Here is a 56346-nt window from a genome sequence, read left to right on the forward strand (position 1 = left end):
TCCCGTTGGTTCTTCCGCGTGTGCGCCTTGCCCTACATTGGCCAGGGCTCGCCTAATACGCCATTGTCACCGGCGGCTCGCGGGCGGTGGTCGGGGAAACCGATGTGTTGCCCGGACCAGCGCCCACGATGTTCGTCAGCGCCTCAGGATCTCGCCCAGGGATTCGCCTCCGTTCCACCACCGCTGGAAGGTCTCTCCATCGATCGTGTGGATCCTGTGGGCCTCGGCAAAGCCGCGTGTCGGCGTGGAGAAGGATCCGTTGGTGATGACAACGAGCTCGTCGATGCCCGAGCGGATCTGGTGATCAGCAAGCCGATGCAGGACCGCTGACTCAACCCGCCGCTGCGGATCGCGGTACTGCTTGCACTGAAAGCCGACGGTCCGACCGTCCGGCATGGTGGCGATCACGTCGATCCCCACATCCCCCGCTCCGCCGACGACTCCTGCCGTCGCAAACCCGTCACGGAGAACCAGGGCCGCCGCCATCGATTCGAACTCGGACGGACTGAGGGATTCCGCAGGTCGGATCGGCGCGGAGATCGCGCCCCGCTCCCGGGCTTCACGACGCCGATAGATCCTGCGCATGGTGAAGGTGGAGCAGATCGCCATCCACGACGCGAAAGCGAGCTTGAGGAGCTTGCCCGGCCGCTCTTCGAGCAGTGCCAGCCACTCTTCCTCGTATCGCTCAGCGTTCCCCTCACCCGGGATGCGCCGCGCTGCCCACCTCAGCAGCTGCTGCGCAAGATACGAGGAGACGTCACACATTTCGTTGACGAGCAGACCGAGGAAGACGGCCAGAAGCGTCTCAAGGATCATCGAGCCGCCTCCCAGCGGAACGTGAAGCCGAAGGCGGGACGGGGCGGCTGCCCGACCGCCGGCGTCGGCGTCGGCAACTGCCCCCGCCGCTCAAGCACGACAGCTCGCGCGGAGGCCATGCCGTCGGGCGTCAGCTTGTAGAACCGTCGGCGAGGGCGGCCGGGGTCGGGGTGCTCCGACTCCCAACGACTCTCCAGCCAACCGGCTTCCTCCATTCTCGCGAGGATGGGATAGATGCTGCCGGTCGGCTTGCCCGCAGCTCGCGCCACCGCGAAACCATGCAGGTCGTCGTCGGCAACCAGGAACGCTTCCATCACGTCCAACGTCGCAGACGTGATACGGAACGGATTCTTCATAGCCCTAACTCTATATATGAAGAGTTAAGGTCGTCAATGGCTCCTTGCGGCCTCGACCGAGCTGAACTGCGTTGACTGATAGCAGCGTTGGGGCGAACGAAAGCCGCCGCGTGCGCGATGCCACTGGGGCGAGCTCGGCGGCTTAACTGCTCCCGTTTGCTGAAGGTGGGCAGGATCGGGTCTCGTCAGCGAGGTCGGGGTAGCGGACGGATCTTCGCCTGCTGTTCATGCCGGTCGGCCAGGGCAGCGTTCTCCAGGGCTAGCAGGTGAAGGGCGTTCGCGTAGGCGGCCAGCCTCTTCTCCAGGTTCTGGCAGTGGGCTTGGAGGTCGGCGTGCCTGCGCTTGAGGTCAGTGTGGGCATCCGCGGTCTCGGCCAGCTTGGGCCGAGCCGCGTGATCCTGGGCGACGTGGCTCTGGAACAGGTCCTTGAGGTCGGGGTGCTGGTGGGTGAGGTGCCAGCGCTTGAGACCTGCTTCCGCGGCTAGCTGGGAGACGTTCAGGCGGCCGGCCGAGCGGGCCGGTGTGCCGGCGAACAGGCGGTTCATCGCGGCGAGGATGTCTCGCCGGACCGGATCGGTTTCCTCGTCGAGGGCGAAGCGGCTCATCCGGTGGTCGCTCCTTGCTCGTGCGTGGTGATGATCGACTCCAGGCGGGCCAGCTCGTGTCGCTCGCGGGCGAGGCGGATCGGTGGGGCGAGAGGGTCGGCAACGATTTCTGCGAGGTCTGTCGCGTGCTGCCGCAGCTGTTCGATGTCCCGGTCGGTGCGGGCGATGTTCGGGCATTTTGGGCGGCAGTCGTCGGTGTCGGGGGTGACCAGGGGGTCGTCGGCGAAGCCCCGGATCTGGCAGGCGGCAGTGGCCGGGTCGAAGACGCAGGTCATGCCTTCGCCATGGTGGATCTGCAATAGCGGGTTGGCCAGTAGGTCCCGGGCCTGGCGGTCCTTGGTCAGGACGCGCCCGGCGAACTCACGCATGCCCGCGGTAACGCGGTGGCGGTAGGTTCCCGCGGCGGGCCCGCTGACGTGTTCGCCCTCGGCTAGTTCCTGTTCGTCCTCGGCGAGGCCTTCCAGCCGGAACAGCCAGTCCTCGAAGGCGTACTCGTCTGGGAATCCTGATTCGTAGGTGCCTGCGTATCCCTGCAACATGCGGGTGTGGGCGTGTCCGTATTGGATCGCTGCGGCGATCAGGCCCCGTGGACGGCGGCGGATGAACCACGCCAGTGTCCGGCGGAAGCGGCTGGGTGCCAGTGGGCCCCGGGCGTCGTCGGGGATCACGTCGGTGCGGCCCTCGCGGCTGCAGGCGTCGTTGACCCAGACGACGAAGGCCTCGATGTCACCGGCGATCCCGCGGTCGGTGCGGGCCGCCCCGCGCCGTTTGGGGTCCTTGATGCCGCCGTGGTGGGGCTGGATCCGGTTGGGGAACAGCAGGTGGCTGGGGTGGAGCCGTTCGAGGACCTCGACCGCGCGAGCGACGGGTTCGATGACTACCCAGGGATCGGGCCGGGCCTGGCCCTCTGGAATCTTGTGCCCGTTCTCGTCCTCGGCGCCTTTGAAGTAGAGGCCTTCAATCAGCAGTAGCCCGGCCGTATCCCGGGTCAGGCAGCCGCGTCGGAGGTTCAGGACCTCGCCGACCCTGGCTCCGGAGAGGTAGGCGATCGTGATGAAGCAGGCCGTGCTCAGCAGACGGGCAAGCTGGTGGACCTCGTCGCGGTGGATCCGTTCCTTGCGCCAAGGCCGGCCGTCCAGGCAGCCGGTGATGGGGGTGTGAAGGTAAGTGTGTTCGGCAATCGGAAGGCCGGAGGCGGCGATCATGCGTCCGGTGCCGGTGTCCTTCAGAGACGAGCCGCAGTCCAGGATTGCGCTCAGGTGCCGCCACCTGATGACCAGACGGCCATCGGCCGTCCGTGTTCCCGGCAGGGCGTCGCCCTGCTCACGCAGCCGCTGAAGATAGGCGACTGCTTCTGCATGGATATCGCCCGGAGTGTGGCGCCCGAGGTTCTGCCGTCCCTCCCGGCGCCGCATCTCCGGCGTCCGGCTGTTCCATTGCAGGTCCTCGGCATGGGCGGCGAGGATGTCCTCGGCGAAGTCCTCCAGGAACCGGATCGACCACAGAAGCAGGGCCTGCATCCGTTCCTCGCCGATCCTCGCAGTGCGGTTCTCGCCGTCACCACGATTGCGGCCGAGCAGGTCGGCAGTGTCTTCGCCGCCCCAGGGCGGCGCCTCCGGCATTCGCATGCCCGGCGGCAGGATGTCACGGTGGGCCCAGAGCCTGCGGATCTCGGTGATCCGCCGGTAGCGCCGCTCGACCGGGACGTCTTCGGCCTTCAGGTGTTCGAGGTAGTCATCCAGCAACGCGGGGGTGATCTCACAGAACTCGCTCACTCCCTGGCCCGCGAACCAGAGCATCACCGCCTGCAGCGGTGCGGCGAACAGCTGCTGGATGCTGGCCATCGACTGCCTTGGCGTGCGGCTGCGGACCGCCCTGGGACTGTCGTGGTTGATCAACTGCCAGATGTAGTGCTTCACGGCCTCCCGCAGGACGGCCGGGGTGAGTGCGAAGTTCACGCTGATCGACCGCGTGTGGTCCTCGAAGACAGCCGGATTGAGGTCCCAGCGATCATCGGCGAACCGTGACAGCCTCTCGGGATCGGTGTCCGGCCGCAGATCCCGATTCACCAGGACAGGAGTGTCTGCCTCCGGCCAGAAGGTGCCCTCCGGGACCTGCTCGTGGGTCAACGTGATGCTGATGGCGGTCATCGCAGGTCGAGCTCCCGTCCGAGGAACCGGGCGGCCAGTGCTTCCTCACCAGCCCCGATCCGGCCTCTCGCATCAGCCACGACGGCACCATCGTGGCGGGCCAGCAGGTCGGCCAGTTGGGCATGCGGGCCGGCGAAACGGCGGGCCCAGTCCAGCGCGTCCATCTGCAGGCGCCGCTCGGCCAGCCGGTCGTGGATGAGCACCTGCAGCGTCAGATGGTGAGGCAGAGCCCTGGCACATTCGCAGCTGAGGCAGAGCAGGAATGACGCCGGGCAGGGCTGCCCCGCCGGAGCATGCGGGCCACCCGTGTGGTCGCTGCAGGCCGCCAGCACCGTGTCCAGCTGCCCGGCGAGCATCCGCCGCAGCGTCGCGACGTCCAGACCGTGCTCGGCTGCGACGGCCTCGGGGTCGGCCGCCGCCCGCCGGATGTCCTCCGCAGACAGGCTCGTCACCAGCCCACGAGTGCGGGCCTTGGCCACTTCCGCCTCCAGCGCGTCCGCGACGACGCGGCGGTATTCAGCGACGTTGCCGCGGTTGCGGGCCAAATAGGCGGTCGCTGCGGTCCGCTCGGTGTGGGCGACCGGCTTCTGGTGCAGCTCGATGAACGTCATCCGCAGCCGGTCCAGCCGCAGCGCCATCGGCGTCGCTTCCAACTCACGGCCGTCCTCCCCGACCTCCGGATCGTTCAACAGGCCGTGCCGACGGGCCAAGGCGTTGAACGAGAAGTGGGCCTGCTCCAGCGGGCGGATGCCTCGGCCCGTTCCCCGGCCGCCGGAAGCGAAATACCCGATCATCAGCCGGTTCCCTCCGGCCAAAGCCCGTGACCCGGCCGTCAGCTCATGCAGCAGGGCATAGAGACCGAACGGCGTGTGGAGCTCGTCCCGGGCCGAGACCTCCCCCACCGAGTCCGGGACGCTGATCCAGTCCGGGATCTGTGACAGAGCCAGGCTCATGTGGGCCCGACGGCCCCGGCGGGGCTTGCGCAGGCCGACGATGGCCGTAGCCGTGCCGCCCGCATGGCCATCCGCCCGATGATGAGCCGCCGGCGTATTCAAGATCACGCCCGCGTTCTCGCCGGTCATCACCGTAAGCAGCACCGCCGCCGCGGCAAGCTCCTCGATCGACAGATGCAGCCAGCCCACCAGCTCTTTGACCGTCCCCCGCATGTGGACCCAGGGGTGCGGCGTCAAAGAACCAGGGTTCCAACCCGCCGTGGCCACTCGCCTGGGAACGTCCGCGAACCGGTCGACGTGATCAAGGATCTGCAGGCGGCGAACCAGGTGGATGTCCTTGCCCGGAAGCAGCTCTCCCGCCCGGAAGGCCCGCAACAGTTCACGGTTCTCGCGGATCCTGGCGGCCGCCTCCCGCAACGTAGCCCGGGCAGCCTCCGCAACCCTGCGGAACTCGGCCCTGCTGTAGGAGTGGCGGGCATTGAAGAGGTGCCGCTTGGGCATCGGCCCGGCCAGCCGGGCCGCCAGAGCCTCGCTCGCTCCTTGCGCCTTCAACAGCACCCGACGCAGCTCGGCCAGGTCCATCGCTGCGCTCGCGACCAGTGACCTGCGGTGCTCGTAGAAGCCGTCGAAATGGGCTGCGGCGACCTGCTCCATCGACCTCGGCCGCCGCGGCAGCGTCGCCAGATAGCGGTCGAACAGAACCAGGATGGTGTGGCTGTTTTGGAACGAGTTGAACGAGGTCAGCCCGGCCCCGGGCGCGGTCCGGCGGACGAACGCTCCTATCAGCGCGTCTCGCAGGGCTGGGGGCGACGTCATCCGAGAGAAGTCGTAGTCACGGTGGCCGGTGCCGTCCTGATTGAAACACCGGACCATCATCTCCGCTCCCCCGCCCTCCAGCCGCCCCCGGCGAGTGCCCGACCCGCCCGGGGCCGGCAGCGACGCCCTCCGCCCGCGGCCGCTCATGCCGGAACGGCCAGAGGATCGGTGCGGACCCGGGGGTGCCCTGTGAACACCTCGGCCATGAACGTCTCCACGGGGAAGCCGTCCGCGTGCGCCAGCAGGATCTCGACTTCCAGCTGCCGAAACGGCTCCAGGTAGACGTCCTTCGTCGTCTCGACCCGACGGTGCCCCAGCATCGTCTGGACCAGATGCCAGGTGTCGCCGAACTGCTCGCGGAAGTCCGCCCGCTCCGACTCGCTCAAGTGCCCGAGCCGGGCAGCGTGCACCAGCTTCCCGATCGAGTACCACTTCAGGGCAAACGAGTGCCGCAGCATGTGCGCCCGGCAGGAGAAGTTCTTTAGACCCATCCGCCTGATCCGCCGGTTCGCGGCATCGAAGGTGTGCTCCCACCCTCGTGCGTCCCGGGGCAGCCCGTCCTCGTTCAGCCAGAGCATCAGCGGCTCCAGCCCCAGCTCCGTCTCCCGCAGCAGCCTCCGCCGCGCCTTCGCGCTGATGTCGTTCCACCGCTTGAGCTCCGTGCCCCCGCCCGGCCGCTCCAGCACCACCGAGCCGCGCTCGGCCGCCAACACCAGCCTTCGGTCCGCCAGCCGCTCGTAACGGCCTGCCGCCTGTGCCCGGCGGACTGCTGCCGCTCGTGAGCCCTCCAAGTAGGACAGCACACCCTTCAGCACGGACCGCGGCGTCCAGTAGGGATGCCCGTACCCCCCTTTGGCGCAGGCGTCCGCCAGCCTGCCCGTGAAGTACCCCCGTCTGCGGTCATAGGTCGGCAGCTCGGGCAACACCACACTCGCCCACTCTGAAATCCGCAGGCCGTTGCCGTAGAGGCCGTCGCAGAACGCGACATCGCGCTCTTCGTTCCGGCCCCGCCACCAGGGATCCACGCGGCCCGACAGATCCAGCCCACGAAGGCCCAGGTCCCTCCACCGGGTGTAACCACCCGGGTCCATCCACTTGACGTCTGCGCTCTTCACGATCCGCGGCGCATCGAAGCCCTCGAACGGATTCGCAACCCCGTAAGCCGACCGCACCCACTTATAGAACTTCTGCAGCGCGGCCAGGTCTCGCGAGAACGTGTTCGTCTGGACGCGATCGGCGTTGGCCGGATCCGTGACCCGCCAGAACACAAACTCCTCCGCGTCCTCCTCAGACGCCTCCCACCAGTTCGTGCCCAGCGCGGCCAGGAAGTTCAGCCACACAGCCACCGAGTAGGTGTAGTCCCGGACCGTCGTCTCGCCCAGGTTGCGCCACCGCGGCGACGCCAGACAGGCATTCGCCCGCAGGTCCGGGCGTCCGTCAGGTCCGATCAAGAACCGTTGCCCATCCCTGACGCCGAGCTCGCGTGCCCACGCCCTCGCGTCCGCATGCCCCGGCAGCACAGCTGCCACGTCGTCAAGCACCCGACCCAACCCGAAACGGTGCACCTGCCAGATTTCTGCGCCTGCGTCCACACACCATGAACGAGCACACGCCGCAGCAGTCACGTTATTCCCGCAATCACCACACCCGCCCACCCTCGATGAGGCGGCATGAATCAGCAGGTCAATGCAGGCATAAGGCAGCCGCCCAGAGCAACACCACTGTTGCCGAAACGGCGCTCCGCCGATATGAGACCGCTCAACCCCGCGGCGCGCTCTCGCCAGGCCAGACTATGAAGATGCCAGCGCTTCCTCCAACGCTTCCACCTGCTCGGCATCTCGAAGCTCGTCAAACTTCCGCCTCAACGCATCGGCATCGACGGGAGAAACTTCGCGCATCAGCCGGATGATGTGGGCAACCTCTTCCGCAGGCAGAAAGGCCGCAATCGCCTCGCTGAGTGCGTCCACTCTCCATTCCTCCTTCCAGAACAACTGAACTAGGCACTCAATTTCCCAGATATTCCAGCTTCTAACAGCTTCACGAATTACCCGAATCGCATCCTGATGGCGGCGACTCATCCGAAGCTTCTCGATGACCTCAATCAGCCCATGAGGGCTGTAGGTGCGCCCGATCGCGACAAGCAGATTGACTGCTTCATCTTGCCTGTCTTCTGCAAGGAGGCGCCTATGGAGGGCGACGAGGTCCTCCGGTGACAAGAAGGCCATCACACGCTTGATTTCTTCCGGGAGGGCCGCCAGTTTGTTTCGCTTCACGCTTGATCCATCGTTAGGAGCATGCGTGTCAGGAAGTGCGTGAACTAGGACCTCGGCGGCTGCGGCAGCCAGAGCCGGGTCCTTTCCAGCCGGATCAACCGCCTTGCTCCAGAGCAACAGGAACCTGCCGGCCTCAGCGTCGGGGTTGCGCGGCGGGGTGGCTTGCTGAGCCAACACGCGAACGATGGACTGGATCTTTTTCCAGCTTGACGCACCGGCAGTGCCATGCAGAATTTTGCGGATCTGCTCATAGGTTGCCGAATCCTTCGAGTCCGGATCGTCTCCAATGGCCTCGCTCACCTCTCGCAGACTAGGGCGTCCAGCAGCCCTGTAAAGCTCATGGACTGCGATCGTCATGTCACGGAGCGGACCAGGAGGCAGGACTTCCTCCGAAGGCGGATCGATCCTCTTGCGCGGCATAGCGCCCCCTGTCAAAACTCGTCAACTCGTACTCGCGAAATGTGTCCAGCGTCAATTTCCGTCAATGGTTGTCGCCGCTTTGTCACTGGACTCCCGACCTCTATTTCCATGGAAGTAGGGAGGATCCAGGCCTCCCCCAACCCGACTGGGAGGTCAGGGAGATGAGCAAGCGGAGGAACCATCGCCAGCGAACGAACTCATGCTGCTGCCCGTGCATCAAGATCTGGCAGCACATGTGCGTAGTAGGTCGGCGGGTCGCAAGCCCGCAGGGCATGGCAGCGCTGATGGTGCTGCAGACGGTCGTGATGCTGCTGACGTGGCTGGTCGGGTAAACGACCACCGGGGGTGCCGCCAACGCGAGCACCCCCTCGTCATGTCTTCAGTGTGGTCCTGGCCGGCCATCGTCGGTCGGGATCAGCTGCCGCCACGAGACTCAACGACGCACTGCAACAACAGTTACTGGATAACGAACTCCGGCGGCCCCCGACACCACCACCCAGCCCCGCTCGGCGAGCCCGGCGGCCAGGGCGTGGGCCATGTGCGCCCCGTACGGGGTGCAGGCGCGGGCGCCGACCACGGCGACCGAGCGCAACGCCCAGGTCCTCAGGTCGGGGGTGCCCCGCACCCACAGGCCGACGGGCCGGGCGTCGCCGAGGTCGTCGAGCTGGGTCGGCCACTGCGCCGATCCGGGGCAGACGAACCGGCAGCCCGCCCCGGCGGCGGCCGCCAGGTCCCGCAGGGGGTCGGCGAGCTCGGCCCGTCTGCGGTATCCGGCGAGCCGCCGCCGCCCCACGCCCCCGAGCTCCTCCGGCTCCGGGTCGGGGCCGGTCAGCAGCCTCACCAGTCCGACGGCGCCGTGCTCGCGCAGCCACCGCCCGCCGTGCTCGTCACCGGGCTCCAGCACCCGCGTCAGCGCGGCCCGGGCCACCACCTCGGGCCCGGGATCCTCCAGGACCTCCCCCGCCTCCGCCACGGGCGCACCGTCCGGCACCGGCCCCGGGACGGCGCCCTCCGCCGACCCCGGACCCCGCTGCGGGGCCGTGCCCGGGACGGGCCCCCGCGCCGCGGTCATGACCCGGCTCCCGCGGCCAGGACGGCCCCGCGGCCGATCCCGGTCCGCAGTTCCAGCGCGACGGCCACGTCCAGCGCGTCGGGCCGGTCGTTGCCCCGCAGGTCGGCCACGGTCCAGGCGACCCGCAGCACCCGGTCCAGCCCGCGGGCCGTCAGGAGGCCGCGCTCCAGGTCCCGCTCGGCCTGCGCCATCGCGCCGGGCACCGCCGGCCAGCGGGCCCGCAGCTCGTGTCCGGGGATCTCGGCGTTGAGCCGCCAGGGCGTCCCGGCCAGTCGGGCGGCTGCGCGGTCCCGGGCCTGCCGGACCCGGGCGGCGACCACCGCCGTGGCCTCCCCGCGGCCGCCGCCCCCGAGCAGCTCGGAGCGGCTGACGGGCTCGACCCCGACGCGCAGGTCCACCCGGTCCAGCAACGGCCCGGACAACCGTGCCTGGTACCGCCGGACGGCCGAGGCCGGGCACTCGCAACCGGCGCCCTGCAGCCCGTGCCGCCCGCACGGGCAGGGGTTCGCCGCGAGCACCATCAGGAACCTGGCCGGCAGCTGCACCACCCCGGCGGCCCGGGCGATGACCACCCGCCCCGATTCGAGGGGCTGGCGCAGGGCGTCGAGCGCCTTGGTGCCGAACTCGGCGGCCTCGTCGAGGAAGAGCACGCCGCGGTGGGCCAGCGAGACCGCCCCGGGCCGGGGCACGCCCGCCCCGCCGCCGACCAGCGACTGCATCGTCGCCGAATGGTGGGGCGCGCAGTAGGGGGCCCTGCTGACCAGTGGATCACCAGGCGGCAGGATCCCGGCGACCGAGTGGACGGCGGTGACCTCCAGGGAGTCCTGCCGGGTGAGCGGCGGCAGGATCCAGGGGAGCCGCTCGGCCAGCATCGTCTTGCCGGCCCCCGGGGGCCCGCTGAGGAAGAGGTGGTGGCCCCCGGAGGCGGCCACCTCCAGGGCCCGGCGCGCCGTGTGCTGCCCGGCGACGTCGCACAGGTCGGGGAAGTCCACCGCCTCTCCCGCCGCTCCCCCTCCCGGCACGACCCCGGTGCCCAGCCCGGCCCCCGGGACCAGCAGGCCCGTGGGCCCCGGGCCGGGGCCCGGCGCCCCGGTGTCGTCCGGCGGCTCCTCCTCCGGGGCCTCCCCGCCGGTGAGGACCGCGATCAGGCCGCGCAGGCTGCGTACGCCGAGCACCGAGACGTCCGGGACCAACCGGGCCTCGGCGGCACAGGGCTGCGGAACGACCACGCTGCGGTAGCCGGCCTCCGCCGCGGCGAGGACCGAGGGCAGGACCCCCGGCACCGGGCGGACCCGGCCGTCCAGGCCCAGTTCCCCGACGAGCACCAGATCGGCGATGACCGCCGGATCGACCACCTCGGCGGCACCCAACACGGCCGCAGCCACTGCCAGGTCGAAGCCGGCCCCGGATTTCGGCACCGAGGCGGGGCTGAGCCCGACCGTGAGTTTCTTCTGCGGCCAGGCGGCACCCGAGTTCACGACCGCCGCCCGGACCCGGTCCCGGCTCTCGACGAGGGTCTTGTCCGGCAGCCCCACCAGCGTGAACGCCGCGACACCGGGCTCCAGGTCGGCCTGGACCTCCACCACCACGCCCTCGACGCCCACCAGGGCGACCGAGCAGGCCCGTGCGAAGCCCATCACGCCACCCCCCGGACGTGCTCCACCACCGGGGCGCCGCGCCGCGGCAGCAGGACCCCCACCAGGTCGATGCGCACCCCGCCCGGGGGCGGCCCGCCGTGGTCGGTGAGCCAGCGGCCGGCGAGCCGGCGCAGCCGCTCGGCCTTGCCGGGCCGGACCGCGGCCATGGGGTGCTCGAAGCACCCCTCCCGCCGCGTCTTGACCTCGCACACGACGAGGGCGTCACCGTCCCGCGCGACGATGTCGATCTCGCCGCCCCGGCACCGCCAGTTCCGTGCGATGACCGTCATGCCGGCCTCGGCGAGCCGCCGCGCCGCCAGGTCCTCTCCGTACCGCCCCAGCGCCTGCCGGGCCACGTCCTTCGTGCTCATCGGGCACCACCTCCGGGCCCGACGATCCCGCGGACCCGCCCCCACCGTGGATCTTGGTGGACGGCGGGGCCGTTGTGGACGACCCGCTCACCCCCGAGGGTGAGGGATCAGCTGCCCGGGAGTTCGAGGTCGGTCTTGTTGAGCTCCTCGATGTTCACGTCCTTGAAGGTCAGCACCCGCACCTGCTTGACGAAGCGGGCCGGCCGGTACATGTCCCACACCCAGGCGTCGGCCATCGTGACTTCGAAGAACACCTCTCCCTGAACCGAATGCACCTGCATCTCGTAGTCGTTCGTGAGGTAGAAGCGGCGTTCCGTCTCGATCACGTACTTGAACAGCCCGACGACGTCGCGGTACTCCCGATAGAGCTTCAGCTCCATCTCGGTCTCGTACTTCTCGAGGTCCTCGGCGCTCATGGCATGTTCCCCTTCAGCCGTGCGTTCCCCTATTGTGCGGCAGTCCGGGGCGGCGCTAGACGATTTCCGGCGCCAGCTCCACCGGCGTGGCCGGGGGACCCTCGTCCAGCAGCGTCCGCAGCAGCTCGGCCAGCCTGGTCGGATACACCGTCTCGCGGGCCGCGAGCAGCTCCTGCGGCGTCCACCACCGCGCCCCGCTGAGGCTGCGCCGCTCCAGCTCGGTGAGTCCGTGCAGCCGCGGCTCGGTCCCGGTCCGTGCGGTCCGCGCCAGGTAGTACCACTCGTCCTGGTCCCAGCGCCGCCCGTCGAACGGGAAGGAGCAGTACCGGCGCCACAGCACCGGCCCCAGTTCCACCTCGGTGATCCCGGTCTCCTCGGCGAGTTCCCGCAGCGCGGCCTGCTCCCGGCTCTCTCCGCCCTCCAGACCGCCGCCCGGGGTGAACCACCAGTCGACCGACGGTTCGTCCGGCTCGAAGCCGTGCAGCAGCAGGATCCGGTCCTCGGGGTCCAGCAGGATCACCCGGGACACCTTGCGCGGGCCGTCCGCGGCCCGGTCAGTCGTCACCGGCGGTCCCCTGCCTCCGGCCTCGCCCCAGGAGCCGTACGAGCGGCCCGTACGCGGCCCCCAGCACCACCAGTGCGGCCCCGACGGCGACGGCGGCGAGCTGGAGCCGCAGCGGCCCCGGCTCCGACGTCCCGCCGGGCAGGGCGGCGTACCCTTCCGGCCGCTCGACCATCGTCATGGAGGGCCAGGCCAGGGCGTCGACGCGACCGCTGACGGCCGAGCGGGACACCGTGCCCTGGCCGGCCTCCTGGAGGTGGGACCGGGAGTCGATCGAATTGGAGCGCTGGTCGCCGAGCAGGAAGAGGTTGCCCTCGGGCACGGTCACCTCGAACGGGGTGCCCCCCGGGGAGGCGGGCCCCGCGCCCTCCACCGTCACGGGCTCGCCGCGGTGGACGTAGGGCTCGTCGAGCTCCTTGCCGTTCACGCTGAGCCGGCCGCCCTCCCCGCAGCACTTCACGGTGTCGCCGCCGATGCCGACGACCCGCTTGACCATGGGGGAGTCGCTCCACATGGCATCAGTAAAGATGACGATGTCGCCGCGCCGCACCTCGCCGCCGTCGATCCGCTGCGCGAGCACCCGGTCACCGGGCTTCACCGTCGGCATCATCGAGTCGGTCGGCACCGTGTAGGGCTGGTAGAGCAGGGCGGCCCACACGAAGCCCCCCAGGAACAGCACGAAGCCGACGGCCACGGCGATCCCGGACAACACGTTGCCGACACCGCCGCGGCCGTCACCGCCCCTGCGTATTACCCGTGTACCGCTCGTCTGCGTTCCGCCCATAGCAGCGCCCCCACATCCGGGATCGACGACCCTGGGCGGCACCCTACCTGCCGGTAGTCCCGCTGGTCAGCCTCTGCCGACGCCACAGGACGACCGGCACGGCTCCGGCGAGGCCCAGGGCGGCCGGACCGGCGCCGATCGCCTTGGCCGCGGCCTTGTCCCCGATGCCCGGCTGGTCGAAGGTGTCCGGCACCGGCAGGGTGGACCAACGGGTGACCGGCCACGCCACGACCACGGCCCGTCCGACGACCTTGTCGACCGGCACGAAACCCTGGGTGGAGTCCTGCATGTGGTAGCGGGAGTCCTGCGAGTTCTGGCGGTGGTCGCCCATCACCCAGATCTTGCCCTCGGGCACGTTCAGCGGGCCGAACGGGGCGTCGTCGCACGGGGTGTTCCCGGGGAAGACGTACGGTTCGTCGAGCGGCTTGCCGTTGACGACGACCGGTCCCCCCTTCTTGCACTCGACCGTGTCCCCACCGACCGCGATGACCCGCTTGATCAGGTCCTTCTCGTCCGCGGACGGCATCAGCCCGATCTTGCTGAGGATCGTCTGCAGGAAGTTGGGCTCCGGGGTGGGCTCGCCGGCCAGCCAGTTCGCCGGGTCGTGGAAGACCACGACCTCTCCACGCTGGGGCTCCGAACCGAACCACGGGGTCAGCTTGTCCACGAGCACCCGGTCGCCGCGCTGCAGGGTGTTCTGCATCGAGTCGGACGGGATCGAGAACGCCTGCACCAGGAAGGTCTTGATCAGGAGGGCGAGCAGCAGGGCGATGCCGACGAGGAGCGGGAGCTCCTTCCAGAACGAGCGCTGCGGGCGCTCCTCCGCGCCGTCCTCGGCGTCCTCCGCCTCGCGGGCCTCGCGCTCGGCATCGCGCTGGATGCCGTCCGGCCGCTCCTCGCCCTCATCGCGTCCGGACCGCGCGCCTACCGCCACGTCCCCCACATCCACTCCTCACTCGGATTCGCTGCCCGCGCCGGGTACGGCAACGGGTCCTCCCCTCCCTTAACGAGCGGGAGTTCCCTAGGGCGCGGGAGACCCAGGACACACTATGCGACGGGCGGGCCTCCGCGGCGCCCCCGGCGGCCGCGTCGCCCGCTGCGTTGCTGATCGGGCACCATGCTGAAGGTCGCGGGCTGTTCCAGCTTCCGCCAGTGGTCGAACGGCCATGCGATGACCACGGCTTCCCCGACGACGCCCTTCTCGTCGATCGTGCCCTGGAACGGCTCGTCGAGGTGGAAGCGGGAATCGGCCGAATTCGCCCGGTGGTCGCCCATGACGAAGAGCCGCCCGGGCGGCACCTGCACCTCGAAGCGGATCTCGGAGGGCGAGTTCCCGGGGTTCACGTACGGCTCGTCGAGCGGCGTCCCGTTGACGGTGACGCGACCCTTGGCGTCGCAGCACATGACGGTGTCGCCGCCGATGGCGATGACCCGCTTGATCAGGTCCTGTTCGTCGGCCGAGGGCAGCAGGCCGATGAACGTGAGGGTCTGCTTGATCTGCTTGATGCCGACCGGATCGCGCGGCGGGCGCGCCGCCTCGCCCTTCAGCCAGCCCCCCGGGTCCTTGAACACGACGACGTCACCGCGTTCTATCGGCGAGCCGAACCACGGGGTCAGTTTGTCGACGAGGACCCGGTCGCCGATCCGGATGGTCTGCTCCATGGACCCGGACGGGATGAAGAACGCCTGGACCAGGAAGGTCTTCAACAGCAGCGCGATGCACAGTGCCGCGACCACCAGGAGCGGAAGCTCGCCCGCCCGGCGCGTGCGCCTGCGCCTGCGGATCCGGCGGGCCAGCCGCCGCCGCTCGGCCCGGCCGCCGCCCTCCGGTCCGGCGGCGGGCGCGGCGGCCCGTTTGCGGGTCCGCGTCTTGGGCTCCGGCTCCGGCTCCGGCGCACGGCCGCGGCGCGGCCTCTCGGCCCGCCGTTGTTCGGCGCGGCCACCGCCGCCCGCCCCACCGCCGCGCGCGCGCTCGCCGCGCGCCCCCTCGCCGCGCGCCCGGTCGACGCGTAGGCCGTCGTCGCGCAGCAGGTCGGCGGCGCTGACCCGGTCGCTGCGGGCCCGCCCGCCGCGGGGTCGTCCGCGGCTACCCATGGCCACCGCCCGCCGTACCGCCGCCGCGTGGTCCCGTCGCACCCCAGCGCGAGACCGGCCAGCCGATCCAGTCGGCCCGCCCGATCACCTTCTCCACCGGCACCATCCCCCCGCCGGGCTCGCCCAGGTGGTCCCGCGAGTCCCGGGACTGGGACCGGTGGTCGCCCATGACCCACAGGGTTCCCAGCGGCACCACGATCCGGAACGGGACCTTCGACGCCGTGTCGCCCGGGTAGAGGTACCGCTCGTCCACCGGCACCCCGTTGACCTTGAGCCGTCCGTCGGCACCGCAGCACACCACGTCGTCACCGCCGACCCCGACGACCCGTTTGACGAAGTCCGTCTCGGACGGCTCGCCGATGCCGAGGGCGGAAGCCGCCCCCCGCACGAGCCCGGCGACGGGGTTGCCCACCGGCGGCTCCTGCACGAAGGAGCCGGTGCCGTCGAACACCACCACGTCCCCGCGCTGCGGCTGGTCGCCGAAACGGTACGCCAGCTTGTTGACCAGGACCCGGTCCCCGACCTGCAGCGTCGGCTCCATCGACTTGCTCGGGATGAGGAAGGGCTGCACCACGAAGTTGCTGAGCAGCAGCAGGAAGGCGGCGCACAGCACCCCGAGGACCGCGGCGCCCCGCCAGGACGGCAGCGCCCGCAGGCCCCACCGGGCGAAACTGCGGACCGAACCCCGAAAAGCAGAACGCGGCCGCCCCTCCCCCGTGCCGGGGGCGGAGTGGCCGCGTCGTGTGAGCTCTGCTTCGGTGTCCATTGGAGGGGAGCCTATCGGGCCTCCCCCTGGATCCGGAGAGGAGATCAGCGGTCGCGCTTCTCCTTGATCTTCGCGGCCTTGCCGCGGAGCTCACGGAGGTAGTACAGCTTGGCGCGACGCACGTCACCGCGGGTGACGACCTCGATCTTCTCGAAGATCGGGGAGTTCACCGGGAAGGTGCGCTCGACACCGACGCTGAAGGAGACCTTGCGAACGGTGAAGGTCTCGGAGACGCCGGCACCCTGGCGGCGGATGACGACACCCTTGAACTGCTGGATGCGGGAGCGGTTGCCCTCGATGACGCGGACGTGGACGTTGACGGTGTCACCCGGGCGGAAGTCCGGGACGTCCGAGCGCAGCGTGGCGGCGTTGACGCCGTCGAGCAGGTGGGACATGTTCTTCGTCTGCTTTCTTCGCACGACGCCACAGGTCGCCGGTGCGGGTCTTCGTAGAGAATTCGGGAGCCGTGCCACCCGCCGTACGACTGTCCCCCTGTGGCAGGGGCGCACGCGAGCACACAGCAGCCGCTCATTCTTCCACGGCTGGGGGCCTGCGCCAAAATCGGCCGTCGGCGGTCGGCTGCCAGCCCATGATGCTGAGCAGTTCCCGGTCCTTCTTGTCGTACGCGGACGCCTCGCAGCGCTCGATCAGGTCCGGCCGGTTCTGCGCGGTCCGGCGCAGCGCCTCGTCGCGGCGCCAGCGGGCGATCTTGCCGTGGTGGCCGCTGAGGAGCACGTCCGGGATGCCGCGGCCGCGCCACACGGGTGGCTTGGTGTAGACGGGCCCCTCCAGCAGGTTCTCCATCTCGCCGGAGGCGAAGGAGTCGTCGCGGTGCGATTCGGCGTTGCCGAGGACGCCGGGCAGCAGCCGGGCCACGGCCTCGGTGATCACGAGCACCGCGGCCTCGCCGCCCGCCAGCACGTAGTCGCCGATGGAGACCTCGTAGACCGGCATGCGCGTGGCGTACTCGTCCATGACGCGGCGGTCGATGCCCTCGTAGCGCGCGGGGGTGAAGAGGAGCCAGGGCCGCTCGGAGAGCTCGACGGCCAGTTCCTGGGTGAACGGCCGTCCGCTGGGCGTGGGCACGACGAGGACGGGCCCGTGGGCGCCGGTCTCGTACCCGTCGGCAAGGGCCTCGTCGAGGGCCTCGCCCCAAGGTCCGGTCTTCATCACCATGCCGGGACCGCCGCCGTAGGGGGTGTCGTCGACGGTGTTGTGCCGGTCGTAGGTCCACCCGCGCAGGTCGTGGACGTGTACGTCGAGCTGTCCGCGGGCCCGCGCCTTGCCGACGAGGGAGACGTTCAGCGGCTCCAGGTACTCGGGGAAGATCGTGACGACGTCGAGCCGCATCAGGCCTCTTCCCCGTTGTCGCGGGAGGAGACGATTTCGGCGCGGTCGTCGATCAGCCCGGGCGGCGGGGTGATGACGCAGCGCTGCTCCTCCAGGTCGATCTCCGCGACGATCTCCTCGACGAAGGGGATCATCACCTCGGAGCCGTCCGGGCGCTCGACGATGAACAGGTCCTGCGAGGGCAGGTGGCTGATCTCGCTGATCCGGCCGATCTCGGTGCCGTCCTCCAGGACGACGTCCAGGTCGATCAGCTGGTGGTCGTAGTACTCGTCGGGCTCCTCGGGCAGCTCCGCCGGGTCCACCTCGGCGATCAGCAGGGTGTTGCGCAGCGCCTCGGCGCCGTTGCGGTCCTTGACGCCCTCGAACCGCAGCAGGAGCCGCCCGCTGTGCACCCGGCCCGTCTCGATGGTCAGCGGACCCGTGGAAGCCGGCTCCGTCAGCAGGACGGAACCGGGGGCGAGCCGCAGCTCCGGCTCGTCGGTCCGCACCTCGACGGTGACCTCACCCTTGATCCCGTGGGCGCGGCCGATCCGCGCGACTACCAGCTGCACTGTGTGTCTCTCCTGTCCAGACGACGACGGGCCGGGGAGGGCACGCGTGCCCTCCCCGGCCCGTGCCGGTGATTCAACTGCTCAGCGGACGTGGTCCACGTCGACGAGGTCGACGCGGATGCCGCGGCCACCGATGGCGCCCACGACGGTACGCAGGGCACGTGCGGTGCGGCCGTTGCGGCCGATCACCTTCCCGAGGTCGTCCGGGTGGACCCGGACCTCGAGCACCTGCCCGCGCCGCAGGTTGCGCGAGGCGACCTGCACGTCGTCGGGGTTGTCCACAATGCCCTTTACGAGGTGCTCAAGAGCCTCCTCGAGCATGCTCAGGCCTCGGTCGACTCGGCGGCGGCCTCAGCCTCGTCCGCCTTCTTGTCGGCCTTCTTCTTCTGCGTGATGGCCTCGCCCTTGGTCTCGCCGATGCCCTCGAGGGCCTTGGCGAACTCCTCGAAGGAGCGGCGCTTGTCTTCCTTGGTGGCCGGCTGCAGCAGCGGCGCCGGGGCCGGCAGGCCCTTGTGCTTCTGCCAGTCGCCGGTCAGCTTCAGGATGGCGAGGACGGCGTCGGTCGGCTGGGCGCCGACGGACAGCCAGTACTGCGCGCGCTCGGCGTTGACCTCGATGCGCGAGGGGTTGTAGGTCGGCTGGTAGATGCCGATCTCCTCGATCGCGCGGCCGTCCCGGCGGGTGCGGGCGTCGGCGACGACGATGCGGTAGTGGGGAGAGCGGATCTTGCCGAGGCGCTTGAGCTTGATCTTGACTGCCACTGGAGTGGTGTCTCCTGAACTTGACGTGGTTGGGCACTTGAGATGCCACGTGGGGTTGCGGTACTCGGGTGCCCGATGGACGCGTCAGCCGGAGGAGAGAGGGGTCCTATGCGACTGTCGAGTACAGCTTGTCATTGTGCCACATGCCGACGGCGCCTCCTCCCCGGGGCCGGTGATCAGTGGCACACCGCCCCGCGGCGCCACCCGCCGCCGGCTCAGGAGGCGGCGGCGGAGACGGCGACCTCGGGAATGCGGAACGGCTTCATGCAGCCGCCGCACACGATCGGGGCCTGGGCCAGCACGGAAGGGACCACCCGCACGTTGCGCCCGCAGTCGCAGACCGCCTTGACGCGCACGCCGCCGCCCGAGGAGCCGTGCCGTGCGGCCGGCCCGCGGAAGCTGCGTTTGGTGTCGGCGGCCGTCGCGACGGTGTGGGCCTTCAGTGCGCGCTGCAGCCGCTCCATGGTGGGGCGGTAGCGCTTCTTCGCCTCGGCGTTCAGCGTGACCAGCGAGAAGCCGCTGCTCGGGTGCGGCTCGTCGGAGTGGTCCAGCCCCATCTCCTCGGCGATCGCGAGGAATCTGCGGTTGTGGTAGCGGCCGGCCCGGGAGGTGTCGCGCACTCCGCGGGCGGCGGCGATGCCGTGGACTGCCTCGTGCAGCAGTCGCTCGAAGGAGAGCTCGGCGCCGCAGGCGGACGAGGACTCTCCGATCAGGGATTCGGGGGCGGCAAGATCGGGCAGCTCGGGGTGGTGCCGCTGAATGTCGGCCCACGCCTGCGCCAGCTCTGCGGCGAGAACAGGTGGTGTCGTGCTCACGTCGTGACAACGAGCCGAGGGGCCTCGGTGTTCCGATTCCGGGCCATTCCAAATTTTTTGCACGTACCAGTCAGTTCCGCCTGATGCGTCCCGACGAGGACGGGTGCGCCGATCCCAGGAGGAGTCGGTACGTAACGACGACCGGAACACCTCAGCCCCGGCGCGCGGCTCGTGCCGCACACCGGGGCTGCGTCAGGGATGCCCTGCGTCGATCACCGACCGGCGATCAGTACGAACGCGCGACGATCGCGAGCGTACCGGGCGCGTCGTCCGACTCCGGAACCGACCCGTCCTCGGCGATCAGGCACCGCACGGTCACGGCCTGCTCGCCCAGCTTGGCCTCGCCCTCCGGACCCAGCACGTCCCACGGGATCCGCGCCCAACCGCCGGCGACGGCGGCCTCGGCGGCCTCCTCCAGCGTGGACACGTCGGTGGTGCGGGCCACCCGGCGCTCGCGGGACTCGCGCAGCAGCTGCGCCTGGTCCTCCTCCAGCACCTTGGGCAGCAGGTCCACCAGGGCGTCGATCTGCACCGGCTCCTTGCCGCCGGGGATCCGGCGGGCCAGCATCGCGGTCCCCGCCTCCAGGTCGCGCGGACCGATCTCGATGCGCACCGGGACGCCCTTGAGCTCCCAGTCCACGGCGCGACGGCCGAAGGGGACGTCGACCCGGTCGTCGACCTGGACCCGCAGGCCGGAGGCCTTGAGGCGGTCACCGAGCTCGCGCACCTTGGCCACGGCCTCGTCGCCCTTGATCGCCATGACGACGACCTGGACGTGGGCCAGGCGCGGCGGGACCCGCAGGCCGTTGTCGTCGCCGTGGGACATGATCAGACCGCCGACCATGCGGGTGGAGACGCCCCACGAGGTCTGCCAGACCAGCTCCTGCTTGCCCTCCTTGGACAGGTAGGAGGTGTTGAACGCCTTGGCGAAGTTCTGGCCGAGCTCGTGGCTCGTGCCCATCTGCAGCGCCTTGCCGTCCCCCATCATGCCCTCGAGGGTGAGGGTGTTGATGGCGCCGGCGAAACGCTCCTTGGGGGTCTTGCGGCCCAGCACGACGTCGATGCCGAGCACGTTGGTCATGAAGTCGCCGTACACGTTCCGGTGGATGTACGCGGCGTAGTCGCGGGCGTCCTCGTACGTGGCGTGGGCGGTGTGGCCCTCCTGCCAGAGGAACTCACTCGTACGGAGGAAGACGCGGGGACGCATCTCCCAGCGCACCACGTTGGCCCACTGGTTGATCAGCAGGGGCAGGTCGCGGTAGCTCTGCACCCACTTCGAGAAGTAGTCGTTGATGATCGTCTCGGAGGTGGGGCGGACGACGACCGGCTCCTCCAGCTCCTTGCCGCCGCCGTGCGTGACCACGGCGAGCTCGGGGGCGAAGCCCTCGACGTGCTCGGCCTCCTTCGTCAGGTAGGCCTGCGGGATGAACATCGGGAAGTACGCGTTCTGGGCGCCCGACTCCTTGATGCGGGCGTCCATCTCCTGCTGCATCCGCTCCCACAGCCCGTAGCCGTACGGTCGGATGACCATCGTGCCGCGCACTGGGCCGTTGTCGGCCAGTTCGGCCTTGTTGATCAGATCCTGGTACCAGCGGGGGAAGTCCTCCGCCTGGGGGGTGAGAACGGGAGCCTTTGCCATGGCGCGAATGGTACGGCGCCGGGCGCTGGATCCGTGAATCGGGTGGCGCACTCCTCTGGACGCGGGGGCGAATGGGGAGTTCTCTGGCAACGGGGGCAAGGGGGCGACAAGGAATCAGGAGCGCTCTTTCGATGACACCGACGCCGACGCCGACACTCGCCGCCCGGGACTGGGCGGAGATCCAGGAGCGGATGCTCGTACCGCTGTACGAGGCGGTCTTCGACCGGCTGGAGATCGGGCCGGGCGACCGGCTGCTCGGCCTGGACTGCGGGGCCGGGCTGGCCCTGCTGCTGGCCGAGGGGCGGGGAGCCGCCACCACGGGCGTGGAGGCTGACCCGTCCCGGCGGGCGCTGGCGCGCGAACGGCTGCTGGAGGTGGGGGTGACCCCGCCGGCGGGCGTCCTGCCGTACGACGTGCTGCTCGGCTTCTCGACCTCCCCCACGACCCTGGCAGCGGCCCTGCCGGCCGTCCGGCGCGGCGGGGCGGTGGTCCTGGCCGGGTGGGGCCCGGCGGAGCGCTGCACCGTGCCTGCGGTGCACGGCTGCGGGCCGGTCACGCAGGACCTGGACGCGCTGGTGGCGGAAGCCGGGCTGGTCCCGGACGGGTCGGGGCGGGTGTTCTGCCCCTTCGGGTACGCCGACGCGGACAGCGCGGTCCGCGGCCTGCTCTCGACCGGCCTGTACGACCGTTCGTGCGACCCGGCGCAGGTCGAAAAGGAGCTGGCCGAGGCGCTCCACCCCTACGAGCGGGCCGACGGCGCCGTCTGGCTGCCGAACATCTTCCGCTACGTGATCGCCCGCGTGCCCTGACGCGCGCGGTGGCGGCCCCTGCCAGGGGCCGCCGGCGTCACTTCGCCAGGCGGGGGATGCCGGCCGCGGCGTACGCGGCGGGCTCGTCCAGCGTCTCGTTCGCCAGCAGCGCCTCGGCGAGGGCGTCGAGTTTCGGCCGGTGTTCGCGCAGCAGGCGGCAGGCCTCCACGTAGCACTCGTCCACGATCCGCCGCATCTCGTGGTCCACCGCGTCCAGCGTGGCCGGGGCCGCCACCAGGCCGTACGGGCTCTGCGGGTCCGACGGGATCGCGGTGAGCCTGCCGATGCGCTCGCTCATGCCCCACCGGCCGACCATGCCGCGGACGATGCCGGTGACCTGTTCCAGGTCGTTCTCGGACCCCGTGGTGACGACGTCGTACACGGTGTGCTCGGCCGCCATGCCGCCCAGGGCCCCGATGATCCGGCCGCGCAGGTACTCCTCGGTGTAGGCGTAGCGGTCGGCCTCCGGGGTGGACAGGGTGACGCCGAGCGCCCGGCCGCGCGGGACGATCGTGATCTTGCGGACCGGGTCGGCACCCGGCTGGAGCATGCCGAGCAGGGCGTGCCCGCTCTCGTGGTACGCGGTGCGCCGACGCTCCTCCTCGGGCATGACGAGCGCCCGCTCCGCGCCCAGCTGCACCTTCTCCAGGGCCTCGGACAGATCGGCCCGGGTGACCGTCTCCCGCCCCCGCTTGACGGCCAGCAGCGCGGCCTCGTTGGCGAGGTTGGATAGCTCGGCGCCGGTCATGCCGGGCGTGATGGCGGCCACGTGCCCCAGGTCCACGTCCGGGGCGAGCGGGATCTCGCGGGTGTGGATCCGCAGGATCGCCTCGCGGCCCCTCTTGTCGGGCGGGGAGACCGTCACGGTGCGGTCGAAGCGGCCGGGGCGGGTGAGGGCCGGGTCCAGGACGTCGGCCCGGTTGGTCGCGGCGATCACGACCACGCCCTCGGAGCCGGAGAAGCCGTCCATCTCGGTCAGGATCTGGTTGAGGGTCTGCTCGCGCTCGTCGTGGCCGCCGAGGCCGCCGCCGGCGCCCCGGGCCCGGCCGATGGTGTCGATCTCGTCGATGAAGATGATCGCGGGCGCGACCTTGCGCGCCTCCGCGAACAGCTCCCGGACCCGGGAGGCGCCGACCCCGACGATCATCTCGATGAACTCGGAGGCCGACGCGGAGAAGAACGGCACGCCCGCCTCGCCGGCGACCGCGCGCGCCAGCAAGGTCTTGCCCGTGCCGGGCAGGCCCGAGAGGAGGACGCCGCCGGGCATCCGGGCGCCCATCCGGCGGTACCGCTGCGGGTCCTTGAGGAAGTCGACGACGTCGTTCAGCTCACCCGCTACCTCGTCGATGCCCGCCACGTCCTCGAAGGTGGTGCGCTTCGCGCCCTCCTCCAGCTCCACGGGCCGGGGCGGCGTCTTTCGGCCCAGCGCGCCGAGGCCGCCGCCCATCGCCGAGCCCATCCGGCGGGCGATGAACACCCACAGCAGGATCAGCAGCAGCATCGGGGCGAGCGAGAGGAGCAGGTTGGCCAGGAAGCTGCGCTGCACGACCACCGGGGAGGCCGTCACGTTCACGTTCTGCTTGGTGAGGTTGGCCCACAGGTCGTCCTCGGCGAAGGCGGGCCGCTGGGTGACGAACTTCGTGTAGTCGCCCTTGTCCTCGCCGCCGTCCTCCGGCAGCTGCTGCTTCGCCTTGAGCTCGCCCTGGATGGCGTCGCCCTTGGAGTAGATCTTCGAGACGTTCCCGGCCGCGACCTGCTTGCTGAACTCGGTGTACGAGATCGTCGGCTCGTCGCCCTCGTTGAAGAACGACAGCACCAGGTTGGTCACCAGGAAGACGACCAGGGCGGCGAGGATCAGCCCGCGCCAGCCGCCGGGCATCCGCTTCCTCGGCGGCGGGGTGGGCGGCGCGCCCTCGGACCGCCAGGGGGTGTCGGCCCGGTCGCGGGGCGGAGCGGGGGTGGGGCTGGGCACCGTGGCCTCCTTACTGCGTCCCCCCGGCCGACCATAAGGGATATTCCGGACCACGGCTTCCGGACGTCCGCGGCGGCCCCGGACGCGCACGGGCCCCGACCGCATCCCGCGGCCGGGGCCCGTGCGCAAGGCTCAGCGCCTCCCCGTGAACCGGTCCACGACGTGGTTCACGGACTACTTCATGAACTTCTTGAACTCGTCCGGCAGGTCGAAGTCCTGGCCCGACTGGCCGCCGGCCGGCAGGCCGAAGGGGCTGCCGGCGCCGGCCGGACCGCCCTGCGCGGCCTGCTCGCGGCGGGTGGCCGCCTCCAGCTCCTCCTGCTTGCGCTTCATCGGGTTGCCGCTCTTGCGCTTGCCCTTGGCCTGCTTGGGCTGCTTCTTCTGGCGGCCGGGGCCGCCGCCCATGCCCGGGATGCCCGGCATACCGGGCATCCCGCCGCCCTGGGCCATGCGGGACATCATCTTGCGGGCGTCGAAGAACCGCTCCACGAGGTTCTTGACCGCGCTGACCTCGACACCGGAGCCCTTGGCGATACGGGCGCGGCGCGAGCCGTTGATGATCGTCGGGTCCTGGCGCTCGGCCGGGGTCATCGACTTGATGATCGCGGCGGTGCGGTCGACGTCGCGCTCGTCGATGTTGTTGATCTGGTCCTTGATCTGGCCCATGCCCGGCAACATGCCGAGGAGCTTGGAGATGGAGCCCATCTTGCGGACCTGCTCCATCTGGGCCAGGAAGTCGTCGAGCGTGAACTCCTTCGGCCCCTTGGCGAGCTTGGCCGCCATCTTCTCGGCCTCGGCCTGCGAGAAGGTCTTCTCGGCCTGCTCGATGAGGGTGAGCATGTCACCCATGTCGAGGATCCGGCCCGCCATGCGGTCGGGGTGGAAGGCGTCGAAGTCGTCGAGCTTCTCGCCGTTCGAGGCGAACATGATCTGCTTGCCGGTGACGTGCGCGATGGAGAGCGCGGCACCACCGCGGGCGTCGCCGTCGAGCTTGGACAGCACGACGCCGTCGAAGCCGACGCCGTCGCGGAAGGCCTCGGCGGTGTTGACCGCGTCCTGACCGATCATCGCGTCGACGACGAAGAGGATCTCGTCGGGGTTGATCACGTCCCTGATGTCCGCGGCCTGCTGCATCATCTCGGCGTCGATGCCGAGGCGGCCGGCGGTGTCCACGATGACGATGTCGTGGACCTTGGTCTTCGCGTACTCGATGGAGTCCTTGGCCACCTGGACGGGGTCGCCGACACCGTTGCCCGGCTGCGGCGCGTAGACGGCCACCCCGGCCCGCTCGGCGACGACGCTGAGCTGGTTGACGGCGTTCGGGCGCTGGAGGTCGCAGGCGACGAGCAGCGGGCTGTGGCCCTGCCCCTTGAGCCAGAGGCCGAGCTTTCCGGCGAGGGTGGTCTTACCGGCACCCTGGAGACCCGCGAGCATGATCACGGTCGGGGCGGTCTTGGCGAACCGCAGGCGGCGGGTCTCGCCACCGAGGATCGAGACCAGCTCCTCGTTGACGATCTTGAGCACCATTTGGCTCGGATTCAGCGCCTTGGAGACCTCGGTCCCCAGCGCCCTTTCCTTGACGTTCTTGATGAACGACCGGACCACGGGGAGGGCGACGTCCGCTTCGAGAAGCGCGATACGAATCTCCCTGGCCGCGGAGTCGACGTCCGCCTCGGACAGGCGCCCCTTGCCTCGCAGGGTCTTGAAAGTACTCGCCAGGCGGTCGGAGAGAGTATCGAACACGGCGCTCGCTGGTCCTTGGGGTCGGGGACGTTGAGAATCGCCCTCCAGGGTATCCGCCCGCGCGGACGAATAGGCCCCGCCTGTCGGATGGGGCAGGCGGGGACCCTTGGGCCCCCGCCCTCGTGGGGAGCAAATCCGCGAGGCCGTCACCCCGGACGACATCCTCGGGTCATCCCCCGCAGACGCGGGGAGCAGTCCTCGCTGATCTTCAGGGCGTGCCGTCCCGGTGGGCCGTCCCCGCTGGCGAGAGGGTCGTGATCCGTGAACGAGCAGCCGCCCCGAAGGGTCACACCGAGCTGAGTGCCGACTCGACCGAAGCCGCCACGGTGGCCGCGTCGGCCGGGTCGAGGGGCTTGCCCTCGGCCGACGTGACGTACAGCGAGTCCACGGCGTTCGCACCCAGGGTCGAGACGTGCGCGCTGCGGACCCGCACGCCCGCCCCCTCCAGCGCCCGACCGATGCGGTGCAGCAGTCCGACCGCATCGGGCGCGCGCACCTCCAGGACCGTGGCCAGGGAGGAGACCTCCGGCACCACGGAGACCCGGGGCGGCGGCGGGACCACCCCGCGCCGCCGCGGGTACGCCGCCTCCCGGTCGGCGAGCTTCGCGGAGACGTCGAGGGAGCCGTCCAGGGCCCGGACCAGGTCGGTGCGGAGCCGGGCGGCCTCGGGCAGGGCGCCGTACTCGGCGGCCACCCGCCAGCGGAGCACGAGGACCTCGCCGAGGTGGTCGGGGAGGTCCAGCGCGCGCAGGTCGGCGGCGCGGACGGTGAGCCGGTGCAGGGCGAGGACCCCGGCCACCGCGGGCAGCACGCCCGGCTGGTCGGGGACGGCGACGGCCAGCTCCACTCCGACGGCGTCCTCCTCGTGCCGGGCGTGCAGCGCGAGGACGGGTTCCGCGGTGCGCAGGGCCTCCACCGCGAGCCGTTCCTCCTCGGCGGAGGGCGCCGGGTCGGGCTGCCCCGGTACGGGGGCCCCGCCGAGGACGGCCGTGACCCGCCGGACCAGGTCGGCGACCAGGGAGGCCCGCCAGGCCGACCAGGCGGCGGGGCCGGTGGCGAGTGCGTCGGCCTCGGTGAGGGCGTGGAGGAGTTCCAGCGTGCCGGAGGTGCCGACGGCCTCGGCGACGGAGCGGACCGTGGCGGGGTCGTCGAGGTCGCGCCGGGTGGCGGTCTCGGCGAGCAGCAGGTGGTGGCGGACCAGGGTGGCCAGGACGTCGGCGTCGGCCGGGTCGAAGCCGACGCGTACGGCCGTGTCGCGGGCGATGGTCTCGCCGACGACGGAGTGGTCGCCGGGCCAGCCCTTGCCGATGTCGTGGAGCAGGGCCGCCATCAGCAGCAGGTCGGGGCGGCCGACGCGGCGGGTCATGGCGGAGGCGCGGACGGCGGTCTCCACGAGGTGCCGGTCGACGGTCCAGGTGTGGACGGGGTTGCGCTGGGGGCGGCAGCGGACCCGTTCCCAGTCGGGCAGGAGCGTGGAGACGATGCCCTCGGCCTCCAGGGCCTCCCAGACCCCGATGGTGGGCTCCCCCGCCCCCAGCAGGGTGAGGAGCTGTTCGCGGGCCTCCGCGGGCCAGGGCGTCGGCAGGGGGCGGCTCTGGGCGGCGAGGCGGCGGACGGCGTGCGGTGAGACGGGCAGCCCGGCCTGGGCGGCGGCAGCGCCGAGGCGCAGTGCGAGGACCGGGTCCCGTTCGGGGCGGGCGGCCCGGGCGAGTACGGCTTCGCCGTCGGACTCGACGACGCCCTCGGCGAGCGGGGCCCGTTCGGGGGTGGCGGCACGGGGGCCGAGGAGTCCGCGCAGTCGGGGCCGGGCGGCGCGGGCGCGCAGGACGCGGCCGACCTCGCGCCAGGTGACGTCGGTGGCGTAGGCGACGGTCCTGGCGGCCTCGTAGACCTCGCGGAGCAGCGCGTCCGCGTCGAGCAGTCCGAGGCGGGCGGCGACCTGGTCCTGTTCCTGGAGTGCGAGCCGGTCGCCGGAGCGTCCGGTGACGAGGTGGAGGGCGTCGCGGGCGTCGAGCAGGCGGCGGCGGGCGTCGGCGAGTCCCTCGCGGGGGGCGTCGGCGAGCCAGGAGGCGGCGACGGCGCGCAGGGCGGTGATGTCGCGGAGGCCGCCGCGGGCCTCTTTGAGGTCGGGTTCGAGGAGGAAGCGGAGTTCGCCGGCCCGGTCGGCCCGTTCGCGGCACATGGCGTGGAGCCGGGGCAGCCGTTTGGGGGCGTGGTTGCGCCAGTCGGCGAGGACGGAGGTGCGCAGGCCGGTGAGGAGGCCGAGGTCGCCGGCGACGGGGCGGGCGTCGAGCAGTCCGAGGTGGACCTTGAGGTCCTCGGCGGCGGTCTTGCGGGCCTCGCCGGGGGTGCGGACCGAGTGGTCCAGGGAGAGGCCGAGGTCCCAGACGGGGTACCAGATGCGGTCGGCGAGCCGGGCCAGGTCGGCGGGTGCGGCCTTGCCGTCGTGGAGCAGGAGCAGGTCGAGGTCGCTGCGGGGGGAGAGTTCGCCGCGCCCGTAGCCGCCGACGGCGACGAGGGCGGCGCCGCGTACGCCGGTCTCCCGCGCGGCGGTGGTGAACAGGGCGTTCAACCAGTCGTCGGTCAGCCCGGCCAGTGCGGAACGCCGCGACGGCCCGGACCGCGACTCCTCCTGGAGGAGTCGCAGCCGGGCCGCGGCGTAACCGCTGGGTCCCGGGTCGGAAGTGCCCGTGGTCTTTTCGACGCTCGTCACCCAGGGTCTCCCGTCGCCTAGAGCGCTTCGGCGCCGCGCTCGCCGGTGCGGACGCGGATGAGGGCGTCCACGGGGACGCTCCACACCTTGCCGTCACCGATCTTGCCGGTGCGGGCGCCCTTCACCAGGATTTCCATGACCGACTCGGCGTCGTCGTCCTCGACGACGACCTCGATGCGGATCTTGGGTACGAGGTCCACGGTGTACTCGGCACCGCGGTAGACCTCGGTGTGGCCGCGCTGGCGGCCGTAGCCGCTGGCCTCGGAGACGGTCAGGCCCTGCACTCCGTACCGCTGGAGGGCGTCCTTGATCTCGTCCAGCCGGTGCGGCTTGACGATCGCGGTGATCAGCTTCATGCGTCAACCTTCTTGCTCGCGGCGGCGGGGGCGGGGGTGGGGGCGGTGCTCCGGGTGGAGGTGCCGCCTCCGGCCCCGCTGAAGTCGTAGGCGGTCTCGGCGTGCTCGACCTGGTCGATGCCGGAGACCTCGTCGTCCTCGGTGACCCGCATCCCCATCGTCCTGTCGAGGAGGAAGGCGAGCACGGCGGACGCGACGAGAGAGTAGGCGAGGACGGAGAAGACGCCCACGGCCTGCTTGCCCAGCTGTTCGAGGCCGCCGCCGTAGAAGAGGCCGGCCACGTCGGACTGGACTCCGCCGGTGGCGAAGAAGCCGACGAGGAGGGAGCCGACGATGCCGCCGACGAGGTGGACGCCCACGACGTCGAGGGAGTCGTCGTAGCCGAACTTGTACTTGAGGCCGACGGCCATGGCGCACAGCAGGCCGGCGATGGCGCCGATGGCGATCGCGCCGAGCGGGGAGCAGGAGCCGCCGGCGGGCGTGATGGCGACGAGGCCGGCGACCGCGCCGGAGGCGGCGCCGAGGGTGGTGAAGGAACCGTGGCGCAGCTTCTCGTAGGCGAGCCAGGCGAGCATGGCGGCGGCGGTGGCGACCTGGGTGTTGAGGAACATCACGGCGCCGACGCCGTCGTCGTTGCCGAGCCAGGATCCGGCGTTGAAGCCGAACCAACCGAACCAGAGCAGGCCGGCGCCGAGCATGACGAGGGGGAGGCTGTGCGGGCGCATCGGGTCCTTCTTGAAGCCGACGCGCTTGCCGATGACGAGGATGACGGCGAAGGCGGCGGCGCCCGCGTTGATGTGGACGGCGGTGCCGCCCGCGAAGTCGATCACGCCGAGCTCGAAGAGCCAGCCGCCGGGGGCCCAGACCCAGTGGGCGACGGGGAAGTAGACGACGGTCACCCACAGGGCGGTGAACAGGGCCCAGGCGCTGAACTTGACGCGGTCGGCGAGGGCGCCGCTGATCAGGGCGGGGGTGATGACGGCGAACATGAGCTGGAAGACGGCGAAGACGTAGACCGGGATGGTGTAGCCGTCCCACAGCTCGGTGATGCCGATGCCGCTGAGGCCGAGGTAGTCGGAGGACCAGCCGATGACTCCGCCGGTGTCGGCGCCGAAGGCGATGCTGAAGCCGTAGAGGACCCAGAGGACCGTGACGATCCCGAGGCTGATGAAACTCATCATCAGCATGTTGAGGCTGCTCTTGACGCGGACCATGCCGCCGTAGAAGAAGGCGAGTCCCGGGGTCATCAGCATGACCAGGGCGGAGCAGATGAGCATGAACCCGGTGTTCGCGGCGGAGAGCGTCGGGGCGTCTGCCGCGAGGGTCGTGATGGCTGATGCCATCGGCGTCTCCTCGTCGTCGGTACGTTCGCGTGCGGGCGATCGTGGAACGTGCAGCGGCGCAGGGCGTGGGCCGGGGGTGGGCCCGGTTCCTGAGGGCTGGCCGGTTAATGGCCATGAGATTCGCGCAGGCCGGTTTCCGGCGGCGCCGCTCGATGTTTCGCGCCCGTGACGAAGAGGTCGGACGTGTTACGCGTCCATGAACGGACGGTTCGGTGGAGCCGGCCGCGGCAGCACCCGGGAGTCCTGGCTGGGGGAGCCTGATCGGGCTTCACGGGGTGTCTGCCGCGGCCGGGGCCTCGGGGGGCGGCCGGGGTGGGGCCGTCAGACGGCCGCGGCGGCCTCGGGGAGGCGGGCGGCGAGGTGGTCGGTGAGCTGGACCACCTCGGCGACGTCGCCGTACTCACGGGCGGCGTTGTCGACGGTCTTCCGCAGCCGGGTGTTCACCCTTTCGGACCGGATCTTTCCGGCCACTTCGAGGGCGCGGTCGACGAGGACGGCGGCCTGCTCGGGCTCGCGCTGGAGCAGGTGCACCGTGGCCATGCCGATGAGGTTGAGGGCGTAGGAGCGCTGGTGCACGTCGTCCTTGCCGAAGAGTTCGACGGCCCGCTCCATGACGGGTTCGGCGAGGGAGGCGTACATGGGGCTGCGGCCGGCGACGTAGGCGAGGTCGCGGTAGGAGTGGGAGTTCTCGCCGTTGAGTTCGGCCTCGGTGAAGAAGCGGATCCAGTCGGGCTCGGGCTCGGCACCGAAGGCGATGTCCCCGAAGGTGTCCTCGGCCATGCGGACGGCCCGCTTGCAGCGGCTGGGCTGGCCCATGTTGGCGTAGGCGCGGGCCTCCATCGCATACAGCATGGCCTGGGTGCGGGGGCCGGCGCAGTCGCGGCTGCCGTACTGGGCGAGGTGGATGAGCTCCAGGGCGTCCTCGGGGCGGCCGAGGTGGATCATCTGGCGGCTCATGTTGGAGAGGATGTACGAGCCGAGCGGCTTGTCCCCGGCCTCCTTGGCGGCGTGCAGGGCGAGGACGAAGTACTTCTGCGCGGTGGGGTGCAGCCCGACGTCGTAGCTCATCCAGCCGGCGAGTTCGGCGAGCTCCGCGGCGACCTTGAACAGCCTTTTCATGACGGGGGCGGGGTGGGTCTCCTGGAGCAGGTCGGTGACCTCGTGCAGTTGGCCCACCACGGCCTTGCGGCGCAGTCCGCCACCGCACTGGGCGTCCCACTGCCGGAACATCACGGTGGTGGATTCGAGGAGGTCGAGTTCCGGTTCGGACAGCCGGGGCGGGCGGTGGCCGCTCAGCGCGCCGCCGGAGCCGGGCTCGCGGACGGCCGGGTCGGCGGCCGGTACCGGCACCAGCCAGCGCTGCATGGGTTCGATGAGGGCGGGGCCCGCGGAGAGGGTGAGGGAGGTCCCGAGGAAGCCGCGGCGGGCGAGCATCAGGTCGCTGCGGGAGAACTCGCCGAGCAGTTCGACGGTCTGCGGGCCGGCCCAGGGCAGGTCCACGCCGGAGACGGAGGGCGTCTGGTGGGCGGTGCGCAGGCCGAGCGACTCGATGGCGACGACGGAGCCGAACCGCTCGGAGAACAGCTCGGACAGGATGCGCGGGACGGGCTCGCGGGGCTGTTCGCCGTCGAGCCAGCGGCGCACCCGGGAGGTGTCCGTGCTGATGTGGTGGGCGCCCATCTGCCGGGCGCGCCGGTTCACCTGGCGGGCGAGCTCGCCCTTGGACCAGCCGCTGCGCACGAACCAGGAGGTCAGCTGTTCGTTGCGGGCGGCCGGGCCCGGGAGTTCTGGTTCTCCGCTCGTTCCGCTTGCGCCGTTGCCGCTCACTGGAACGCCCCCATCCGCTCAAGTCCGTTCTCACGAAACCCTGGCCGGGGCGGCGGGCGCCGCCGGGGACCTTCACAGGTCCTTCACCTCTTGCCTCCGGCATAACCACATTCGGGTCCGCCGTTCGGGTTCGTGCACCGAAAGTAATCCTACGATCACCCCCAGGGCGAGGCCGATCGTCGAAACGCCACCATTCGCCACCCCTTGGTTCGAAGAAGCCACCCGCCAGGCGCGATTCACTTGGCAGCGAGGCAAAAACGATCGGTTGGACGGGAGTGCGCTCGGGGCGCGCGCGGCGAGGAGTGCGCCGGGCGTACCGCCGGAAACCGGGCCCGGCCCGCATCCGCCGACGTCGTAACCACCGGCGCATCCAACCCGTTGGAGGGGGCATGGGCATGGGCTTCACGATCGGCGGCAGCCGCAGCACCAAGGAATTCCGCTCGGGCGCCCGGCGCCGCGGGCGGGCGTCGGAGTGCACGGCGGTGGCGGAGTACACCGGGCTGTGGGGCTGGGACGTGGTTCCCGGCGCCCGGGCCGCGGCGCCCGCCCGCAACTGCTCCTGCGGCCACGCCGCCTGCCCCGCACCGGGGGCGCATCCGCTGCCGCTGGCCCCCACGGTCAAGGCGGGCGCCACCCTGGACGAGGTCACGGCCACCTGGGGCGAGTACCCGGGCGCGGCGGTCCTGCTGCCCGTGGGACGCGGCTTCGACGTCATCGAGGTCTCGGAGGAGGCCGGGCGGCGGGCGCTGGTCCGGCTGGAACGGATGGGGCTGCCGCTCGGGCCGGTGACCGCGACCCCGGACGGCCGGGCCCAGTTCTTCGTGGCCCCCGGCGCGGCGGCCGAGCTGCCGCAGCTGCTGTACCGGATGGGCTGGGACGACGCCGACCTGGACCTGCGCGCCCTGGGGCAGGGCGCCTTCGTGACCGCCCCGCCGTCCGACCACGCCGGCCTCGGCCCGGTCGGCTGGCTGCGCCCGCCCGCGCTCGACTCGGCGGGCGACCCGCCGCAGGCCAGGCTGCTGCTCGGCACCCTCGCGTACATCTGCCACCGGCTGCGGCGGTAGCGCCCCCCACCGCCCAGGGGTCCCGCGGGCCGGCCCGCGGCGCACGTGCAGGCGCCCCCGCGTTCCGTGCGGAACGCGGGGGCGCGGCGTGCGTACGGGTCCGTACGGGCTCAGTCGCCGATCAGGGCGTCGACGAAGGCCTCCGGCTCGAAGGGTGCCAGGTCGTCCGGGCCCTCGCCGAGGCCGACGAGCTTGACCGGGACGCCGAGCTCGCGCTGCACGGCGACGACGATGCCGCCCTTGGCGGTGCCGTCGAGCTTGGTGAGCACGATGCCGGTGATGTCCACGACCTCGGCGAAGACGCGGGCCTGGGTGAGGCCGTTCTGTCCGGTGGTCGCGTCGAGGACGAGCAGGACCTCGTCCAGCGGGCCGTGCTTCTCCACGACGCGCTTGACCTTGCCGAGCTCGTCCATGAGACCGGTCTTGGTGTGCAGGCGGCCCGCGGTGTCGATGAGCACCACGTCGGCGCCCTCGGCGATGCCCTCCTTGACCGCGTCGAAGGCGATCGAGGCGGGGTCGCCGCCCTCGGGGCCGCGCACGGTGCGTGCGCCGACCCGCTCGCCCCAGGTCTGGAGCTGGTCCGCGGCGGCGGCGCGGAAGGTGTCGGCGGCGCCGAGCACGACACTGCGGCCGTCGGCGACGAGCACGCGGGCGAGCTTGCCGGTGGTGGTCGTCTTACCGGTGCCGTTGACGCCGACGACCATCACGACGCCGGGGGTGTCGGTGGCGCTCTCGGTCTTCACGACGCGGTCGAGGTCGGTGCCGATCAGGCTCAGCAGTTCCTCGCGCAGCAGGGCGCGCAGATCGGCCGGGGTGCGGGTGCCGAGGACCCGGACCCGCTCGCGGAGCCGGTCGACCAGCTCCTGTGTGGGGACGACGCCGACGTCGGCGACGAGGAGGGTCTCCTCGATCTCCTCCCAGGTGTCCTCGTCGAGGTGCTCGCGGGACAGCAGCGTGAGCAGCCCCTTGCCGAGGGAGTTCTGCGAGCGCGCGAGCCGTGCGCGGAGCCGGACCAGGCGGCCGGCTGTGGGCTCGGGCACCTCGATCTCGGGAGCGGGCGGAGCCTGGGCCGGGACGACCGGCGCCTCGGGGGCCGCAGGGGCAGCCGCCTCCGCCTCGGGGAGTACGACCTCCTCGATCGTGCGGCGCGGCTCTTCCGCCGTCGTGGCGGCGTCCTCCCCCACCTGCGGTTCGGCGGGCGGGGCAGTGATGGTCGGCGTGCTCGGCGGCGCCGGGGGCAGCTGCTTCTTCTTGCGGCTGCCGACCACGAGCCCGCCGGCCACGACGACCGCGACCAGGGCGATGAGTACAGCAATGATGAGGATGTCCATAACGAAACTCAGTATGCGCGACCGGGTCCCCGGGCCCGGGGCATCCCGGCTCGGGCCGCCGGGGGCGGAGGCTTGGTCCGGCCCGTCCCGCTCTCCGGCCATCCGCCGCGGTTTGTACCTTTCAGGCGGTAACGGCGATGATGGGTGACTCTCTGTACATCACCCCATCGGAGCACGTATGCCTGCCGAGTCCGCCGACGGCGCGATAGAGTCCCGCGGTCTGGAACCCGTACCCGACGACGAGCGCACCGGGCGGGTCCGGGAGCTGGTCCCCACCTGGGTCGCCGCCAACATCAGCGTGCTGCTGCTGACCATGGGCGCCGGGTTGGTGATCTTCAACGGGCTCAACATCTGGCAGGTGCTGGTCGTCGCGGTGACCGCGCCCGTCGTCTCGTACGGGCTCGTGGGCCTGATCTCGCTCGCCGGGCAGCGCGGCGGCGCGCCCGGCATGGCGCTGTCGCGGGCGGTGTTCGGGCAGCGGGGCAACCTCTTCCCCGGGGCGCTGATCTGGGTGGCCCGTTGGGGCTGGGAGACCATCAACGCGGTCAGCGGCGCGTTCGCCCTGCTGACGGTGCTGGACCTGCTGTTCGGCGTGGAGAAGAACACCGCCCTGATCGTGGTCACCCTGCTGCTCTTCGTCGGCTGCACCTTCCTGGTCTCCGGGCTCGGGATCAGCGCGCTGCGCACGTGCTCGACCTGGTCGACGTACCTGTTCGGGGCGTTCAGCCTGCTGGTGCTGGGCTGGCTGGTCGCCGGGACCGACTGGTCCGCGGTGTTCGGCAAGCCGGCCGGCTCCACCGCGATGATGGTCGCGGGCATCGGCACCATCGCCGCCGGCGGTATCAGCTGGGTGCCGTCCGGCCCGGACTTCACCCGCTACCTGCCGCGTACGGCGTCCGCCCCGGGGGTGGTCGGCGCCACCGTCGGCGGTGCGGCCGTCGTCGTCATCCCGATGGTCCTGATGGGCGCGGTCATGGCGGTCGGGACACCGGACCTGGCCTCCGCGCAGGACCCCGTCTCCTTCATCGGCCGGCTGCTTCCCGCCTGGATCGCGGTCCCGTACCTGCTGATCGCGCTCGTCGGCATGCTGCTGATCAACTCGATGTCGATGTACTCCGCCGGGTTCACCGCGCAGACCCTCGGCATCAAGGTGTCGCGGGCGGCCGCGGTCAGCGTCAACGCGGGCATCAGCCTGGTCTTCGGCTTCCTGCTGATGGTCGTCGCCACCGGCTTCTTCAGCTCGTTCATCTCCTTCCTGACGCTGCTCGCGGTGGCCTTCTCCGCGTGGATCGGCGTCTTCGGCGTGGACATGCTGCGCCGGAGGTCCTACGACGGCGCAGCGCTGCTGGACACCTCGCGCACCAGCGCCTACTGGTACCGGGGCGGGTACGCCTGGCAGGCCATGGTCGCGTGGGGCGCGGCCCTCGTGGTGGGCCTGCTCTTCACCCGGGTCGACTGGTTCGCGGGGCCGCTCGCCGGTACCTGGATCGGCGCGAACGGCCTGGGCTGGGCGGCCGGCATCCTCACCTCCGGCGCGCTGTACGCCGTTCTGCCGGGCACGGCGCGTACGGAGCCGGCGGACGCGGAGGGCGGGCGGCCGGGAGGGGCCTCCGGGCGGCCCGAGCACGCCGCGTCCGCCTCTGGCTGACGCACCCCTGTCCAACTGACGACCGGTCAGCTAACGTCCCCCTCCGCCCGCCCACCCGCACCCGGCGAAGGGGGACCCTCCTCATGCCCGTCACCGTGGCCCGGTTCAACCTCGTCGACCCGCACGGCACCCCCGAGAGCCTGTCGGCCCGCTACCGGGCCGCCCTGGAGATGGCGAAGTACGCGGACGACCACGGCGTCGACACCGTCCAGACCGAGGAGCACCACGGCACGGACAACAACTGGCTGCCCTCGCCGTTCGCGTTCGCGGGTGCGGTCCTCGGCGCCACCCGGCGGATCTCCGTCACCGTCTCGGCGGTCATCGGCCCGCTGCACGACCCGCTGGGGCTGGCCGAGGACATCGCCGTCCTGGACCTGCTGAGCGGCGGCCGGCTCGTGACGGTCGCGGGGATCGGCTACCGGCCCGAGGAGTACGAGCAGCACGGCGTCGACTGGGGTCGGCGCGGCCGGCTGCAGGACGAGCTGCTCGGGACGCTGCTCGCGGCGTGGACGGGCGAGCCGTTCACCTTCCGGGGCCGTACGGTGCGGGTGACCCCGGTGCCGTTCACCCGGCCGCACCCGCCGCTGCTGGTCGGAGGCAGCTCGCAGGCCGCGGCGCGGCGGGCGGCCCGCTTCGGGCTGCCGTTCTTCCCTAGCGCGCACCTGCCGGAGTTGGCGGAGTACTACGCGGCGAGGTTGGCGGAGTACGGCACGGAGGGCTTCTGCCTGATGCCGGCGGCCGAGACGCCGCTGCTGCACGTCGCCGAGGACCCGGACCGGGTGTGGGCCGAGTACGGCGGCTGCTTCCTCCACGAGGCGGACACGTACGCGTCCTGGCAGTCGAAGGACGTCCGCAGTGCCGTGCGGTCGCGGGCGCGGACGGTGGCGGAGCTGCGCGCGGAGGGCGTGTACCGGGTGCTGACCCCGCAGGAGGCGGTCGCGCACGCGCGCGCTGCGGGCGGGGCGGGGAACCTGGTGCTGCATCCGCTGTGCGGCGGGATGCCGCCGGACGAGGGGTGGCGCAGCCTGCACCTGCTGTGCGAACAGGTGTTGCCCCGGCTCAGGAGCTGAGCCCGGGGCAACACCCGTGCGAGAGGAGTGGGGGTTGTGTTGGCGGGGGTGGTTACCCCATCTCCTCCAACGCCTTGCCCTTGGTCTCCGGCACCCACTTGAGGATGAACGGGATCGAGAGCAGGGCGAAGCCGGTGTAGATCATGTAGGCGCCGGACAGGTTCCAGTCCGACAGGGTCGGGAAGGTGACGGTGACGAGCCAGTTGGCGACCCACTGGGCGGCGGCGGCGACGCCGAGCGCCGCGGCGCGGATCCGGTTGGGGAACATCTCGCCGAGGAGCACCCAGACCACCACGCCCCACGAGAGGGCGAAGAAGAGCACGAAGGAGTGCGCGGCCAGGAGGGCGACGGTGCCCTGGGTCTCCGGCATGGAGATCTCGCCGCCGACCTCGGTCTTGTACGAGAACGCCCAGGCGGCGACACCGAGGGAGAGGGCCATGCCGGCCGAGCCGATCAGGGCGAGCGGCTTGCGGCCGATCCGGTCGACGAAGACCATCGCGATCACGGTGCCGATGATGTTGATGATCGACGTGGTGAACGAGTAGAAGAACGAGCTGCTCGGGTCGATGCCGACGGACTGCCACAGCGAGGAGCTGTAGTAGAAGATCACGTTGATGCCGACGAGCTGCTGGAAGACCGACAGGCCGATGCCCACCCACACGATGGGCAGCAGGCCGAAGCGGCCGCCGAGGAGGTCCTTGAAGGTGGACTTGTGCTCGGAACGCATGGCACGGTCGATCTCGGCCACGCGCGCCTCGGTGTCGATGCCGGAGCCCTCCACCTCGGCGAGGACCTTCTTGGCCTGCTCGGTGCGGCCCACCGAGATCAAGAACCGCGGGGACTCGGGGATGACGAAGGACAGCAGGCCGTAGAGCACGGCCGGGATCACCATCACGCCGAGCATCCACTGCCAGGCTTCGAGCCCGCCGAGCTCGCCGCGCTGCTCGCCGCCCGCCATGTTGAGGATGCCCCAGTTGACGAGCTGGGAGACGGCGATGCCGATGACGATGGCGGCCTGCTGGAACGAGGCCAGCCGGCCCCGGTACGCCGCCGGGGAGACCTCGGCGATGTAGGCCGGGCCGATGACCGAGGCCATGCCGATGGCGAAGCCGCCGATGACCCGCCACACGGCGAGGTCCCACAGGGCGAACGGCAGGGCCGAGCCGATGGCGCTGGCGGCGAACAGGACCGACGCGATCTGCATGCACCGGATGCGGCCGATCCGGTCCGCGATCCGGCCCGCGGTTGCCGCGCCGATCGCGCAGCCGATCAGGGCGGCGGCGATCACCTGTGCCAGCGCCTCTGACCCGATGTCGAACCGGTCCCGGATCGCCTCGACGGCGCCGTTGATCACGGCGCTGTCGTAGCCGAAGAGGAAGCCGCCCATCGCGGCGGCGGCGGTGATGAAGACGACGTGCCCGAGGTGGTCGGGGTGGGCGGCGCGCCCGCTGCTCGGGGGCGGTGTCGGGGCTGCGCTCCTGCTGCTGCTCAAGGTGTGCTCCTGCGTGCCCGGCTGCGGTGGCGGGCGGGTGGGTGGGGTGGTACTTCCAGTGGCGCACAGCCGAAGATCCGGCACCACTCGAATGGACATGGCGGCGGAGCGAGCTTATGTGTTCAGTTCTTGAAGTCAATAGGGCGGGGGAACTCCAGCGACTGAGGGGGAGCGGCATGAAGGGCGGGGAGCCGTTGGGTGTGACATTCACTTCTTGAAGTGAAAGGGGGTCAGCGCAGCCGCTGGCTGATCACCTTGGAGACGCCGTCGCCCTGCATCGACACGCCGTAGAGGGCATCAGCGACCTCCATCGTCCGCTTCTGGTGCGTGATCACGATCAGCTGCGAGCTCTCCTGGAGCTCCTGCATGATCCGGATCAGCCGCTGGAGGTTGGTGTCGTCGAGGGCCGCTTCGACCTCGTCCATCACGTAGAACGGGCTCGGCCGGGCCTTGAAGATGGACACCAGCAGGGCGACGGCGGTCAGCGACCGCTCGCCGCCCGAGAGCAGCGACAGCCGCTTGACCTTCTTGCCCGGTGGCCGCGCCTCCACGTCGACTCCGGTGGTCAGCAGGTCGTCGGGGTCGGTGAGGACGAGCCGGCCCTCGCCACCGGGGAACAGCCGCGAGAAGACCCCCTCGAACTCCCGGGCGGTGTCCCGGTAGGCCTCGCCGAAGACCTGCTGGACCCGCTCGTCGACCTCCCGTACGACCTGGAGCAGGTCGGCGCGGGTCTTTCGGAGGTCCTCCAGCTGCTCGCTGAGGAACCGGTGGCGCTCCTCCAGCGCCGCGAACTCCTCCAGCGCGAGCGGGTTGACCTTGCCGAGCTGCTGGTAGGCGCGCTCGGCGGCCCTGAGCCGCTTCTCCTGCTGCGTCCGGACGTACGGCCCGGGGCGGTTGCGGGGGTGGTCGGGGTCGGCGGGGAGCTGTTCCCCCTCGGCGGGCGGGCTCGGCGGCACCGGCTGGTCGGGCCCGTACTCGGCGACGAGGGCCGCGGACTCGATCCCGAACTCCTCCGAGGCGCGGCCCTCCACCTGCTCGATGCGCAGCCGTTTCTCGGCCCCGAGGACCTCGCCGCGGTGGACGGAGTCGGTGAGCTTGTCCAGTTCGCCCTTGAGGTCGCGGCCGCGGTCGCGGGCCGCGGCGAGCTCCTGCTCGCGCAGCGCCTTGGCCCGCTCGGCGGCGGCGCGCTCGTGCTCGGCGCGGCCGAGGGAGGCGTCGAGGTGGGCGAGGAGCTGGCGGGCGCCGTCGGCGACGGCCCGGGCCACCTCGGCCTCGTACCGCAGCCGCCGGCGTCGGCGCTCGGCCCGGGCGCGGGCCTCGCGCTCGGCCCGGGCCCCGCGGTCGAGCGCATCGGCCCGCCCGGCCAGTCCCTTGACCCGCTCCTCGTGGGTACGCAGCTGGAGGCGGGCCTCCATCTCGGTCTGGCGGGCGTTGGCCCCGTCGGCGGCGAGGCGGTCGCGCACGGCGGTGTCCGGCTCCTCCTCCACCGGCAGCTCCTCGGCGGCGGCGAGCCGTTCGGCACACTCCTCCACCTCGGCCAGCGCCTGCTCCAGGGCGTCCTGCGCCTTGGCCGCCGCGGCCGCCGTGCGCTCGGCCTCGCCCGCGGCACCCTTGGCCTGCCCGGCGAGCCGCCCCAGCTGCTGGGCCACCCCGGCCCGGGCCTGCTCCGCGCTGCGGCGCCGGTCACCGGCCTCCTCGACGCGGGCGGCGAGCTCGCGGCGCAGCTCGCGGGCGGCCTCCTGGGCCTCACCGAGCTCCTTGCACTGCCGGTCCAGGCGGTCCAGCTCGGCGGCCGCCTCGTCGACGGCGGCCTGTACCTCGATCAGGCTGGGGGCGGCCGCGGAGCCGCCGTGCGCGTGGTGCGCGCCGAGCACGTCGCCGTCGAGGGTGACGGCCACCACCCCGGGGAGTGCCGCGACCAGCGCCTCGGCCTCCTCCAGGGTCCGGACGACGCGGTGGTCCCGCAGCACCCGCGCCACGGCCCGGACCAGCCCGGGGTCCCCGTGCACGAGATCCGGGACGGGCGTGCCGGTCACGCCCGGCGTTCCGCCGCCGGGGACGGCCCGGCCCGGCGCCGGGACTGCCCCGAATGCGGGCGAAGCGGACGGGGACGGGGACGGAAACGTGGCCGTCAGGTTCGAGGCCGGAGCCGGAGTCGGAGCCGGGTCGGATGCGGCCGGATCCGGGCCGGAGGCGGCGCAGTCCGGGTCGAAGGCTGCCGGGACCGGGGCCTGGTCGGGGTCGGCCGGGTCCCCGTCCGGTGTGATCAGGAAGGCCGCGCGGCCCGCGTCCGCCGCGCGCAGGTGCCGGATGGCCTCGGCGGCCGCGCCCGGCGAGGCCACGGCCACGGCGTCCGCCGCGGCGCCCAGGGCCGCCGCGACCGCGGCCTCGTGGCCCGGGGTCACCGTCAGCCGCTCCGCGGCCGGGCCGAGGAGCCCGGCCAGCCTCTCCTTCGCGGCGAGCACCGCCCCGGTGCCGTCCTTCCGGCGCAGCCCGAGCGCCAGCGCGTCCCGGCGGGCCGCGACCGCCGCCCGGGAGCGCTCGGCGGCCGTGGCCGCGTCCCGCGCCGCGGCCAGGGCCGTCTCCGCCGCCGCCAGCTCCGCCCGCGCGGCTTCGTACTCCCCGTCCGCATCCGGGTCGTCGAGCCCGCCGACCTGCTCGGCCAGCGCCTCGTACTCCGCCTGAGCGGCACCCGCCCGCAGCTCGGCCTCGTCGCGGGCCGCCACCAGCCGGTCGATCTCGGCCTGCGCCGCCCCGGCCCGGGACCGGGCCGCGCCCAGCCGACCCGTCAGCCGGGCCAGGGCCTCGCGCCGGTCGGCGACGGCCCGTGCCGCGTCCCGCAGCCTCCGCTCCTCGTCGGCGAGGGCCCGCTCCAGCTCGGCGCGGTGCTCGACCGTGTCCTCCAGGGCGCGGGAGGCCGCCTCCAGAGCCGCCGTCAGCTCCGCTTCCTGCTCGCGGATCCGGGCCGCCTCGCGCTCCATGTCCTCGGGGTCGCGGCCCCGCCGCTCCTCCTCGGCCGGAGCGGTGGCCGACTTGATCCGTGCCTCGGCCAGGGACGCCGTGCCGCGCACCCGTTCGGCCAGCTGCGACAGCTCGTACCAGGTCTGCTGCGCCCGCTGGAGCCGGGGCGCGAGCTGCCGCACCGTTTCCTCCAGCTCCGCCTCGCTCCGCAGCGCCGCGGCGAGCTGGGCCTCGGCAGCCTCCTTGCGCTCCTTCAGCGCCGTTTCGTCGGCGATCTCCGCCTCCAGGGCGGTGCGCAGCGTGACGAGGTCGTCGGCGAGCAGCCGCAGCCGGGCGTCGCGCAGGTCGGCCTGGATCACGGCCGCCCGCCGGGCCACCGCGGCCTGCCGCCCCAGTGGCTTGAGCTGGCGGCGCAGCTCGTCGGTGAGGTCCTGGACGCGCGCCAGGTTGGCCTGCATCGCGTCCAGCTTCCGCAGCGCCTTCTCCTTGCGCTTGCGGTGTTTGAGGACGCCGGCCGCCTCCTCGATGAAGGCGCGGCGGCCTCCCGGGTCGGCGTGCAGGACGGAGTCCAGCTGGCCCTGGCCGACGATGACGTGCATCTCGCGGCCGATGCCGGAGTCGGAGAGCAGTTCCTGGATGTCGAGCAGCCGGCAGGTGTCGCCGTTGATCTGGTACTCGCTGCTGCCGCCGCGGAACATGATCCGGGTGATGGTGACCTCGGCGTAGTCGATCGGCAGGGCGCCGTCGGAGTTGTCGATGGTCAGCGAGACCTCGGCGCGGCCGAGCGGGGGCCTCCCGGTCGTCCCGGCGAAGATGACGTCCTCCATCTTCCCGCCGCGCAGGGACTTGGCGCCCTGCTCCCCCATGACCCAGGACAGCGCGTCCACCACGTTGGACTTGCCGGAGCCGTTGGGGCCCACCACGCAGGTGATGCCGGGCTCGAAGCGCAGGGTCGTGGCGGACGCGAATGACTTGAATCCGCGGAGGGTCAGGGACTTGAGGTGCACGCCGCCGGACTCTACCTGTCGCTTTCGGTTTCACCCATGAAGGTGCAGGGCACAAGTGACCTCAAGGAAATTCGGTCCCGCAAAAGGAAGAAGGGACGCCGAAGCGTCCCTTGCAGATCGTGCGGGGCTGGAGTCGAGCGACGAGTGAGCGCGGATCAGGTGAGCGCAGGCTCCGCCTGGGGTACGTCGATGTCGATGCGGTCCAGCAGCGAGTCTCCGTGCTGAGCGGCGGCCGCGTTCAGCGCATCGTTTTCGGACTGAATCCGTACGAGCTCGGACTCGAGGTCCTGGACGCGCTGCTGAAGCCGTCGCATCTCGGCGAGGAGTCGCGGGTCGGAGCCGCCGACGTAACCGAGAAGCGCCTTTGCCATGATGGATGGTCCTCCACACTGAGTGACCGACCGAAGCGGTGTGGGTCGTGAGGGAATCGCACCCGCGGATGTCCGACAGCGACGGCCAGTCACTGGGCTTACTGCTCCATCACTGCCAAACAGCTCAGGTGCGCGGGGCTTCCAGCGTCTCACCAAAAAGTTTGACGGTCAACACGATCACGCCCCGTATCGGCGGGCCGCCGGCCCTCCCGAGGGACGTGGAGATCGTCCGCTCCTTCGAGCCTTCCACGGTTCCGCGCCGCCGGCAACGCTCCCCCGGCCACCGCCGGGTGACGCCTCCGGACGAACGTGCAGATCCGGCACGGTGTGCGAGGTGCGGAGATGTGATCAGTACATGATCATCCGAGCGCTCACCTGATCGCGAAGTCGTCGTAGCCGCCGCGCGGCGTCCCCCAGATTTCGGTCACCCCGTCGACCCTCCCGGGCGTGTCGGCGGAGCGGAGCCAATCGAGCAGCCGGTGGCAATTCTCACGTTGACCTTCGGCCACCACCTGCACTCGCCCGTCGTCGAGGTTGAGTGCGAAGCCGACGAGTCCGCCGATCTCCAGTGCATTGGCCCTGGTGAACCAGCGGAAGCCCACGCGCTGTACACGACCGCGCACCCAAGCGGTGAGCCGGACATCTTCGTTCATGCGTGAACGCTAACCGGGAGGGCGATCACCGGGGGCATCGCCCCCGGCCGCCGGGACGGTAAGGTCACGCAGCAACGAACTCACCCATTTGGGTGCACAAAGTATGATCTTGGACTTGTGAGGGAGGTAGGACCGATGGGACGTCACCGACTTCCCGCCGCGCCGCGCCGCGTCGACGGGCGCCGCACCGCCGTGCGCGCCGGCCTGCTGGGCGTGTCCGTGGCCGTGGTCCTGGCCACGGCGGCCGTCACCACCGGTGTGGTGCCGGTGGGCTCCTCCTTCCCGTACGTGGGGGTCACCGCGGCCGGCTCCGCCGCCGGCCGCACGGAGACGGAGCGCGTGAGCACCACCGGGGCCGGCACGCCGATCCGGCAGGGCGGACTCGCCAACCTGTCCGGTCGCGCCTCCTCCGCCCCCGACACGGCCGCGTCCGCCACGGGGTCACCGTCCGCCTCCCCCTCGCCGACGGCCTCAGCGAGCCCCTCCGGCTCCCCTTCGCCGTCCGCCTCTTCCTCCCCGGCGGCGGCTGCGGCCCCTGTTCCGGCTCCGGAGAAGAGCACCACCGCCCCGAAGGCGCCCGCTCCTGAGCCGGCCGCCCCGAAGCCGCCCGCTCCTGAGCCGGCAGCCCCGAAGGCGCCCGCTCCTGAGCCGGCCGCCCCGAAGCCGGCCGCACCCGAAGCGGCCGCGCCGAAGCCCGCCGCCCCGAAGCCCGCCGCCCCGAAGCCCGCCGCGCCCAAGCCCGCCGCGCCGAAGCCTCCGGCCCCCGCGCCCGTACCCGTACCCGACGACGGCCACTCCGCCGAGGAGGCCGCGGTGGTGGCCCTGGTGAACGAGGTGCGTGGCCAGGCCGGCTGCGGTCCGGTGCGGGCCAACCCTCCGCTCGCGGCGCTGGCCGGGGCCTTCAGCAAGGACATGGCCGTCCGCGGCTTCTTCGACCACACCGACCCCGACGGCAACAGTCCGTGGGACCGGGCCGTGAACGCGGGGATCTCCGGCCTCGGCGGCGAGAACATAGCCCGCGGCCAGGGCGACGCCCGGGCCGTGATGAACGCCTGGATGAACAGCCCCGGTCACAAGGCCAACATCCTCAACTGCGAGTTCCGCACCCTCGGGGTGGGCGTCCACGTCGCCGCCGGCGGCCCCTGGTGGACCCAGGAGTTCGGCCACTAGGCGGATACGGACCCGGGAGTCGGACGCTTACCGGACGAAAGCGCAACCTGTCCGCAAGCGCTGTGCGCGGCTAAGCTGGCCGCATGGAGACGACAGCACCGCCGTTCGACGCGTTCGCCCGGGGCTGCCCGTCCCGGGAGACCCTGGAGCACGTCACCGGACGCTGGGGCAGCCTCACCGTGGGCGCCCTGCGCGACGGCTCCTGCCGTTTCAACGAGCTGCGCCGCAAGGTGGACGGCGTCAGCGAGAAGATGCTGTCGCAGACCCTCCAGGCGCTGGAGCGCGACGGCATCGTCCACCGCGAGGCCCAGCCGACCAACCCGCCGCGCGTCGACTACGAGTTGACCCCGCTCGGCATCGAGGTCGCCGACCGGCTGCTCGCCCTCATCCACTTCCTGGAGGGCGGCATGCCCCAGGTGCTGGCCGCGCGGGAGTCCTACGACGCCAGGCGCGGCGGCCGCTGACAGCGCGGGCAGAAGTAGCTGGACCGGTTCATCCAGGGGCGGCGTCGTATCGCGGCGCCGCAGCGCCTGCAGGGCTCGTCCTCGCGCCCGTAGGCGTCGAGCGAGCGGTCGAAGTAGCCCGACTCGCCGTTCACGTTGACGTAGAGGCTGTCGAAGCTGGTGCCGCCGACCGCGAGGGCCGCGTTCATCACGTCCCGGACGTGGCCGAGGAGTTCGGTGCTCCGCGGGCGGGTGAGGGCGGAGGTCGGGCGCTCGTAGTGCAGCCGGGACCGCCACAGCGCCTCGTCGGCGTAGATGTTGCCGACCCCGCTGATCAGGGACTGGTCGAGCAGGGCCCGCTTGACCGTGGTCCGCTTGGCCCGCAGCGCGCGGTGGTAGGCGTCCTCGTCGAAGAGCGGGTCCAGCGGGTCCCGGGCGATGTGCGCGATGACGTCGGGCAGCCCGTCGGCCGAGGTGTCGTGGAGCGAAAGCCCGCCGAAGGTGCGCTGGTCGATGAAGCGGAGCTCGGTGCCCGCGTCGTCCTTGAACCGGAGGCGGATGCGCAGGTGCTTCTCGTCGGGGGCGTCCTCGGGCTGCACCAGCAGCTGCCCGCTCATGCCGAGGTGACCGAGGACGGACAGGTCCCGCCCCTCCAGGGGCAGCCACAGGTACTTCCCGCGCCGCTGCGGCACCCCGATGGTCCGGCCGGCGAGCCGCGCCGCGAAGTCGACCGCGCCCGCCGGGTGCCGGCGCACGGCACGCGGGTGCAACACCTCTACGGCGTCGACGGTCCGTCCGGCCACCCAGCGCTCCAAGCCCCGCCGCACCACTTCGACCTCGGGCAGCTCGGGCACGGTGTTCCTCCGGTGGGGTACGGCTCTTCAGGGCTCCGCCAGCGAGCCTACCGGCCCGCCGTCCGCGGGCGGCGCCCTCCCCTCGAACGCAGGAACCGCCCGCCCCTGCGCGGGCAGGGACGGGCGGGAGGATCCGCGGGGGATCGGAAGGAAGGGTCAGGCCTTCGACGCCGGATCGGCAGGGGTCGGCGACCCGCCGTCCCCGGCTGGTGCGCCGTCGGAGGCAGCGGCTTGCGCCTTCCGCTCGTCCGCCGCGGCACGGATCCCGCGCCACGCGGACTCCGCCGCCTGCTGTTCCGCTTCCTTCTTGCTGCGGCCGGTGCCGGTGCCGTACGAGACACCACCGACGCGGGCGGCAGCGGTGAAGGTCTTCTCGTGGTCCGGACCGGTCTCGGTGACCAGGTACTCGGGCACGCCAAGGCCTTCGGCGGCAGTCAGCTCCTGGAGGCTGGTCTTCCAGTCCAGGCCGGCCCCGAGGTTCGAGGACTTCTCGATCAGCGGGTCGAAGAGCCGGTGCACCAGCTCCGAGGCCGCGTCGAGGCCCTTGTCCAGGTAGACCGCGCCGATCACCGCTTCGAGGGTGTCGGCGAGGATGGAGGCCTTGTCCCGGCCACCGGTGCCCTCTTCGCCCCGGCCGAGCCGGATGAAGGAGCCGAGGTCGAGGCCGCGTCCCACTTCCGCCAGAGCACGCGAGTTGACCACCGCGGCCCGCAGTTTGGCCAGCTGGCCCTCCGGCAGGTCGGGGTGGGTGTTGTACAGCGTGTCCGTGACCACCAGGCCGAGGACGGAGTCTCCGAGGAACTCCAGGCGCTCGTTCGTGGGCAGGCCGCCGTTCTCGTACGCGTACGAGCGGTGGGTCAGTGCACGCACCAGAAGGGCGGACTCGAGTCGATACCCGAGCCGCCCTTCCAGAAGCGTGTGGGACGAGGCCGCGTTCTTACTGTCTGCCTGCTCTTCAGCGTTGGACAGCTCAGACATTGCGCCTCTCACCAGCCGCTCAGACCTCGAGGACCTGGCGCTTGTTGTAGGTGCCGCAGCTCGGGCACGCGATGTGCTGCTGCTTCGGCTCCTGGCAACGCTCACACGAAACCAGGGTGGGGACCGCAGCCTTCCACTGCGACCGGCGGTGGCGCGTGTTGCTGCGCGACATCTTCCGCTTCGGAACAGCCACGGCTACTTCTCCTGCTTCTCGGCGGCGCTCTGAACGTCGTCAGATGCAGTGCCGCTCATGTTGTCCTTCTCGCCGTCCTGATCGGTCACGACGAGTTCCTGCAAAGCCGCCCAACGGATGTCGACGGCGTCGTGGTGGTGCTCCGGGTCCTCGTTCAGGCTGGCCCCGCACTGCGGGCACAGTCCGAGACAGTCCTCCCGGCACACCGGCTGCAGCGGCAGTGCGAGCACCACCGCGTCGCGCAGCACGGGTTCGAGGTCGAACAAGCCGTCCTCAAGGTAGAGCGTGTCCTCGTCGTCCTCGGCGTCGTCGGCCGGCTCCGCCTTGGGGCGGCCCCGGTCGTCGGCGTCAGGGTACGAGAACATCTCCTGGAAGTCCGCGTCGATCTCGCGAGCGACGGGCTCCAGACACCTTACGCACTCCCCCTCGGCCGATGCACGGACGGTGCCTGTGACGAGCACCCCTTCCATGACCGACTCCAGACGGAGTTCCAGCTCCAGCGGGGCACCTTCCGGCACTCCGATGACACCGGCGATACCGAGGTCCGCCGGGGCCGCGATCTCGCGGGACAGCCGCTGCATGGCACCAGGACGCCGACCCAGCTCGTGCGTGTCGAACACGAGGGGGTTGCGGTGGTCGAGGCGGGTGTTCAGGGCCGTTCCTGCTTTCACAGATCGCTGAAGATCAAGAATTCCGCCGCTCAAGGGCAGCATGGATCGCGACGCATACGCGCGACCGAACAGCCAGGATACCCGGCGCTCCGCCGTGAGCCCAATCCGGGTTCAGCGGCCCTGTTCGTACCCGCGCAGCTGCTCCAGGTTGATCATGCTCGTGTCGAAGAAGCTCGTCTCGTCGAGGGCGCCCTGCTGCGGGCGCCCCGCCCCCTGCTGCCCGTAGACCGCGTACGGGTCCGACTGCCCGCCGTAGACCGCCGCGTAGGGGTCCGGCTGGGCCGGGGCCTGCTGCTGGTACCCGTACGGGTCCCCGTAGGCGGGCGCGGCGTGAGCCGCTCCGTTGGAGCCGCCGTCAGCACCGGGATAGCCGGGCTGCTGCCCGTAGCCGTAGGCGTCGTACGCGGGCTCCGCCACGGCCTGCGCCGGGATCGCGGGGGCCGCTGCGTGGAGGGGCTGCGCCGGCTCGGCCAGGCCCGCCAGGAAGTCCGCGTCGCTCGCCGCCCGGGACTGCGGCGCACCGGCGGCGTCCTGTGCGGCGATGTGGGCGCCCAGGTCGTCCGTGGGCACCCGGCCCAGGAGCTTCTGCCGGCCGCGGCCGACCGCCTCCAGGGTCTTGGTCAGCACCGCCTCGAAGGTCGCCAGCTTGGTGTCCACGTACGCGTCCGCCTGCCGGCGCTGGGTCTCGGGGTCGGCGCTGGGCTCGGGGGCGTCCGCGTCCGGGTAGCCGTGCTCGTCCAGCCCGGGCCCGCGGCCCAGCAGCTTCTCGCGGCCCCGGTCCACCGAGCCGATGGTCTTGGTGAGCACGACCTCGAAGTTCGCGAGCTTGCTGTCGACGTAGTCGTCGGCCTGCGCCCGGACCTCCGCGGCCTCCCGGTGCGCCTCGGCCAGGATCCGGTCCGCCTCGTCCCGGGAGCGGCGCGCGACCTCGGTGTCGGAGATCAGCGTGCCGCGCTGGACGTGCGCGGACTCGATGATCCGCTCCGCCTCGCGCCGGGCCTCCTCCACCATCTGTTCCCGGCCGCCGAGGAGCTCCTGGGCCTGCGCCAGCGAGCCGGGCAGCGCTTGGCGCACCTCGTCGAGGAGGGCGAGCAGCTCGGCCCGGTTGATGACGCAGGAGGCCGACATGGGCATGGAGCGGGCGCCGCCGACGGCCGCGACGATCTCGTCGAGCTTCTTCTGCACGTCCATGGGGGCTCGCACTTCCTCGGCCTCGGGGCCGGTTCCCGAGACGGACGGGACGACTGTAAGCCCACGGGGGCGGCGGCGGACACAGGCCGACGCCCCGCCAACCGGTCAGCGCTCGGCGAGCCGTGCGGTCAGTGCCGCGTGCACGTGCGGCGGCAGCAGGTGGGAGACGTCGCCGCCCCAGGCCGCGACCTCCTTGACCAGGGAGGAGGACAGGAAGCTGTAGGTGGGGTTGGTGGGCACGAACAGCGTCTCGACGCCCGAGAGCCCCATGTTCATCTGCGCCATCTGCAGCTCGTAGTCGAAGTCGCTGACGGCGCGCAGCCCCTTGACGATGGCGGGGATGTCGCGCTGCTTGCAGAAGTCGACGAGCAGTCCGTGGAAGGACTCCACCTCGACGTTGCCGTAATCCGCGGTCGCCTCGCGGATCAGCTCGATCCGCTCCTCGACGGTGAACAGCCCCTTCTTGGACTGGTTGATCATGACGGCGACGTGGACGACGTCGTACAGCCGGGACGCCCGGCCGATGATGTCGAGGTGTCCGTTGGTGATGGGGTCGAAGGACCCCGGACAGACGGCGCGACGCAACTTGGTCCCCTTGCTCTCCGGAGCGGTCATCATGACTCTTCGCTGGTGAAGGCGGCGCGGCCGTACCAAAGGGTGCCTTCGCCGTACTTGCGGGAGCGGAGCGGCTCGAATCCCTCGGGCCACGGGAACGCACCGCTCCTCGTGCCGCGCTCCACGGTGACGAGCGCGTCCTCCGTGAGCCAGCCATTGGCGCGGAGTGTGAGCAGGATCTCGCCAAGATCGGCGTGGGTGACGGCGTACGGCGGGTCCAGGAAGACCACGTCGTACGGTTCCGCGCCGGCGGGAACGGCAACGATCTGCTCCGCCCTGCCCGCCCGGAACTCCGCTCCGGGCAGTCCCAGCGCCTTGATGTTGTCCCGGATCGCCTTGGCGGCCTTGGCGTCGGCCTCGACGAGCAGGGCGTGCCCCGCGCCCCGGGAGAGGGCCTCCAGGCCGACGGCGCCGGAGCCGGCGTACAGGTCGAGCACCCGCGCCCCCTCGACGCCGTGCAGCGACTCCCAGGTGGAGAAGAGGCCTTCGCGCATCCGGTCCGAGGTCGGCCGGGTACCGGTGCCGGGGGGCACGGCCAGCCGTCGCCCGCCGGCGGTGCCGGCGATCACGCGGGTCATCTGGGGTCCTTCACTACGGCGATCACAGCGTCTCCACGATATGCCGTGCCTCCCGGCACTTCCGCCCGGCCCTCGCCCGGCTCCGGTCAGCCCTTCTCCAGGTACTGCTCCCGCTCGGCGTCCAGCAGCGCCTCCAGGGCGCCCCGGAGGCCCGGGAGCCCCTCCAGCTCCGGGTCGTCGGCGACCACGCGGGTGGCCTCCTCCCGGGCCTGGGCGATGACCTCCTCGTCCTCGATGACCGCGAGCATCCTCAGCGAGGACCGCACGCCCGACTGGGCCTGGCCGAGCACGTCGCCCTCCCGTCGCTGTTCGAGGTCGATCCGGGAGAGTTCGAAGCCGTCGAGCGTGGCGGCGACGGCGGCCAGCCGGGCCCGGGCGGGGCTGGCCTCGTGCATCTCGCTGACCAGCAGGCACAGACCGGGCGCGGAGCCGCGGCCGACGCGGCCGCGGAGCTGGTGGAGCTGGGAGACGCCGAACCGGTCCGCGTCCATGATCACCATGACGGTGGAGTTGGGGACGTTCACGCCGACCTCGATGACGGTGGTGGCGACCAGCACCTGGACCTCGCCGGCGGCGAACCTCCGCATGACGTCGTCCTTGTCGGCGGGGTCCATCCGGCCGTGCAGCACCTCGACGGACAGCCCGGCCAGGGGCCCGCGGGCCAGCTGCTCGGCGATCTCCAGGACGGCCAGCGGCGGGCGCTTCTCGCTCTCGTCCTCCGGGGACGGCTTCTTCTTGCGCTGGTCGGCCTGGTCGATGTCGTCGCCGATGCGGGGGCAGACCACGTACGCCTGGTGGCCGGCCTCGACCTCCTCGCGGACCCGCTCCCAGGCCCGGGTGAGGAAGTGCGGCTTGTCCTTGGCGGGGACGACGTGGGTGGCGATCGGGGAACGGCCCGCGGGCAGCTGGTCGAGGACGGAGGTCTCCAGGTCCCCGAAGACGGTCATCGCGACGGTGCGCGGGATCGGGGTCGCGGTCATCACCAGCAGGTGCGGCGGCTGCTTGCCCTTGGAGCGCAGCGCGTCGCGCTGTTCCACGCCGAAGCGGTGCTGTTCGTCGACGACGACCAGGCCGAGGTCGTGGAACTGGACCTTGTCCTCGATGAGGGCGTGGGTGCCGATGACGATGCCGGCCTCGCCCGTGACCAGGTCGAGCAGGGCCTGCCGGCGCGCGGCCGCGCCCATGGATCCGGTGAGGAGGACGACCTTGGTGCCCTGCTCGGAGCCGCCGAGCATCCCTCCCTCGGCGAGCTCGCCCATCATCTCGGTGATCGAGCGGTGGTGCTGCTGGGCGAGGACCTCGGTGGGCGCGAGCATCGCGGCCTGGCCGCCGCTGTCCACGACGGCCAGCATCGCCCGCAGAGCGACCAAGGTCTTGCCGGAGCCGACCTCGCCCTGGAGGAGGCGGTGCATGGGGTGTTCGGTGGCGAGGTCGTCGAAGATCTCGCGGGAGACGGTCTGCTGGCCCTCGGTGAGGGTGAAGGGCAGTTCGGCGTCGAAGGAGTCGAGCAGTCCGCCGGGGGCGGGGCACCGCGCGACGGCCGGGAGGCTGGAATCGGCGTGTCGGCGGCGGGCCAGGGCGGTTTGGAGGACGAAGGCCTCGTCCCACTTCAGGCGCTGGCGGGCGTCCTCGATGTCGGCCTTCGTGCCCGGCCGGTGGATCTTCAGCAGGGCCTCGTGGAGCGGGACCAGGCCGCGGCCCTCCCGCAGGGCCGGCGGCAGCGGGTCCACGGCCTCGCCCGCGCGCGGCAGGACCGCGTCGACGGCTTTGGTGATCTTCCAGGACTCCAGCTGCTTGCAGGCCGGGTAGATCGGGATGAGCTTGCCGGCGAAGGCCGCCGCCGCGTCGGACTCGCCCGCGTCGGCGCCGAGCGGCTCGTAGGCGGGGTGGGCCAGTTGGAGCTTGCGGTTGAACAGGGAGACCTTGCCCGCGAACATGGCGCGGCGGCCGGGCAGCAGCTCCTTGTGCGGCTTGTGCACGCCCGCTCCGAAGAACACCAGCTGGAGCCGGCCGCTGCCGTCGGTGATGGTCACCTCCAGGCGTTTGCCGCGGCCCCCGTTGAAGGTCAGGATCCGGGCGTCGGCGACCTGCGCGACGACGGTGACGTGCTCGTCGAGTTGGTCGGCGAGGCCGTCCAACGAGGTCAGCTCGCCGCGCTCGGCGTACCGCCTCGGGTAGTGGTGGAGCAGGTCGAGGGCCGTGTGCAGGCCGAGCTGCTCGGCCAGCACCTTGGCGGTGGCGGGGCCGAGCGTCTTCTTGAGGTCTTCGTCGAGCGCGGGCACGTGTTCATTGCACACCATGGCGCCGACAAGAGGGCTATTCGACCCCGATCAGCAGGGGCGCCGAGTGGCGGCCGCCCCGGTACACGACGGTGTCCACGGCGAGGTGCCCGTGCTGGACGTAGGCCTCCAGCCGGTCGGCGAGGGCCTCCGGCACCTCCGGCCCCAGGACCAGGGTGACGAGTTCGCCACCGGAGCCGAGCATCCGCTCCAGGACCGCCTCGGCGGTGTCGGCGAGGCCGGAGCCGATGACGGCGACGTCGCCGTCGATGAGCCCGAGCACATCGCCGGCCTGGCAGATCCCGGCGGAGGTGAAGGACTGCCGTTCGGCCACGGCCAGTTCCGCGTAGCGGGTGGCGCCGGCGGCCGCGGTCATGGCGACCACGTCCTCGTCGAAGGTGGCCTCCGGGTCGTGCACGGCGAGGGCGGCCAGGCCCTGGACCGCGGACCGGGTGGGGATGACCGCGACCCGGACCCCGTCGGCGCGGGCCCGCTCGGCCGCGGCGGCCGCGACCGCGCGCTGGTCGGCACCGCCGGGCAGGAGCACCACCTCGCGGGCATGGGCCCGGCGGACGGCGTCGACGAGCTCGCCGGGATCGGGCGCCCGTCCGGGCGGGGTGAGGACGGTGGTCGCGCCCGCCTGCGCGCACAGGCCGGCCAGGCCCTCGCCGGGGACCACGGCGACCACGGCCCGCTGGGCGCGCTCCCCGCGTGCCGCCCGGCGCCGCTCGTCGCCGAAGTGGGTGATGCGGATCCGGTGGGGCCGTCCGGCGACGACGCCGGCCTCCACGGCGGCGCCGGGGTCATCGACATGGACGTGCACGTTCCACAGCCGGTCGCCGCCGACCACCACGAGGGAGTCGCCGAGCCCGTCGAGCCGCCCGCGGAGCACCGCCACCGCCTCCTCGGCGGCCTCCAGCAGGTACACCACCTCGTACGCGGGCCCGTCGTGCTCGTCGTGGGCGTCGCAGGGCCGCTGTTGCTGCTGCGGTACGGACACGGCCCGGCCGCGGACCGCCTCCGCGGCGGGTTCCTGCCCGGACAGCGCCTGCCACAGGGCCCCGAGCACCGCGACCAGTCCGCAGCCCCCGGCGTCGACCACCCCGGCCCGGCCCAGCTCGGCCAGCTGCCCCGGGGTGTCGGCGAGGGCCGCGCGGGCGCCGTCGTACGCGGCCCGGGCGACGTCCGCGACGCTCCCGGCGGCCGTTCCGGCGGCCTCCGCGGCGGTCTCGGCGGCCCGCGCCGCCGCGGCGGCCACGGTGAGCATGGTGCCCTCCACCGGGTGCGCGACCGCCTCGTACGCCTCCTGTGCGGCCCGGGTCAGCGCCTGGGCCAGCAGGCGGGGGTGCCCCCGCCCCGCCGGTTCGTCGTCGAGGACGTCGGCCACCCCGCGCAGCAGCTGGGCCAGGATGGTGCCGGAGTTGCCGCGGGCGCCTATGAGCGCGCCGTGCGCCCAGGCCCGTACGACCTGGCCGAGGGAGGCGGCCGCCCCGGCTGCGTCGAGGGCGCGGTCGGCCGACTCGGCGGTGAGGTAGAGGTTGGTGCCGGTGTCCGCGTCCGCGACCGGGTAGACGTTGATCGCGTCGATGTCCTCGCGGGCCCGGTCCAGTGCGGCCAGGGCCAGCGAGCTCCAGGTGCGCACCGCTTCGGCGTCGAGCTCGTCGAGGGGCTGCGGCTGCGGCTCGTGCGGCACCGGGCGTTCCTCCTTGTGCGGGCCAGGGTTCACCGCAGGGTAACCAAGCACCTCCGGGGCGCGGGGACCGCGGGGCGGGCCGGGCGGCGGCCATGGTAGTTTTCTTGGACGGGAGCAGTCGTTGTATGCTGCTCCGGTTGCCCGATGAGAGTCGGGTTCTTCCCCCGGCAAACCACTTCAGATCTCTGATCCGGTGCGCCGGATTTCACTGTAAGTGCATCTGAAGTCTTTGGAGTGACCTGTGGCTGCCAACTGCGACGTTTGCGGCAAGGGGCCGGGCTTCGGCAACAACATCTCGCACTCGCACCGCCGTACGTCCCGTCGCTGGAACCCGAACATCCAGCGCGTGCGTGCCGTGGTCAGTGGGACGCCGAAGCGCCTCAACGCCTGCACCTCGTGCATCAAGGCCGGCAAGGTCTCGCGCTGACGCGTCCCGTCGTCGTAGCGCAGCCCTTTCCGGTTGCCTGGAAGGCCGGTCCACCCCGTGGACCGGCCTTTTGCCTTTGCAGATCAGCGGGATCCCCTTCTCGTTGCAGGAAGCCCGCCGCGTCGTCTGATGCGGCGGGCTTCCGTCCGTTCGCGGGGCGGGCGGCTGTGTCAGCGCCGCCACTGCCAGGCGTGGTCCACCGGTCCGATGCCCCCGCCGAGCGCGAAGCCGGCCGCGATGGCCCCGGTCACGTACTCCTTGGCCGTCATGACGGCCTGCGGGACGTCCTGGCCCTTGGCGAGCCCGGCCGCGATCGCGGCGGCGAGGGTGCAGCCGGTGCCGTGCGTGTGCCGGTTGTCTTGGCGGGGGGCCCGCAGCCACAGCTGGCGCTCGCCGTCGGTCAGCAGGTCGGCCGCCTCACCGCCGTGGTCGGCCAGGTGCCCGCCCTTGATCAGCGCCCACTCGGGCCCGAGTGCGAGGACGGCGTCGGCGGCCCGCCGCATGTCGTCCTCGACCTCCACGACCACTCCGGTGAGCTGTGCCACCTCGTCCAGGTTGGGCGTCGCCACGGTGGCCCGCGGCAGCAGCTCCCGGCGTACGGCGTCCAGCGCCGAGGGGGCGAGCAGCGCGTCCCCGTGCTTGGAGACCCCCACGGGGTCCACGACGGCGGGGGCGCCGGTGCCTGCCAGCAGCCCGGCCACCGTCTCCACCAGGGCGGCGGAGGAGAGCATGCCGGTCTTGACCGCCCCGACGCCGATGTCGTCGACGACGGCCCGGTACTGGGCCGTGACGGCCTCGGCGGGCAGCTCCCAGACCCCGCGCACCCCCAGGGAGTTCTGCGCGGTCACGGCGGTCACCACGCTCATCCCGTGCACGCCGAGTGCCAGCATGGTCTTGAGGTCGGCCTGGATCCCGGCGCCGCCGCCGGAGTCCGATCCGGCGACGGTCAGGCACAGCGGTGGCGCGTCGCTCATCGGGGGGCCTCCTCGTCGGAGGGGTCGGAGCCGAAGTGGTCCCAGCCGCCGGTGCTGGTCCAGGGCGCCCCGTCCACGGTCACCTGGGGCAGCGCGGACCGGTTCAGCACCTCCCCGATGACCTTCCACCGGGCGGGCAGCTTCACGTCGGGCGGGAAGGTCGCCACGATGGCGTGGTCCTCTCCCCCGGTCAGCACCCACTGCAAGGGGTCGACGCCGACCGCCTGCCCGATGTCGTGCATCTGCGTCGGGATGTCGACGGCGGCCGAGCGCAGGTCGATCCGCACCTTGCTGGCTTCCGCGATGTGCCCGAGGTCGGCGATCAGGCCGTCGCTGACGTCGGTCATGGCGGTGGCGCCGAGGCCGGCGGCGGCGGGGCCCGCGTGGTACGGGGGCTCGGGGCGCCGGTGCGCCTCGACGAAGGCCCGCGGCGAGCGGAAGCCGCGCTTGAGGACCGCGTAGCCGGCCGCGGACCACCCGAGCCAGCCGGTGACGGCGACGACGTCGCCGGGCTGGGCCCCGGAGCGCAGCACGGGCTCGTGGTTGCGCAGGTCACCGAGGGCGGTGATGGAGACGGTGATGGTGTCGCCGCGGACGACGTCCCCGCCGACCACGGCCGCTCCGGCGACCTGGCACTCGTCGCGCAGGCCGTCCATCAGCTCGGTGGGCCAGGTGACCGGCAGTTCGGCCGGGACGACCAGGCCGAGCAGGAG

Annotated in this window: 51 protein-coding genes and 1 pseudogene (1 of these 52 only partly in view); 7 read left to right on the forward strand and 45 right to left on the reverse strand. The window is 71.8% G+C overall.

The genetic code is table 11. The features are described 5' to 3' along the window. Nucleotides 1-135 precede the first annotated feature (135 nt). The 23 genes and pseudogenes from ACFV7Q_RS16140 to proS form a co-directional block, all read right to left on the reverse strand. Nucleotides 136-816, reverse strand: a complete 681-nt coding sequence (locus tag ACFV7Q_RS16140; protein WP_385428819.1) for a restriction endonuclease — start codon at nucleotides 814-816, stop codon at nucleotides 136-138. Beyond that, nucleotides 813-1172, reverse strand: a complete 360-nt coding sequence (locus ACFV7Q_RS16145) for a PadR family transcriptional regulator (RefSeq protein ID WP_385428821.1) — start codon at nucleotides 1170-1172, stop codon at nucleotides 813-815. Before ACFV7Q_RS16145 ends, ACFV7Q_RS16140 begins: the two co-directional genes overlap by 4 nt. A 185-nt stretch (nucleotides 1173-1357) precedes the next feature. Beyond that, the gene (locus tag ACFV7Q_RS16150; RefSeq protein ID WP_385428823.1) at nucleotides 1358-1777 is read right to left on the reverse strand and encodes a hypothetical protein; all 420 of its coding nucleotides are present in this window, start codon (nucleotides 1775-1777) and stop codon (nucleotides 1358-1360) included. Further along, nucleotides 1774-3927, reverse strand: a complete 2154-nt coding sequence (locus ACFV7Q_RS16155) for a hypothetical protein (protein ID WP_385428825.1) — start codon at nucleotides 3925-3927, stop codon at nucleotides 1774-1776. Before ACFV7Q_RS16155 ends, ACFV7Q_RS16150 begins: the two co-directional genes overlap by 4 nt. Next, the gene (locus ACFV7Q_RS16160; RefSeq protein WP_385428827.1) at nucleotides 3924-5756 is read right to left on the reverse strand and encodes a hypothetical protein; all 1833 of its coding nucleotides are present in this window, start codon (nucleotides 5754-5756) and stop codon (nucleotides 3924-3926) included. The genes ACFV7Q_RS16155 and ACFV7Q_RS16160 overlap by 4 nt, the downstream gene beginning before the upstream one ends. Before the next feature lie 83 nt (nucleotides 5757-5839). After that, on the reverse strand, nucleotides 5840-7237 hold the full coding sequence (locus tag ACFV7Q_RS16165; protein WP_385428828.1) for a site-specific integrase: 1398 nt from the start codon (nucleotides 7235-7237) through the stop codon (nucleotides 5840-5842). 249 nt (nucleotides 7238-7486) lie between these two features. After that, a complete protein-coding gene (locus ACFV7Q_RS16170) occupies nucleotides 7487-8269 on the reverse strand; it encodes a hypothetical protein (RefSeq protein WP_385428829.1) in 783 nt (260 codons plus the stop codon). 595 nt (nucleotides 8270-8864) lie between these two features. After that, nucleotides 8865-9461, reverse strand: a pseudogene (locus ACFV7Q_RS16175) (DNA-processing protein DprA); the annotation flags it as partial. Further along, nucleotides 9458-11098, reverse strand: a complete 1641-nt coding sequence (locus ACFV7Q_RS16180; protein WP_385428830.1) for a YifB family Mg chelatase-like AAA ATPase — start codon at nucleotides 11096-11098, stop codon at nucleotides 9458-9460. The gene ACFV7Q_RS16180 and the pseudogene ACFV7Q_RS16175, both read right to left, overlap by 4 nt. Then, nucleotides 11098-11469 carry a YraN family protein gene (locus tag ACFV7Q_RS16185; protein WP_385428832.1) on the reverse strand — a complete coding sequence of 124 codons (372 nt, stop codon included), beginning with the start codon at nucleotides 11467-11469 and terminating at the stop codon, nucleotides 11098-11100. Before ACFV7Q_RS16185 ends, ACFV7Q_RS16180 begins: the two co-directional genes overlap by 1 nt. A 107-nt stretch (nucleotides 11470-11576) precedes the next feature. Next, a complete protein-coding gene (locus tag ACFV7Q_RS16190) occupies nucleotides 11577-11885 on the reverse strand; it encodes a DUF2469 domain-containing protein (RefSeq protein ID WP_179178094.1) in 309 nt (102 codons plus the stop codon). A 55-nt stretch (nucleotides 11886-11940) separates the two neighbouring features. After that, the gene (locus ACFV7Q_RS16195; RefSeq protein ID WP_385428834.1) at nucleotides 11941-12450 is read right to left on the reverse strand and encodes an NUDIX hydrolase; all 510 of its coding nucleotides are present in this window, start codon (nucleotides 12448-12450) and stop codon (nucleotides 11941-11943) included. Beyond that, nucleotides 12440-13231, reverse strand: coding sequence for a signal peptidase I (lepB, locus tag ACFV7Q_RS16200; RefSeq protein ID WP_385428836.1), 792 nt, complete (start codon nucleotides 13229-13231; stop codon nucleotides 12440-12442). Before lepB (ACFV7Q_RS16200) ends, ACFV7Q_RS16195 begins: the two co-directional genes overlap by 11 nt. Before the next feature lie 43 nt (nucleotides 13232-13274). Continuing rightward, nucleotides 13275-14165 carry a signal peptidase I gene (gene lepB, locus ACFV7Q_RS16205; RefSeq protein ID WP_385428837.1) on the reverse strand — a complete coding sequence of 297 codons (891 nt, stop codon included), beginning with the start codon at nucleotides 14163-14165 and terminating at the stop codon, nucleotides 13275-13277. A 113-nt stretch (nucleotides 14166-14278) separates the two neighbouring features. Next, a complete protein-coding gene (gene lepB, locus ACFV7Q_RS16210) occupies nucleotides 14279-15325 on the reverse strand; it encodes a signal peptidase I (protein ID WP_385428839.1) in 1047 nt (348 codons plus the stop codon). Continuing rightward, complete coding sequence (gene lepB / locus ACFV7Q_RS16215) at nucleotides 15318-16091, reverse strand: signal peptidase I (RefSeq protein WP_385428841.1); 774 nt, start codon at nucleotides 16089-16091, stop codon at nucleotides 15318-15320. The genes lepB (ACFV7Q_RS16210) and lepB (ACFV7Q_RS16215) overlap by 8 nt, the downstream gene beginning before the upstream one ends. A gap of 44 nt (nucleotides 16092-16135) precedes the next feature. Continuing rightward, nucleotides 16136-16486, reverse strand: coding sequence for a 50S ribosomal protein L19 (gene rplS, locus ACFV7Q_RS16220; RefSeq protein WP_385428843.1), 351 nt, complete (start codon nucleotides 16484-16486; stop codon nucleotides 16136-16138). 133 nt (nucleotides 16487-16619) lie between these two features. Beyond that, on the reverse strand, nucleotides 16620-17441 hold the full coding sequence (gene trmD, locus ACFV7Q_RS16225) for a tRNA (guanosine(37)-N1)-methyltransferase TrmD (RefSeq protein ID WP_385428845.1): 822 nt from the start codon (nucleotides 17439-17441) through the stop codon (nucleotides 16620-16622). Continuing rightward, nucleotides 17441-17992 (reverse strand): ribosome maturation factor RimM, encoded by a 552-nt coding sequence (gene rimM, locus ACFV7Q_RS16230; protein ID WP_385428847.1) that lies wholly within the window; start codon nucleotides 17990-17992, stop codon nucleotides 17441-17443. The genes trmD and rimM overlap by 1 nt, the downstream gene beginning before the upstream one ends. An 81-nt stretch (nucleotides 17993-18073) precedes the next feature. Beyond that, nucleotides 18074-18313, reverse strand: a complete 240-nt coding sequence (locus ACFV7Q_RS16235) for an RNA-binding protein (protein ID WP_031107040.1) — start codon at nucleotides 18311-18313, stop codon at nucleotides 18074-18076. A gap of 2 nt (nucleotides 18314-18315) precedes the next feature. After that, nucleotides 18316-18753 carry a 30S ribosomal protein S16 gene (gene rpsP, locus ACFV7Q_RS16240; protein WP_179176226.1) on the reverse strand — a complete coding sequence of 146 codons (438 nt, stop codon included), beginning with the start codon at nucleotides 18751-18753 and terminating at the stop codon, nucleotides 18316-18318. 215 nt (nucleotides 18754-18968) lie between these two features. Continuing rightward, on the reverse strand, nucleotides 18969-19568 hold the full coding sequence (locus ACFV7Q_RS16245) for a hypothetical protein (protein WP_385428850.1): 600 nt from the start codon (nucleotides 19566-19568) through the stop codon (nucleotides 18969-18971). Nucleotides 19569-19794: 226 nt separating this feature from the next. Beyond that, on the reverse strand, nucleotides 19795-21207 hold the full coding sequence (gene proS / locus ACFV7Q_RS16250; protein WP_385428851.1) for a proline--tRNA ligase: 1413 nt from the start codon (nucleotides 21205-21207) through the stop codon (nucleotides 19795-19797). A gap of 131 nt (nucleotides 21208-21338) precedes the next feature. Here proS and ACFV7Q_RS16255 point away from each other — a divergent pair, with 131 nt between their 5' ends. Next, the gene (locus ACFV7Q_RS16255) at nucleotides 21339-22016 is read left to right on the forward strand and encodes an SAM-dependent methyltransferase (protein ID WP_385428852.1); all 678 of its coding nucleotides are present in this window, start codon (nucleotides 21339-21341) and stop codon (nucleotides 22014-22016) included. 37 nt (nucleotides 22017-22053) lie between these two features. On the opposite strand, the gene ftsH is transcribed toward ACFV7Q_RS16255, so the two are convergent. From ftsH to ACFV7Q_RS16285, 6 genes are all read right to left on the reverse strand, one after another. Next, complete coding sequence (gene ftsH / locus ACFV7Q_RS16260; RefSeq protein WP_385428854.1) at nucleotides 22054-23988, reverse strand: ATP-dependent zinc metalloprotease FtsH; 1935 nt, start codon at nucleotides 23986-23988, stop codon at nucleotides 22054-22056. Nucleotides 23989-24162: 174 nt separating this feature from the next. Beyond that, on the reverse strand, nucleotides 24163-25731 hold the full coding sequence (ffh, locus tag ACFV7Q_RS16265; RefSeq protein WP_385428856.1) for a signal recognition particle protein: 1569 nt from the start codon (nucleotides 25729-25731) through the stop codon (nucleotides 24163-24165). 286 nt (nucleotides 25732-26017) lie between these two features. Next, complete coding sequence (locus ACFV7Q_RS16270; RefSeq protein ID WP_385428857.1) at nucleotides 26018-28444, reverse strand: [protein-PII] uridylyltransferase; 2427 nt, start codon at nucleotides 28442-28444, stop codon at nucleotides 26018-26020. 17 nt (nucleotides 28445-28461) lie between these two features. Continuing rightward, complete coding sequence (locus tag ACFV7Q_RS16275) at nucleotides 28462-28800, reverse strand: P-II family nitrogen regulator (protein ID WP_179176219.1); 339 nt, start codon at nucleotides 28798-28800, stop codon at nucleotides 28462-28464. Then, nucleotides 28797-30143, reverse strand: coding sequence for an ammonium transporter (locus ACFV7Q_RS16280; RefSeq protein WP_385428859.1), 1347 nt, complete (start codon nucleotides 30141-30143; stop codon nucleotides 28797-28799). The genes ACFV7Q_RS16275 and ACFV7Q_RS16280 overlap by 4 nt, the downstream gene beginning before the upstream one ends. A 321-nt stretch (nucleotides 30144-30464) precedes the next feature. Next, complete coding sequence (locus tag ACFV7Q_RS16285) at nucleotides 30465-31970, reverse strand: hypothetical protein (RefSeq protein WP_385428861.1); 1506 nt, start codon at nucleotides 31968-31970, stop codon at nucleotides 30465-30467. A 395-nt stretch (nucleotides 31971-32365) separates the two neighbouring features. Between ACFV7Q_RS16285 and ACFV7Q_RS16290 the strand changes: the two genes are divergently transcribed. Further along, the gene (locus tag ACFV7Q_RS16290; protein ID WP_385428863.1) at nucleotides 32366-33034 is read left to right on the forward strand and encodes a bifunctional DNA primase/polymerase; all 669 of its coding nucleotides are present in this window, start codon (nucleotides 32366-32368) and stop codon (nucleotides 33032-33034) included. A 110-nt stretch (nucleotides 33035-33144) separates the two neighbouring features. On the opposite strand, the gene ftsY is transcribed toward ACFV7Q_RS16290, so the two are convergent. After that, on the reverse strand, nucleotides 33145-34365 hold the full coding sequence (ftsY, locus tag ACFV7Q_RS16295) for a signal recognition particle-docking protein FtsY (RefSeq protein WP_385428864.1): 1221 nt from the start codon (nucleotides 34363-34365) through the stop codon (nucleotides 33145-33147). A gap of 178 nt (nucleotides 34366-34543) precedes the next feature. Between ftsY and ACFV7Q_RS16300 the strand changes: the two genes are divergently transcribed. Together ACFV7Q_RS16300 and ACFV7Q_RS16305 are read left to right on the forward strand one after the other, a co-directional pair. Beyond that, nucleotides 34544-36013: a cytosine permease gene (locus tag ACFV7Q_RS16300; protein WP_385428865.1), complete on the forward strand. Its 1470-nt coding sequence runs from the start codon at nucleotides 34544-34546 to the stop codon at nucleotides 36011-36013. Nucleotides 36014-36096: 83 nt separating this feature from the next. After that, nucleotides 36097-37083 carry an LLM class flavin-dependent oxidoreductase gene (locus ACFV7Q_RS16305; RefSeq protein ID WP_385428866.1) on the forward strand — a complete coding sequence of 329 codons (987 nt, stop codon included), beginning with the start codon at nucleotides 36097-36099 and terminating at the stop codon, nucleotides 37081-37083. 52 nt (nucleotides 37084-37135) lie between these two features. On the opposite strand, the gene ACFV7Q_RS16310 is transcribed toward ACFV7Q_RS16305, so the two are convergent. The 4 genes from ACFV7Q_RS16310 to ACFV7Q_RS16325 all read right to left on the reverse strand — a co-directional run bounded on the left by ACFV7Q_RS16310 (nucleotide 37136) and on the right by ACFV7Q_RS16325 (nucleotide 43567). Beyond that, on the reverse strand, nucleotides 37136-38575 hold the full coding sequence (locus ACFV7Q_RS16310; protein ID WP_385428867.1) for a sugar porter family MFS transporter: 1440 nt from the start codon (nucleotides 38573-38575) through the stop codon (nucleotides 37136-37138). A gap of 230 nt (nucleotides 38576-38805) precedes the next feature. After that, nucleotides 38806-42543: an AAA family ATPase gene (locus ACFV7Q_RS16315; RefSeq protein ID WP_385428869.1), complete on the reverse strand. Its 3738-nt coding sequence runs from the start codon at nucleotides 42541-42543 to the stop codon at nucleotides 38806-38808. Between the two features lie 155 nt (nucleotides 42544-42698). Then, nucleotides 42699-42914, reverse strand: a complete 216-nt coding sequence (locus tag ACFV7Q_RS16320) for a hypothetical protein (protein WP_030162422.1) — start codon at nucleotides 42912-42914, stop codon at nucleotides 42699-42701. A gap of 371 nt (nucleotides 42915-43285) precedes the next feature. Continuing rightward, on the reverse strand, nucleotides 43286-43567 hold the full coding sequence (locus tag ACFV7Q_RS16325; protein WP_361095212.1) for an acylphosphatase: 282 nt from the start codon (nucleotides 43565-43567) through the stop codon (nucleotides 43286-43288). A 135-nt stretch (nucleotides 43568-43702) separates the two neighbouring features. On the opposite strand from ACFV7Q_RS16325, the gene ACFV7Q_RS16330 reads away from it, so the two are divergent. Further along, nucleotides 43703-44737, forward strand: a complete 1035-nt coding sequence (locus ACFV7Q_RS16330; RefSeq protein WP_385428871.1) for a CAP domain-containing protein — start codon at nucleotides 43703-43705, stop codon at nucleotides 44735-44737. 83 nt (nucleotides 44738-44820) lie between these two features. Beyond that, nucleotides 44821-45201 (forward strand): winged helix-turn-helix transcriptional regulator, encoded by a 381-nt coding sequence (locus ACFV7Q_RS16335; RefSeq protein ID WP_385428873.1) that lies wholly within the window; start codon nucleotides 44821-44823, stop codon nucleotides 45199-45201. Here the strand turns inward: ACFV7Q_RS16335 and mutM are convergent. The 9 genes from mutM to ACFV7Q_RS16380 all read right to left on the reverse strand — a co-directional run bounded on the left by mutM (nucleotide 45174) and on the right by ACFV7Q_RS16380 (nucleotide 54232). Beyond that, entirely contained in the window at nucleotides 45174-46034 is an 861-nt protein-coding gene (gene mutM / locus ACFV7Q_RS16340) for a bifunctional DNA-formamidopyrimidine glycosylase/DNA-(apurinic or apyrimidinic site) lyase (protein WP_385428875.1), read from the reverse strand. The genes ACFV7Q_RS16335 and mutM overlap by 28 nt on opposite strands. A 156-nt stretch (nucleotides 46035-46190) precedes the next feature. Further along, a complete protein-coding gene (gene rnc, locus ACFV7Q_RS16345; RefSeq protein WP_385428877.1) occupies nucleotides 46191-47012 on the reverse strand; it encodes a ribonuclease III in 822 nt (273 codons plus the stop codon). Nucleotides 47013-47031: 19 nt separating this feature from the next. Then, nucleotides 47032-47205, reverse strand: coding sequence for a 50S ribosomal protein L32 (gene rpmF / locus ACFV7Q_RS16350; protein WP_026165248.1), 174 nt, complete (start codon nucleotides 47203-47205; stop codon nucleotides 47032-47034). A gap of 2 nt (nucleotides 47206-47207) precedes the next feature. Beyond that, nucleotides 47208-47918: a YceD family protein gene (locus ACFV7Q_RS16355; protein WP_385428879.1), complete on the reverse strand. Its 711-nt coding sequence runs from the start codon at nucleotides 47916-47918 to the stop codon at nucleotides 47208-47210. Nucleotides 47919-47987: 69 nt separating this feature from the next. Continuing rightward, the gene (locus ACFV7Q_RS16360; protein WP_385428880.1) at nucleotides 47988-49067 is read right to left on the reverse strand and encodes a cell division initiation protein; all 1080 of its coding nucleotides are present in this window, start codon (nucleotides 49065-49067) and stop codon (nucleotides 47988-47990) included. 105 nt (nucleotides 49068-49172) lie between these two features. Continuing rightward, nucleotides 49173-49652, reverse strand: a complete 480-nt coding sequence (gene coaD / locus ACFV7Q_RS16365; protein ID WP_385428895.1) for a pantetheine-phosphate adenylyltransferase — start codon at nucleotides 49650-49652, stop codon at nucleotides 49173-49175. Nucleotides 49653-49681: 29 nt separating this feature from the next. After that, entirely contained in the window at nucleotides 49682-50260 is a 579-nt protein-coding gene (rsmD, locus tag ACFV7Q_RS16370) for a 16S rRNA (guanine(966)-N(2))-methyltransferase RsmD (RefSeq protein ID WP_385428882.1), read from the reverse strand. 86 nt (nucleotides 50261-50346) lie between these two features. Continuing rightward, a complete protein-coding gene (recG, locus tag ACFV7Q_RS16375) occupies nucleotides 50347-52560 on the reverse strand; it encodes an ATP-dependent DNA helicase RecG (protein ID WP_385428883.1) in 2214 nt (737 codons plus the stop codon). A gap of 16 nt (nucleotides 52561-52576) precedes the next feature. After that, complete coding sequence (locus tag ACFV7Q_RS16380) at nucleotides 52577-54232, reverse strand: DAK2 domain-containing protein (RefSeq protein WP_385428885.1); 1656 nt, start codon at nucleotides 54230-54232, stop codon at nucleotides 52577-52579. A 241-nt stretch (nucleotides 54233-54473) separates the two neighbouring features. Here ACFV7Q_RS16380 and rpmB point away from each other — a divergent pair, with 241 nt between their 5' ends. Further along, nucleotides 54474-54659 (forward strand): 50S ribosomal protein L28, encoded by a 186-nt coding sequence (rpmB, locus tag ACFV7Q_RS16385; RefSeq protein WP_064070327.1) that lies wholly within the window; start codon nucleotides 54474-54476, stop codon nucleotides 54657-54659. Nucleotides 54660-54829: 170 nt separating this feature from the next. Here the strand turns inward: rpmB and thiD are convergent, their stop codons facing one another. Both thiD and ACFV7Q_RS16395 read right to left on the reverse strand, forming a co-directional pair. After that, entirely contained in the window at nucleotides 54830-55633 is an 804-nt protein-coding gene (gene thiD, locus ACFV7Q_RS16390; RefSeq protein WP_385428887.1) for a bifunctional hydroxymethylpyrimidine kinase/phosphomethylpyrimidine kinase, read from the reverse strand. Further along, on the reverse strand, nucleotides 55630-56346 hold the 3' portion of the coding sequence (locus ACFV7Q_RS16395; RefSeq protein WP_385428889.1) for a thiamine-phosphate kinase. It continues 267 nt past the right edge of the window; 717 of the gene's 984 nt are visible here — the last part of the coding sequence; the start codon falls outside the window, past its right edge — the gene reads right to left on this strand; the stop codon is at nucleotides 55630-55632. Before ACFV7Q_RS16395 ends, thiD begins: the two co-directional genes overlap by 4 nt.

Source organism: Streptomyces sp. NPDC059851 (genome assembly GCF_042732005.1).
GTDB lineage: Bacteria > Actinomycetota > Actinomycetes > Streptomycetales > Streptomycetaceae > Streptomyces.

What these genes read in the sequence shown, in the direction of transcription:
- ACFV7Q_RS16140 (WP_385428819.1), bottom strand. Translation starts at nt 816, where the DNA reads ATGATCCTTGAGACGCTTCTGGCCGTCTTCCTCGGTCTGCTCGTCAAC.
- ACFV7Q_RS16145 (WP_385428821.1), bottom strand. Translation starts at nt 1,172, where the DNA reads ATGAAGAATCCGTTCCGTATCACGTCTGCGACGTTGGACGTGATGGAA.
- ACFV7Q_RS16150 (WP_385428823.1), bottom strand. Translation starts at nt 1,777, where the DNA reads ATGAGCCGCTTCGCCCTCGACGAGGAAACCGATCCGGTCCGGCGAGAC.
- ACFV7Q_RS16155 (WP_385428825.1), bottom strand. Translation starts at nt 3,927, where the DNA reads ATGACCGCCATCAGCATCACGTTGACCCACGAGCAGGTCCCGGAGGGC.
- ACFV7Q_RS16160 (WP_385428827.1), bottom strand. Translation starts at nt 5,756, where the DNA reads ATGATGGTCCGGTGTTTCAATCAGGACGGCACCGGCCACCGTGACTAC.
- ACFV7Q_RS16180 (WP_385428830.1), bottom strand. Translation starts at nt 11,098, where the DNA reads ATGGGCTTCGCACGGGCCTGCTCGGTCGCCCTGGTGGGCGTCGAGGGC.
- ACFV7Q_RS16185 (WP_385428832.1), bottom strand. Translation starts at nt 11,469, where the DNA reads ATGAGCACGAAGGACGTGGCCCGGCAGGCGCTGGGGCGGTACGGAGAG.
- ACFV7Q_RS16190 (WP_179178094.1), bottom strand. Translation starts at nt 11,885, where the DNA reads ATGAGCGCCGAGGACCTCGAGAAGTACGAGACCGAGATGGAGCTGAAG.
- lepB (WP_385428836.1), bottom strand. Translation starts at nt 13,231, where the DNA reads ATGGGCGGAACGCAGACGAGCGGTACACGGGTAATACGCAGGGGCGGT.
- lepB (WP_385428839.1), bottom strand. Translation starts at nt 15,325, where the DNA reads ATGGGTAGCCGCGGACGACCCCGCGGCGGGCGGGCCCGCAGCGACCGG.
- lepB (WP_385428841.1), bottom strand. Translation starts at nt 16,091, where the DNA reads ATGGACACCGAAGCAGAGCTCACACGACGCGGCCACTCCGCCCCCGGC.
- rplS (WP_385428843.1), bottom strand. Translation starts at nt 16,486, where the DNA reads ATGTCCCACCTGCTCGACGGCGTCAACGCCGCCACGCTGCGCTCGGAC.
- trmD (WP_385428845.1), bottom strand. Translation starts at nt 17,441, where the DNA reads ATGCGGCTCGACGTCGTCACGATCTTCCCCGAGTACCTGGAGCCGCTG.
- ACFV7Q_RS16235 (WP_031107040.1), bottom strand. Translation starts at nt 18,313, where the DNA reads ATGCTCGAGGAGGCTCTTGAGCACCTCGTAAAGGGCATTGTGGACAAC.
- proS (WP_385428851.1), bottom strand. Translation starts at nt 21,207, where the DNA reads ATGGCAAAGGCTCCCGTTCTCACCCCCCAGGCGGAGGACTTCCCCCGC.
- ACFV7Q_RS16255 (WP_385428852.1), top strand. Translation starts at nt 21,339, where the DNA reads ATGACACCGACGCCGACGCCGACACTCGCCGCCCGGGACTGGGCGGAG.
- ACFV7Q_RS16275 (WP_179176219.1), bottom strand. Translation starts at nt 28,800, where the DNA reads ATGAAGCTGATCACCGCGATCGTCAAGCCGCACCGGCTGGACGAGATC.
- ACFV7Q_RS16280 (WP_385428859.1), bottom strand. Translation starts at nt 30,143, where the DNA reads ATGGCATCAGCCATCACGACCCTCGCGGCAGACGCCCCGACGCTCTCC.
- ACFV7Q_RS16290 (WP_385428863.1), top strand. Translation starts at nt 32,366, where the DNA reads ATGGGCTTCACGATCGGCGGCAGCCGCAGCACCAAGGAATTCCGCTCG.
- ftsY (WP_385428864.1), bottom strand. Translation starts at nt 34,365, where the DNA reads ATGGACATCCTCATCATTGCTGTACTCATCGCCCTGGTCGCGGTCGTC.
- ACFV7Q_RS16300 (WP_385428865.1), top strand. Translation starts at nt 34,544, where the DNA reads ATGCCTGCCGAGTCCGCCGACGGCGCGATAGAGTCCCGCGGTCTGGAA.
- ACFV7Q_RS16305 (WP_385428866.1), top strand. Translation starts at nt 36,097, where the DNA reads ATGCCCGTCACCGTGGCCCGGTTCAACCTCGTCGACCCGCACGGCACC.
- ACFV7Q_RS16320 (WP_030162422.1), bottom strand. Translation starts at nt 42,914, where the DNA reads ATGGCAAAGGCGCTTCTCGGTTACGTCGGCGGCTCCGACCCGCGACTC.
- ACFV7Q_RS16325 (WP_361095212.1), bottom strand. Translation starts at nt 43,567, where the DNA reads ATGAACGAAGATGTCCGGCTCACCGCTTGGGTGCGCGGTCGTGTACAG.
- ACFV7Q_RS16330 (WP_385428871.1), top strand. Translation starts at nt 43,703, where the DNA reads ATGGGACGTCACCGACTTCCCGCCGCGCCGCGCCGCGTCGACGGGCGC.
- ACFV7Q_RS16335 (WP_385428873.1), top strand. Translation starts at nt 44,821, where the DNA reads ATGGAGACGACAGCACCGCCGTTCGACGCGTTCGCCCGGGGCTGCCCG.
- rnc (WP_385428877.1), bottom strand. Translation starts at nt 47,012, where the DNA reads ATGTCTGAGCTGTCCAACGCTGAAGAGCAGGCAGACAGTAAGAACGCG.
- ACFV7Q_RS16355 (WP_385428879.1), bottom strand. Translation starts at nt 47,918, where the DNA reads ATGCTGCCCTTGAGCGGCGGAATTCTTGATCTTCAGCGATCTGTGAAA.
- ACFV7Q_RS16360 (WP_385428880.1), bottom strand. Translation starts at nt 49,067, where the DNA reads ATGGACGTGCAGAAGAAGCTCGACGAGATCGTCGCGGCCGTCGGCGGC.
- rsmD (WP_385428882.1), bottom strand. Translation starts at nt 50,260, where the DNA reads ATGACCCGCGTGATCGCCGGCACCGCCGGCGGGCGACGGCTGGCCGTG.
- recG (WP_385428883.1), bottom strand. Translation starts at nt 52,560, where the DNA reads ATGGTGTGCAATGAACACGTGCCCGCGCTCGACGAAGACCTCAAGAAG.
- thiD (WP_385428887.1), bottom strand. Translation starts at nt 55,633, where the DNA reads ATGAGCGACGCGCCACCGCTGTGCCTGACCGTCGCCGGATCGGACTCC.